Below are 57,671 nucleotides of genomic sequence, written 5' to 3' on the forward strand. Positions count from 1 at the left end.
ATAGCCGCGCGCCAATTGGACACCGGCAAGGTACAACTCGCCGGGGACTCCGGGAGGAACCGCCCGCAGGGCGTCGTCGAGCACCAGTAGTTCGGTGCCGGCTACCGCGCGTCCGATCGGAACGGCCACCTCGTCCTGCTCGCCGGTGGCGTAGTAGGTGACGTCGACGGCAGCTTCGGTCGGACCGTAAAGATTGTGCAGCGCAGCCGAACTGACGTCGCGCAGACGCGCCGCCGTCTGCGCCGGAAGCGCTTCACCGGATGCAAAAACGTAACGGAGAGTGGTGATCTCGGAAACCGTGGGTTCGGCGACAAAAACGGCCAGCATCGACGGCACGAAGTGAACGACCGTGACGCCGTACTCGATCATGGTGCGGGCGACATACGCGGGATCACGATGTCCGTCCGGCTCCGCGATGACAAGCGATGCACCGATCTGCAACGGCCAGAAGAACTCCCACACCGACACGTCGAACGTGAAGGGCGTCTTCTGAAAGACGACATCCGCGGCGGTGAAGGCGTACTCGTCCTGGCGCCACACGAGGTTGGCGACGATGGCACCGTGGGCAACCCCGACGCCCTTGGGACGCCCGGTGGAGCCGGAGGTGAAGATGACGTACGCGAGATTGTCCGGGCGCAGCGGTGAGCGCCGGTCGGTATCGGCGAGCGGCTCGGCGGAATGCACCGACACATCGGTCGTATCCATCTCGAGGACGGAAACACCACCCGGGAGTGTCAGCTCGTCAGTGGACACCGTCAGCACCAGGACCGGCGCCGCGACATCGAGGACGTAGGCCACGCGTTCGGCTGGATGATCGGGATCGAGTGGCACATACGCGCCGCCCGCCTTCACGATCGCGTACATCGCCACCAGCAGGTCCACGGACCGCCGGATACCGAGACCGACCAGTGTGTCCGGCCCGACCCCACGTCGGACCAGTTCGCGGGCGAGCTGATTGGCGCGGCCGTCGAATTCGGCATACGTCAGCGACGTGTCACCGAACCGGAGTGCAATCGCATCGGGGGTTCGCGACACCTGCTCGTCGAACAGACTCACCAGGGTTGTCTCGACAACGGTCGGCTCGTCGACGGCAACCACAGACGTGGCGTCGGCGATCAACGCGTCCACGACGCCGCCGAGTCCGCCGTCCTGGGATGCGATCAGCTCAGGTAACACGGTGGAGATGACAACAGGGACGAGCGCGTCGGCCCCCAACGCGCCGCCCATCGCTGCGTCGAGGGTTGTGAGCTCGCTGTGTAGACGTTCGTAGCTGATATCCGTATCGCCGTGGGCAAGTGCGCGCCGGCCCGGTTCCACCTCGGCAACCGCTGCGATCAGTCTCGGGAGATCCTCGATCGTCAGCGACTGTGGTCCAGGTATTCCGACGGACATCTAGGCTTCCTCCAACTGACTGCGCACGAGCCGACAACAGCACGAACTGACAACACACGGCGGCACCGGTAAGGCACAGTGTGTGCCGTCCCGATGCCGCCCACTGGGCAAATACTGCATATTACCCGTCGATACGGTCACCCTTTTCCGCGCTCGCCTGCGCATCCGCAATCAACGAGCTCACCAACGAGGCAATTCCGTCAGCACCGAGCACCGGGAGAATTCCCGGAACCAGGCCGGTCAGAGACACGGAGATCAAGGCATCCGCACCCAGCGCGGCACCCATCGTCGCTCTCATCAGCGCCAACTTCTCGGCCAGCTGTGTGAAGGTCACCACGGTGTCGCCGTGTGTGAAGGCAACCGCCGTCGGATCTGCTGCGGCGGCCGCTGCTGCGAGGTCCGGAAGATCGGCGGCAGTCTTCGGCTCGGCTGCCTCGATCAGCGCGCGTTCGAAGTCCGTCACGATGTCGATGGTCCTCAGAACCACCGTCGGATCTGCGGCAACGGCGTCGACGACGGCCCGCAACCTGGCTGCGAACAGTTCCATGGTCGCGGCGTCGTACAGATCGGTTGCGTAGGTGAACCGCATCCGGATATCGGACAGCGCACCGCGCTCGTCGAACTCCTCGATACCGGTGAGCTGCAGGTCGAACATCGCCGAGTCGAATCCGTCATCCACCGCCGACAGTTCGAGCCCTGGCAGCGCAAACGTGCCAAGTGCCATGTTCTGGAACGTGAGCATCACCTGGAACAGCGGTGAGTACGCCTGTGAGCGCTCACGCCCGACCTGCTCGACCAGACGCTCGAACGGCACGTCTGCATTTCCGAACGCCGCGAGGTCCTTCTCCTTCACCTGCTGCAGTAGGTCCACAAACGTGGTTGCCGGTTTCACCTGCGTGCGCAACACCAGCGTGTTGACGAACATACCGACCAGGTCGTCGAGGACTCGCTCGCCGCGGCCCGCCACCGGTGTACCGATCGCGATGTCGTTCGAGCCACTGAGCTTGGACAGCAGCACCGAGAACGCGGCGTGCACGACCATGAACACGGTCGAGTTCTGCTCGCGCGCGATTTCCGCGATTCGACGCGTGGAGTCCGCGCCGAGCGTGAACAGGAAGTCCGCACCCTTCATCGACTGCGTCGGCGGACGAGGACGGTCCGTCGGCAGTTCCAGAAGTTCGGGAACGCCGGCGAGTTCCTGCGTCCAGTAGGCAAGCTGCGTCGACAGCTCGCTATCCGGATCGTCCTCGGAACCCAGAACGTCGCGCTGCCACAACGTGTAGTCCGCGTACTGGACTTCGAGCGGAGCCCATTCGGGTGCCGCTCCCCCGGTACGCGCCGTGTACGCGATCATCGTGTCCCTGATCATCGGAGCCATCGAGAATGCGTCGCCGCTGATGTGGTGGACCACAACGATCAGGACATGCTCGGTGGGCGTGATCTGGAACAGGCGAACGCGCAGCGGAACACCGGCAGTGACGTCGAAGCCCTGACCGACGACCTTCGCGACCTCGGCCCCAATCGTGTCTTCGCCGACATACAGCACGGCCATGTCGACAACGGCTGCCGACTTGGACTGAATCGACTGCGTCGGGCCGTCCCCGAGATCGGGATAGAACGTCCGCAGGATCTCGTGGCGAGCAACAAGGTCGGAGACAGCCGACTGCAATGCTGCGACGTCGAGATCGCCGGACATCCGGATCGCGACCGGGATGTTGTACGCGGCAGACCTGCGGTCGATCTGGTTGAGAACCCACATCCGCTGCTGAGCGAGCGACAACGGAATCTGCGACGGCCGTTCCTGCGCCACCAACTGTGCCCGCGAACCGGAACCGGCATGTTCGAGCACCCGCGACGCCAGCAGTCCGACAGTCGACGCTTCGAAGATGATCCGCACCGGAATCTGGGCATCAAGTGCCTGACCCAACCTGGCCACGACCTGTGTGGCGATCAGCGAGTTTCCGCCGAGATCGAAGAAGTCGTCGTCCAACCCGACTCGTGGAACGCCCAGGACTTCGGCAAACACCGACGCCACGATCTCCTCGACCGGGTTGCTCGGGGCACGGAATTCCGTTGCCTCGAATTCGGGTTCCGGCAGCGCCTTTCGATCGATCTTGCCGTTGATGTTGAGCGGCAATTCGCTCAGCACCATCAACGCCGACGGCACCATGTAACTCGGCAACTCGCGGACGAGTTCCGCCTTCACGCTGTCGACGTCGACGGTGGCCCCGGCCTGCGGAACGAGGTACCCGACCAGTCGATCCCCCAGTCGCGGATCGGTTTTCGCGACGACAACCGCGGCGTCCACGGACTCAGCAGCTCTGATAACAGCTTCGATCTCACCGAGTTCGATGCGGTAGCCACGGATCTTCACCTGGAAGTCGGCACGATCGACGTACTCGAGTTCACCGCCACTGCGCCAGACAACGAGGTCGCCGGTGCGGTACAGACGTGAGCCCGGTTCTCCGAAGGTGTTGGCGACAAAGCGTTCCGACGTCAGGTCGGCGCGGCCGTGATAACCACGAGCCAACTGGGTTCCGGCCAGGTACAGCTCACCGGTGACTCCGACCGGGACGGGATGCAGTCGCTCGTCGAGCACGTAGACCTGCGTATTCCATTCCGGGGCACCGATCGAGACCGACGAGGTGTCGCTCTCGTCCACATCGTGCGCCGTCACTGACACCGCAGCCTCGGTCGGACCGTACAGATTGACCAGTGCCGCATCGGACACCTTGCGGAACTCTGCCGCCGTTGCCGCGGGCAAGGCCTCACCGATGGCAAGGACACGCTCGAGCGACTGCGAAAGAGTGCCGTCTGCCGCGGCCGTCAGCATCGAGAGCATGGACGGCACCGCGTGCAGCGTCGTCACCTTCTCCTGGGCAATGAGCGCCAGCATGTACTCGGCGTCCTTGTGGCCGTCCGGGTCGGCGATGACCAGGCGGGACCCGGATGTCAACGCGGACCAGAACTCCCAGACCGAGAGGTCGAATGTTGCTGCGGTCTTGAGCAACATTGCGTCGGTCTGGTCGAGACCGTAGCGATCACGTTTCCACAGAAGCTGATTGACGATAGCGGCGTGGGACAGCGCCACACCCTTCGGCTTGCCGGTCGATCCCGACGTGAAGATCACGTACGCGGTATTCGCCGAACGAAGCGGTGCGATCCGCTCGTCGCCGTGTACAGGCGCTCCGGAGACGCCCGACAGATCGAGGGTGTCGATGACCAGAACGTTGTCGATCCCCACGAGCGACGGCGCGTCGTTTTCGGTGCTGAGCACGCACACCGGCGCGGCCATCTCGAGGACGTACCCGGTGCGATCGGCCGGATGATCCGGATCGATCGGGACGTAACCGCCGCCTGCCTTGGCAACGGCGTACATGCCGATCACCAGGTCGATGGAGCGTCGCATTCCCAACGCCACCAACGACTCCGGACCGACTCCCATTCCGATCAGGTGACGGGCGAGCCGGTTGACCTTGTCGTCGAACTCCGCATACGTCAGCGATTCGAGTCCATGGACCAACGCGACGGAATCACCGTGCGCGGCAACCTGCTGATCGAACAGGTCGACCAGTGTCGCGTCGGAGTCGAGTACATGCTCCGTTGCATTCCATTCCTGCAGAACCTGATTCGACTCATGCGGATCGAGCACGTCGATGTCGCCGACCACGATCGACGGATCGGCAACAACCGCAGCCAGAACGGTGTTGAACCGATCAGCAAAGGACTGGACTGTCGACTCGTCGAAAAGGTCGTGCGCGTAGCTGAATACGGCCGAGATGCCCGAGGCAACACCACGCTCGTCGTAGTTGTCACCGACGATCAACTGCAGATCGAACTGGGCAACACCGTTGTCGATCTCCAGGCCCTTCACCGCGAGACCAGGCAGTTCCAGGCTTGCCTGTTCCATGTTCTGGAAGAGGAATCCCACCTGGTAGAGCGGGTGACGAGCAGTCGAACGCGCGGGGTTGAGAACCTCGACCAGTCGCTCGAACGGAACGTCGGCATGCGCGAATGCCTGCAGATCGTTCTCGCGTACGCGGGCAAGCAGTTCCGTGAAGCTGTCTGCGCCGTCGACGTGTGTCCGGAATACCAGGGTATTGACGAACATGCCGATCAGATCGTCGAGCGCACGCTCGCCGCGGCCCGCGATCGGGGTGCCCACGGCGATGTCGTCAGTACCGGACAAGCGCGCCAGCAGGACCGCAAACGCTGCGTGCGTGACCATGAACAAGGTGGTTCCGTGCTCACGGGCCAGCGCCGACAGACCCTGATGCACTGCTGCGTCGATCTCGAACTGAAGGTAGCCACCGCGGTACGACTGCGCGGCGGGACGCAGACGGTCCGTCGGCAGGTCCAGCTGGTCCGGCAGCCCGGCCAAAGCCTGGCTCCAGTAGGCGATCTGCTCGGACGACACGGATTCCGGGTCGTCCTCGCTGCCCAGCACCTCGCGCTGCCACAGGCTGTAATCGGCGTACTGCACGTCCATCGGAGCCCAACCCGGCGCCGTTCCCTGCGCCCGTGCCGCGTAGGCCATGACGAGGTCGCGGGCGAACGGAGTAGTCGAGGAGCCGTCCGCGGCGATGTGGTGCACCACGACGGCGAGAACGTACTCGTTCTCGGCTACCTGGAACAACCGAATCCGCAGCGGGATTTCGGCCGTCACGTCGAACCTCGTCGACGCCAATTCGACCAGCTTGCCGACAATCTCGGCTTCCGTGACGCTTTCGACGTCCAATTGCACCGGCGTATGTCCTACCGGTTCGATGACCTGGACCGGTCCCGAATCGGTTTCCGGATACACAGTGCGCAGGGTTTCGTGACGGGCAACGACGTCGCCGATAGCCGCACGCATCGCCCTCAGATCGAGTTCGCCGCTCAGTCGCAGAGCAAACGGCATGTTGTAGGCACCGGCGGAGCCGTCGAACCGGTTGAGGAACCACATACGTTGCTGCGCAAGAGAAAGCGGAATCTCTTCCGGACGATCCTGAGCTGTCAGCGCAAGGCGGCTTCCTTCGCCGACGTGCGATTCGAGACGTGCGGCGAGTTCCTGAACGGTGGACGCTTCGAACAGAAGGCGAACCGGTACGGCCGTCTCGAGTTCTTCGGCGATGCGCATGACAACCCGAGTCGCGATGAGGGAGTTGCCACCCAACTCGAAGAAATCATCATCCAACCCCACCCGATCAACACCCAACACACCCACAAACGCCGACGCCACCACCAACTCCACCGACGACACCGGAGCCCGAAACACCCGAGCCTCGAACACCGGCTCCGGCAACAACGCCCGATCCAACTTCCCCGACGAATTAAGTGGGAACGCATCCAACACCACCACAGCAGCCGGAACCATATAACCCGGAACCCGCTCCCCCACAAACCCCCGCAACACCGACACATCCACAACCGACCCCACCGCCGGCACCACATACCCCACCAACTGATCACCCATCACCGACCCACGCACCACCACCGCAGCCGACAACACCGACCCATGCGACACCAACGCCGCCTCGATCTCCCCCAACTCGATCCGCTGACCACGAAACTTCACCTGAAAATCAGTACGACCGATGTACTCCAGATCCCCCTCAGACGACCACCTCACAAGGTCACCCGTCCGATACATCCGCTCCCCACCCACACCGAACGGCGACGCCACAAACCGATCCGCACTCAAATCCGGACGACCCACATACCCCCGAGCCAACTGCACACCCGACAAATACAACTCACCCGCAACACCCACCGCAACCGGCCGCAAACGCGAATCCAACACAAACACCCGGCAATTCCACTCCGGCACACCAATCGACACCACCGACCCCGACCCAGCACCCGTCACATCCGCAAACGTAAACGACACCGCAGCCTCAGTCGGACCATACAAATTATGCAACCGCGCCGACGACACCAACCCGAACTCACGCACCGCCTCCACCGGCAACGCCTCACCAATGACCAACACATCACGCAACGAACCCAACAACCCCGGATCCACCAACGACGAAAACGTCGACAACATCGTCGGAACAAAATCCGTCACCGACACACCCTGCTCGTCAATCACCGACGCCAAATACCCCGGATCCCGATGACCATCAGCCGACGCCAACACCAACACCGCACCCACCCGCAACGGCATGAAAAAACCCCACAACGACACATCGAACGTCGTCGCCGTCTTCTGCAAATACACATCCGCAGCCGACAAAACATACTCGCCCTGCATGAACTCGAGCTGATTCACAATCGCCGCATGCGACACCGCCACACCCTTCGGCCGACCCGTCGACCCCGACGTGAAAATCACATACGCCGTATTCGACGCCCGCAACGGCGAAAGACGATCCACATCAGAAACCCGCGCACCCGAAAAACCAGACACATCAACAACATCGACACACACAACCCGACGACCCGACGCCGTGAAACCATCACGCTCCGTCGACACCACACACACCGGATCAGCCGAATCCAACACATACTCATTACGCGAGGACGGAGCATCAGGATCCAACGGCACCCACGCCCCACCCGCACGCACAATCGCATACAACCCAACCAACAAATCCACAGACCGCCGAACAGCCAACCCCACCAACGACTCCGGCCCAACACCCAAACCGATCAAATAACGCGCAAACCTATTAACCCTCTCATCGAACTCCCCATACGAGAGCACCACATCCCCACACACCACCGCACGCGAACCCGAAGAAACCCCCACCACAGAATCAAAACCATCCAACAACAACCCACCCACAACCGGACGCGCGGTGTCGTTCCAGGTTTCGAGCACCAAAGCACGCTCAGGCGCGGTCATGATCTCGATGTCACCGACTGCAGTAGACGGAGTTTCACCGATTTCTGTCAGCAGAGTCTCGAGGCGACCCAGCAGGGCCTGCGCGTACGACTCGTCGAAGAAGTCGGGTAGGTAACGAAGGGTCAAGTGCAGTTGGTCGTCGAGACCGATCAGCAGGGTGAGCGGGTAGTTCGTGGAATCGTCGGAGGCGACGTCGTCGATCACCATGCCGTCCAAGAACTCTGCTTGCGCTGCAAGACCGTCACGGTCGACCGGGTAGGACTCGAAGATCACCAGAGTGTCGAAGAGTCCGCCGACGCCCGCGGCGCTCTGCACGTCGGTCAGGCCGAGGTAATGGTGATCGAGCAATCGCGCCTGTTCGATCTGAACCCGGGAGAGCAATGCCTCGACGGACTCGGCCAGATCCAGTTGGACACGCACGGGCAGCGTGTTGATGAACAGACCCACCATCTTCTCGACGCTGTCGAGTTGTGGCGGACGGCCGGAGACCGTGGCACCGAAGACGATGTCCTGGCGACCGGTCATGCGTCCCAGCAGAATTGCCCAGGCAGCCTGGACGATCGTGTTGGCGGTAACGCCGGTCCTCGATGCCAAACCGGTCAGTGTCGCGGTCACCGATTCGCTGAGCGAGATCTGCAACTTCTGCGACAGCGCACTGAATTCCTGACCAACGACGGTGGGAGCCAACAACGTCGGCTCTTCGACGCCGCCCAGCGCTTTCGCCCAGGCATCCATGGACACACTGCGATCCTGCTGGACCAGCCACGCGAGGTAGTTCCGGTAGCTCAGTGCCCGCGTCTGAGCGGGAATGTTCCCACGCATCGCGTAGTGGCCGAGGAGCGTCTGGAGCAGCAGCGGCATGGACCAGCCGTCGAGGATGATGTGGTGGTTTGCCACAACAAGGCGGTATTCGCTCGCCGCGATCTTGATCAGCGTGAACTTGATCAACGGCGGGTTCGACATGTCGAAGTGCGTGGCCTGGTCCTCGGCAAGAATCCGATCCAACTCGCGGCGTCGTTCTTCGCTGTCAGCGATTGTGGTGAGATCCAGTTCGCGCCACGGCACGTCGATGTCACCGAGAACTACCTGGACCGGCGTCCCCGTTCCGTCGACCACAAATGCGGTGCGCAGGTTCGGGTGACGATCGATGATGGCCTGAGCTGCGGCGTGGAGGCGATCCGCGTCGACGCGGCCGGACAGCGAGAGAACCATCTGCACGGAGTACAGGTCGACGGTCGACTCGGCCATGACAGCGTGGAACAGCAGACCCGACTGCAGCGGAGCCAGCGGCCAGACGTCCTGCACCGCCGGGAAACGCTGCTCGAACCCGTCGAGATCCTGCTGGGTCAGCGTTACCAGCGGCACGTCCGACGGCGTGAGTCCGCCTGCGCCGACGGCCTGTGCGTGCTGCGCCAGCGCTGTGAGTGCTCCGACCCACAGGTCGGCCAGGGCTTGCACCTCGGTGGCGCTCAGCAATCCGTTCGGGAAGGCAAACGATGCTTCGAGCACCGCGCCGTCAGGGCCGTCGTTGACGATGGCATTGATGTCGACAACCTTGTTGGCCGGCATGTCCGGGTCTTCCGGTGCAGCGACATCGGAGAAGTCGCGTGCCGGAATCCATCCGAGGCCTTGCGCTGCAGCCGGAATATCCTCCGCCACAATGCGACCCAGGTAGTTGAAGCTGACCTGCCCGCTGCTCAGCTTCGACAGCTCGGTGCGGGTGTCGTCGTTGACGTACCGCAGCAGTCCGTAGCCGACACCCTTGTCGGGAGCGGCGAGCAACTGCTCCTTGACTGCCTTGATCGCCGCTCCCGCAGCAACTCCGGCGTCGAAGGCGTCGTCGATGTCGATACCGGCAAGGTCGAGGGCGACGGGGAATGCCGCCGTGAACCAGCCGACGGTGCGCGAAAGATCGGCACCCGGGACGACGCCCTCTTCGCGGCCGTGGCCCTCGAGCTGGAGCAGTGCCGCTTCGGTGTCGATGCCCCGGTCACGCCGCCAGCGCACCAGTGCCAAAGCAAGTCCGGCCAGCAAACCGTCGTTGGCTCCGCCGCGGAACATCTCGGGCAGCGTTGTCAGCAGGGTCTCGGTGACGTCTGTGGGCACCTCGACGCGCACACGCTCGACTGTTGCCGCAACGTCGACGGAGGGGTCGAACGCACGCGAACCGAGAATGGGGTCCGGAGTCGACAGCGTCTTACGCCAACGTGGCAGTTCTGCCAGTCGCTTGTCGGATCGCGATTCCGCAGCCAGCGAGTGCGCCCAGGTACGCATGGACGTGCCCGTCGGTTCGAGCACGGGCACACTTCCGCCACTGCGCTGGGCCCACGCGGAAATCAAGTCCGGCACGATGATTCGCCAGGAGACGCCGTCGACGATCAGGTGATGCGCAGCCACGATCAATCGGCCGGTGCGTGTATCGCCGAAGTCGATCCACACGAACTGAGCCATGACACCGGCGACCGGATCCAACCGGCCGAGAGCGTCGTCGAGAGCGCCCGACGCGATGGCCGTCAGCTCTGTATCCGCAATCGCGGGGTCCACCTGCACCCGGCGCACCAAACCATCCACGTCGACGGTTCCGGGCGCGGACACAGCCATGCCCGGACCACGCTGATCATCGACCAGACGCGAACGGAACATGTCGTGGTGATCGATGACCGCAGTCAACGTTTCGACAACACCGGTCCGGTCGATTCCCAGCGGCAATTCCAACGTCAACAGCTGGTTGAACCGCTGGTAGCTGCCGGGCCGTTCGAACATGAAGCGCTTGATCGGAGTGAGCGGCATCCAACCGATGCCGCCGCCTTCGATCTCGGCGAGAACAGTGATCGCGTCGGCATCGGAGCCGAAGACGGCGACCTCGGCCAACTCTGCCACAGTCTTGTTCTCGAACACGTCCTTGGGCGTGAAGAGAACACCTCGGGCCTTGGCGCGGGACACCAACTGGATCGACATGATCGAGTCTCCGCCCTGAGCGAAGAACGAATCGTCGGTACCGATCTGATCGAGGCCGAGAACGTCGGCAAAGACCTCGCTGAGGATGCGTTCCATCTCGGTGGTGGGAGCGCGGAACTCCTTGACCTCGAATACCGGCTCCGGCAGAGCCTTTCGGTCCAGCTTGCCGGCCGGGGTCAGCGGCATGTCGGTCAGAACCATGATCGACGCAGGCACCATGTGCGCCGGCAGAGTGCGTGAGACGAACTCACTCAGATCCGCCGAGCTGACAGCAGAATCCTTGCCGACAAACACGTACGACACCAGTGCCGGAGCACCGGACGCCAGCGTGGTGCCCATCGTCGCAGCGAACTCGACGTCCGAATGTGCCGTCAGTGCCGCGTCGATCTCACCGAGCTCGATACGGAAGCCACGGATCTTCACCTGGAAGTCGTTGCGGCCCACATACTCAACCTGATATTGGTCAGTCCAACGCACAACGTCACCGGTGCGGTACATGCGCTCACCAGGCAGGCCGTGCGGGTTGGCAACAAACCGATCCGCACTCAATCCCGGCCGGCGATGATAGCCGCGGGTGACCTGAGGGCCCGACAGGTACAGCTCACCGGCAACACCAACCGGAACGGGCTGCAGACGCGTGTCGAGAACAAACGCGGCCATGTCGCCGATGGTTTCACCGATGGTCATCCGGTCGCCCGGCATCAGCGGCACACTGACATTGGTGACGATAGTGGTCTCGGTGGGGCCGTAGACATTGAGGAATGTGCGTCGACGGTTCGGCTGATCCGCCCACTTGGCCATCAACTCCGGCGAGTACGCCTCGCCGCCGACACCAACCACCTCGAGATCGTTCAGGCCCGACGGATCCATGGAAGCCAACGCCGCGGGCGTGATGAAGGCGTGTGTGACGCGTTCGGACTTGAACAGCGCAGTCAATTCGTCGCCGCCGAAGATCGACGTCGGGACGATCACCATGGCAGCGCCTGTCGCGACAGCCAGGAACAGTTCGAGCATCGACGCGTCGAAACTCGGCGACGCGAAGTGCAGCGTGCGGGAGTTCGGCGTCACCAGGTAGTGCTGTGCCTGCGTTGCACTGAAGCTCGCGAGGCCTGCTCCCGTAGCAACAACACCCTTGGGCAAGCCTGTTGTGCCCGACGTGTAGATCACCCAGGCCGGATGCGCCGGAAGGACGGGGCGCACACGTTCGCCTTCGCGAATCGGTGAACTATCCTGCGCTGCCATCAGTTCCGCGCAAGCAGCACTGTCGATCGCGAGCCACTCGACGGTGTCGGTAAGCCCTGCGAGTTCAGCTTCGAGAGTCAGACCGACCGAGACGCCCGAGTCGGAAACCATATGCGCGATGCGGTCGGCCGGGTAGTGCGGATCGATGGGAACAACCGCGGCACCTGTCTTGGATACCGCCCACACCAGCAGGACCGATTCGATGGAACGCGGAATCGACACTGCGACCAGGTCTTCGGCGCCCAGACCGCGAGCGATCAGGACGCGGGCGAGGCGCGACGACCACTCGTCGACCTCGGAGTAGGTCATCGACCGATCCTGATAGCGAAGAGCCTCGTTGGACGGGTATCGCAACGCGGTCTCGGCCAGGATGTCGGCCAACGGCTTGGGTTCGATGCCCGAGGACGCTCGGCGACTGGTCAATTCGATGCGCTCAGGCGCTTCGAGGATGTTGATGTCGCCGACAGCCTGCGTCGCATCCACGGCGACGGCTTCGAGAATTCGAGTCAACCTCTCGGCGAAGGAGACAACTGTCCCCTCGTCGAAGAGATCCGTCGCATACGTGAAGGTCGCAGTCATTCCGTGACCATCGGCAGCTTCCACCAGGGTCAACTGAAGGTCGAACTTCGCTACGGTTTCCGCGATATCGAATTCGGTGATATCGAGTCCTGGCAGCGTCAGGTGATTCTGCCCCAGGTTCTGGAATGCCAAGGCAACCTGGAACAACGGGTTGTGCGCTTGCGAACGCACCGGATCGAGAACCTCGACCAGTCGCTCGAACGGCACGTCTGCGTGAGCGAAAGCCGCGAGATCACTCTCACGCGCCGACGTAAGCAGATCGAGGAAACGCATCCCCGGATCGACCTCGGTGCGCAGCACGAGCGTGTTGACGAACATGCCGATCAGTTCGTCGAGTTCGGCTTCGCCGCGACCGGCCACCGGGGTACCGACTGCGATGTCGGTGGTGCCGGACAACCGGGCAAGAAGTGTTGCCAACGCCGAGTGCATCACCATGAACAGCGATGCCTGGTGCTCGCGACCCACAGCGGCCAGTCCGCGGTGAACATCCGCGGAAATCGGGAAGCTGTAGGTGGCTCCCCGGCCGGTGAACACGGCTGGACGCGCGCGGTCACTGGGCAAGGTGATCTGGTCTGGAACTCCGTCGAGAGCCTTAGCCCAGTAGCCGATCTGCTCTGCGAGTACGGATTCCGCGTCACTCTCGGAACCGAGAACACCACGCTGCCACAACGCGTAGTCGGCATACTGCACCGGCAACGGCGCCCACGTCGGGGTCTGACCCTGTGAGCGGGCGTAGTACGCGGTCATCACGTCGCGGATCAACGGGCCCATCGAGAAACCGTCGGTGGAGATGTGGTGAATCACTATCGCCAGTACAAACGAGTCCTCGGCAAGCTGGAAGAGCTTGGCCCGCAATGGAACCTCAGCCGTGACGTCAAAACCTGATGAGACGAACTCCGTCACCGCCGCGACGATGTCGGATGCTTCGAGTTGAACGGGAGCCAGATTCACCGGAACTGCCGCCGCGGGCAGGATCCGTTGGTAGCCGATTCCGTCGACCTCGGGGTAGACCGTGCGCAGGACCTCGTGACGCTTCACTACGTCCATGACAGCGTCGTACAACGCCGCCTCATCCAACTCGCCGGTAAGCGTGATCGCCATCGGAATGTTGTTGGCTGCCGACTCGCGGTCCAATTGATTCAAGAACCACATGCGCTGCTGCGCAAACGACAGCGGTACCTGCGCCGGACGATCCTGCGCAGTCAGCGCCGCACGCGAACCACCACCGACATGAGAACCGAGGCGAGCGGCCAAACCCTCCACCGTCGACGCCTCGAACAACTCCCGCACCGACACCGCAGCATCCAGCGCCTGACCCAACCGCGACGTCACCTGCGTCGCGATCAGCGAATTACCGCCGAGCGCAAAGAAATCGTCATCCAAACCGACACGCGCAATGCCCAGAACGTCCGCAAACGTCTGCGCCACAACCTCTTCCACCACCGACGTCGGAGCCCGGAACACCGCAACCTGCAACGACGGAGCCGGCAACGCCCGACGATCCAACTTCCCGTTCACCGTCAACGGAATCGCATCCAACACCACAAACGCCGACGGCACCATGTACTCCGGCAACAACGAACCCACCGACACCCGAAGATCGTCGACCGAAACGCTCACACCCGCAGCCGGAACCACATACGCCACCAACCGCTGATCACCCGGAGAATCCTCACGAACAACCACCGCCGTCTGCGCCACCGACACAGCCGCCAACACCGCAGACTCGATCTCACCGATCTCGATCCGGAAACCACGGATCTTCACCTGATCATCAGCGCGACCCAGATACTCCAGATCACCAGCGCTGTTCCACGAAGCCACGTCACCCGTGCGGTACAACACCTCACCAGCAGCAAAAGGACTCGCCACAAACCGAGTCGACGTCAACCCCTGCTGACCCAGATAACCGCGAGCCAACTGCACACCCGAGACATACATCTCACCCGCAACACCGACGGGCACCGGAGCCAAACGCGTATCCAGCACAAACACCTGCAGACCCGAAATAGCCTGACCCACCACACTCGCCGACGCATCCGCCGCCATCGCAGCGTCCAGCACGCGATGGCTCACATGCACCGTCGTCTCCGTGATGCCGTACATGTTCACCAACGTCGGCGCGCTGTCACCGCGGCGGCCGTACCAGTCCGACAAGCGTCGAAGCTCGAGCGCCTCGCCACCGAAAACAACCCACCGCAACGACAACTCGGCGGCCTGTCCGGATTCCGACGCCAACCGGTCAGCCTCGGCCAACTGATAGAACGCCGACGGCGTCTGATTGAGCACCGTCACCCGCTCAGCAGCAAGCAACTCCAGGAACTGCTCCGGCGACCGCGACGTCACATAATCCACAACCACCAACGTGCCGCCGTAGAGCAGTGGACCCCACAACTCCCACACCGAGAAGTCGAACGCATAACTGTGGAACATCGTCCACACATCCGACTCGTCGAACCCGTACACACTCTCGGTATTCGCAAACAACTTCGCCACCGTGATGTGCGGAACCTGCACACCCTTCGGGCGACCCGTCGAACCCGACGTGTAAATCACATACGCAACATTCGAGGTACGCAACGGCGACACACGATCAGCATCCGCCACCACCGAACCATCGAACTCGGTCAGATCCACCGCGTCGATATCGACCACCGGCAGACCAGCAGGCAACACCAACTCACGCCCGGACCACGAAATCGCGCACACCGGAGCAGCATCGGCGAGCATGAACTCGATACGGTCACTCGGATACGACGGATCCACCGGCAGATACCCCGCACCGGACTGCACTACCGCCAACAACGCCACCACAAGATCAGCCGACCGCGGCACCGCCACCGCCACCAACGTCTCCGGACCACAGCCCAACGCAATCAACCTGCGCGCCAACCGATTCGACCGAACCGACAGCTCCGCATACGTCAACGACTCATCACCGAACCGCACCGCGATCCGATCACCGAACTCCGCAGCAGCACGATCGAACCACGCCGGCAACGTCGACTCCACACCGCTGTCGATACCCGTGTCACTCCACGCCAGAACACGATCCAACTCACCTGAAGTCAGAACATCCACGTCGCCCACGGCGGCAGTCGGGTCCGCGACAACGCCACGGAGGACGGACACGAATCGATCAGCGAACTCGGCCGCTGTCGACGCGTCGAACAGGTCCGTCGCGTAAGTCAGGGTGCCGGACATACCGGCGTCAGCAGCGTCTTCAAGAGTGAACTGCAGATCGAACTTGGCCAGTGCTGCGTCGAATTCCACAGCAGCGGCGGTGAGTCCGGGCAGTTCGAGAGCACTCTGGCCAAGGTTCTGGAAGGTCAATGCCACCTGGAACAGCGGGTGGTGTGCCTGCGAGCGCACCGGATCGAGTGCTTCGACGATCCGCTCGAACGGAACGTCAGCGTGGGCAAACGCCTGCAGATCCACTTCACGCGCAGAAGCCAAGAGATCCGTGAACGACATCGACGGATCAACCTCGGTGCGCAGCACCAAAGTGTTGACGAACATGCCGATCAGATCGTCGAGCTGCGCTTCACCGCGACCGGCGACAGGAGCGCCGATTGCGATGTCGGTTGTCGCGGACAAGCGTGCCAACAGCACGGCAAGCGCAGAGTGGACGACCATGAACGGGGTTGCGCCCGCCGTCTGACCTGTTGCTTCCACATCGGCCCACAACTGCGGGTCGATCACAAAGGTGTGGTTCGCTCCTTGTCCCGTTGCGATCTCGGGGCGGGTGCGATCACTCGGCAGGTCCAATTGCTCGGGCAGATCAGCCAGGGCGTCGGACCAATAGTTGATCTGCTGCGCGATGACGGACGTCGGCTCGCCTTCGGAGCCGAGGACCTCGCGCTGCCACAACGCGTAGTCGGCGTACTGCACCGGCAGCGGAGCCCACGTCGGGGTCTGTCCCTGTGAGCGCGCGTAGTACGCGGTCATCACATCGCGGGTCAACGGGCCCATCGAGAAACCGTCGGTGGAGATGTGATGCACCACGAAGGACAACACGAATTCGTTGTCGGCGAGCTGGAAGAGCCTGGCCCGCAACGGAACCTCGACAGTGACGTCGAATCCCTCGACGAAGAATGCATAGAGCTCCGCTTGAAGCTCGCCCTCGGCAATGCGTACGGTCTCGAATTCGATCGAGGCATCCTCCGGCGAGAGGATCTCCTGGTAGCCGACACCGTCGGTTTCCGGATACAGCGTACGCAGAACCTCATGACGCGCAATGACATCGGCGATCGCCGAGTGAAGCGCACCTGAATCCAGGTTGCCGGTGAGACGCACCGCAACGGGAATGTTGTTGACGGCTGACGCGGTATCGAAGCGGTTGAGGAACCACATACGCTGCTGCGCCAGCGACAACGGCACCTGCGCCGGACGCACCTGCGCGGTCAATGCTCGTGTGCCGTCGCCACCGACGTGTGTTTCGATGCGCGCGGCAAGTTCTTCCACTGTCGACGCGTCGAACAGCACCCGGACGGGAATCTTGGTTTCGAGCGCCTGCCCCAGACGAGACATCACCCGTGTCGCGATCAGCGAGTTACCGCCGAGCGCAAAGAAATCGTCATCCAGGCCGACCTGTTCGATTCCTAGAACATCGGAGAATACCTGCGCCACAGCCTGTTCCACAGAACTGACCGGAGCCCGGAACACTGCTGCCTCGAACGCGGGCACCGGCAATGCTCGCCGATCCACCTTGCCGTTGGCATTGAGCGGCAGGGCGCCCAGCACCATGAAGACTGCCGGAACCATGTAGCCGGGCAAAGAGTCGGCGAGGCGCCGGCGCAGTTCCGTCTCATCGATCACGGCACCGCTGGCCGGCTCCACATACGCGACCAGCGTGTCCTCGATGACCGCGACCGCAGCCAGGGACACAACGTCTTGTGCCGCGAGCAGTGTTTCGATCTCACCGAGTTCGATTCTCTGGCCACGCAATTTCACCTGGAAGTCGGAACGTCCGACAAATTCGAGTGAACCCGAGCGCGTCCAGCGGACGAGGTCACCGGTCCGGTACAGGCGCTCGCCGGCTTCCGAGAACGGATGCGCAACAAAGCGCTCCGCAGTGCGAACGACGTCACCGAAGTATCCCCGGGCCAACTGAGAGCCGGATACGTACAACTCACCGGTAACACCGAGTGGTACTTGAAGCATTCTGGAGTCGAGCACCCACAATCCGGTGTTCCACGCCGGGCCACCGAGGGGCACAACATCGCCGTCGAGATCCGAACTGCGATGGCTCGTGACCTGGATCGTCGTTTCGGTCGGTCCGTACAGGTTGTGGACATCACTACCGGTCAGCGCGCGGAAGCGGGCCGCGAGAGCGCTGTTCAACTGCTCGCCGCCCGCAAACGTCGCACGCAAGGAAGTGGGCGCCGCAGTCTCGAACTCGTCGGCCATTGCTGCAAGCACCGATGGCACGAACTGAGCCACCGTCACCGATTCACCTGCAATGATACTGCTCAGGTATGCGGGATCACGGTGACCGCCGGCCTCCGCAATCACCATTCGAGCACCGACCATCAAGGGCCAGAACAGCTCCCACACCGAAGCGTCGAAGGTTGCGGGTGTCTTGTACAGCACCACGTCTGAAGGAGTAAGGCCGTAAGTGGCCTGCATCCACGACAACTGGTTGACAACGGCCGCGTGTGTGACTCCGACGCCCTTCGGACGTCCCGTCGATCCGGACGTGAACAGCACGTATGCCATGTTGTCCGGGCGCAGCGGGGCACGGCGCTCGTCGTCACGGATCTGCGCCGGCGAGTAACTCTGCAGGTCAAGGGTGTCGATACCAAGTACCGGCCACCCTGCGGGGACGTCACCGCGTTCGGAATCCGTGGTCAGCACGCAGACCGGCGCTGCCGACTCCACGATGTACTGATTGCGTTCGGCCGGCTGCTCGGGATCAACGGGAACATAGGCCGCACCGGCACGGAGTACCGCGTACACGCCGATCACCTGATGGATCGAGCGGCGCATCACGAGCGCGACTCGCGAATCGGGGCCGACGCCGACATCAATCAGTTGACGCGCCAAACGGTTTACGCGCGCAACGAATTCGGCGTAGGTGAGAGTGAGATCGCCGCTGACTACTGCGACGTCTGTCGATGAAGCGGCCACTCCTCGGTCGAGTACATCGACCAAGGTCTTGTAGTCCGCCGGCACTGTCATCCCGGCCGATACACCTGACAGCACGCTGCGTTCCACGTCGTCGACAATGTCGACATCGCTCGGCACGACGCTCGGGTCGGCAACGAGTGCCTGTGCCAACGCAATGAACTGCGTCGCCATAGCGGCCATCGTGGCTTCATCGAACAGGTCAGTCGCGTAGACCATCTGCACCTGCAGCCCGGCATCGCCATTCGTGGCGCCGACCCGTTCGGTGACCGTAATCGACAGGTCGAATTTTGCGCTCTCCGACTCCGGTTCGAAGGTCGTGACCTCGAGCCCGCCCAGCGTGAAGTCGACACGATCCAGGTTCTGGAAAGCCAACATCACCTGGAACAACGGATTACGCGACCTCGACCGCTCCGGATCGAGCACCTCGACCAACCGCTCGAACGGCACATCCGCATGCGCGAATGCGGCCAGATCGGTGCCGCGTACCTGGGTCAGGAAGTCCTCGAATGTAACGCCGGAACCGACCTCGGTGCGAAGCACGAGGGTGTTGACGAACATACCGACAACATCGTCGAGCGCGGCGTCTCCGCGACCGGCGACCGGAGTACCGATCGTGACGTCGTCCGTAGCGGCCAATCGAGCGAAGAGCGACGCGAATACCGCGTGCACGACCATGAACAACGATGCGCCGTTTGCACGGCCCAGCTCGGACATTCCGCGATGAGTCGCCGCGTCGATATCGAAGGTATACGCATGTCCTCGACCCGAGGCCTGCGCCGGTCGTGGACGATCCGTGGGTAGTTCGAGCTGTACCGGAGCATCGGCGAGCGTAGCGGTCCAGAATTCGATCTGGCGTGCCATCGTGGACTGCGGATCGTCTTCGGAACCGAGTACGTCGCGCTGCCACAGCGTGTAGTCCGCGTACTGGACCGGCAGCGGTGTCCACGAGGGAGCGCCGCCGCGAGTGCGTGCCTCGTAAGCGACCATGACGTCACGGGTGAGAGGTCCCATGGAGAAGCCGTCGGTGGAGATGTGGTGGACGACGAACAGAAGTACGTAATCAGCCTCGTCGACGCGATACAGCGCTGCCCGCAACGGAATATCTGCTGTCACATCGAAACCCGCCATCGCGGACGTCGTCACGGCAGTAGGCAATTCGGCAGCCGTCAACGGCTGGGGTACCAAGTCGAGTGCAACGTCGGCAATCGGCAGGATCTCCTGATATCCGACGCCGTCGATGTCCGGGTAGACGGTCCGCAGTACCTCGTGCCGATCGATCACATCGAGCACAGCGGCGCTCAGCGCCACCACGTCCAGATCGCCGGCGATACGAATCGCGACGGGAATGTTGTTGACCGCGGATTCCGGTTCGAGACGGTTCAGGAACCACATGCGTTGCTGCGCAAGCGACAACGGGATCCGCTCCGGCCGGGTCTGCGGAACGAGCGGCGCAACCGCGCCGGAGCCTGCATGGACTTCGAGCCGAGCAGAAAGGGCTTGTACGGTCGACGCCTCGAACAGCGCCCGCACCGGTACCGTGGTGTCGAGGGCCTCGCCCAGCCTTGCGGCAACCCGAGTTGCAATCAGAGAGTTGCCGCCGAGGTTGAAGAAGTCGTCGTCACGGCCGACCGGCGAAACACCCAATACCTCGGAGAACACCTGGGCCACGATCGATTCAGCTGCGGTGACCGGCGCGACATACGCCTTGGCCGCGAAGGCCGGCGCCGGGAGCGCCTTGGTGTCGGTCTTGCCTGCCGTGGTCAACGGAATGGAATCGAGCACCAGGACTGTGTCGGGAACCATGTACCCGGTGAGGAATTTCGAGACGGAATCGATCACTGCGGCAGGTTCAATGGCAGCCCCGGCATCGGGAACCACGTAACCGACAAGTCGATCACCGAATTCTTCGTCGGTGTGGACTACTGCAACAGCCTGTGCAACTCCCTCGCAACGAGACAGTGCTGCTTCGATCTCGCCCAGCTCGATGCGGAATCCACGAATCTTCACCTGGAAGTCGCTGCGGCCCACGTACTCCACTGTGCGGCCGTCGATCCAGCGGACGACGTCGCCGGTGCGGTACAGCCGATCACCGGCGTCGCCGAACGGGTCGGCAACAAATCGACTTGCCGTCAGAGCGGGCTGACCCAGGTATCCCCTGGCGACCTGGATGCCCGACACGTAGAGCTCTCCTGCAACACCGACCGGGACCGGCTGCATCCGGTCGTCGAGGATGCGAGCGGACATTCCGCGAACCGGTCCACCGATGTTCATCCGGTCGAATGCGGTCAGCGTGTCACTGATATTGCTGGCAACTGTGGATTCGGTGGGACCGTATGCGTTGAAGAAGCCGCGTACGGAGCCGTCCGGCAGCGGTACGGCCCACTTGGCGACCAGAGCGCGCGGGCTTGCCTCGCCACCGACGACAACAACGCGAAGGGCGTCGAGGCCGGCCGGGTCCACCGACGCCAAAGCGGCGGGCGTGATGAAGGCGTGCGTCACAGCCTCGGAGTTCAGGATTTCTGCCAGTTCGGCGCCGCCGTAGACGGTGGTCGGCGCGATCACCATGGTCGATGCGGCGCCAAATGCCATGAGCAGTTCCAACACCGACGCGTCGAAGCTCGGAGACGCGAAGTGCAAGGTCCGTGCGTCTGCGGTCAACTCGTAACGTTCGACCTGTACGGCACAGAAATTCGCCACTCCGGCGTTGTCGACGACAACGCCCTTGGGCAGCCCGGTGGTACCGGAGGTGTAGATGACGTATGCCGCGTTTTCCGCGCGGACGACGCCCCGCAGCTCCTCGGCGCGAATCGGTGCGCCGGACTCCGCGGCCATGACAGCGTCTTCGAGCGTGATCCAGTTGGATCCGGCGGGAAGCGCTGACACGAACTCTTCCGTCGTGAGACCGACTGTGGCACCGGAATCCGAGACCATGTGCGTGATGCGATCAACCGGGTAGGTGGGGTCTACCGGCACAAAGGCGGCGCCGGTCTTGGCTACCGCCCACAGCGCGAGCACGGAATCTGCCGATCGCGGAATGGCAATGGCCACTCGATCTTCGGCGCCGACACCGCGGCCGATCAAGACACGAGCCACCTGGGACGAGCGCTCGTCGAGCTCACGGTAGGTGATCGTTTCACCGGCGTAACTGATAGCTTGCGCGTCCGGGTTCACGGCTGCGGCATCGGTGAGAATTCCGGCCAGTGTTCCCGAAATACCCTGTGCGCCGCGCACATCGGTCAGCTCGAGCCGCTCAGAAGACTCGAGAATATTGATGTCGCCCACAGCGACTGCGGGGGCAGCGACCACGGATTCCAGAATGCGCACCAGTCGGCGAGCAAAGCCCTCGACGGTGCCGCTGTCGAACAAATCAGCAGCGTAGGTGAACTCCGCGGCTATTCCCTGAAGTTCGCCGTGCACTCCGATGGACTCGGATACCGACAGTTCGAGATCGAACTTCGCTGTTGTCGTGTCGATCTCGGCAGCCTTGACTGCCAGGCCGGGAAGTTCCAGCTCGGTCTGCGCCAGATTCTGCAACGAGAGAACAACCTGGAAGAGCGGATGCCTGGCCTGGGACCTGGCGGGAGCCAGGACGTCGACCAACCGCTCGAACGGGACGTCCGCATGGGCAAATGCGCTGAGCGCGGCATCGCTCGACGCCGCAAGCAGTTCCGTGAACGGAGCCGACGTGTCGACCTCGGTGCGCAGGACCAGAGTGTTGACGAACATGCCGACCAGATCGTCGAGCGCTGCCTCGCCGCGGCCGGCGACCGGAGTACCCACCGAGATGTCCGATGTCCCACTCAGGCGGGCGAGCAGCAGCGCAAGTGCGGCATGCAGCGCCATGAACAGCGTTGCATTGTGCTCCCGTGCAAGTGAATCGAGGCGAACATGCAACTCGGGCGCGATGTCGAAGGCGAATCGTTCGCCGCGCATCGACGCCACATCGGGTCGAGCCCGGTCGGCGGGCAGTTCGATCCGGTCAGGCAGACCCGCGAGCGTCTCGCTCCAGAACGAGATCTGCTGGGACATCAGTGACGATGCGTCGTCTTCGGAACCCAGGACCGCACGCTGCCACAGCGCGTAGTCGGCGTACTGCACCGAAAGCGGTTGCCACTGAGGAACAATCCCGTCCTTGCGAGCCGAGTACGCAATCATCAGGTCGCGGCCCAGCGGCGCCATCGACCACCCGTCTGCGGCAATGTGGTGAACCATGATCGCCAGCACGTGCTCGGTGTCACTCAACGTCAACAGACGCACGCGGATCGGCACGTCAACGGTGATGTCGAGTGCTGTCGAACCGACTGCGGCAATGGCGTCGTCGAGTTCACCGGTGTCGACGGACACCACATCGAGACCCTGGAACACATTGTCGACGTCGAGAATCGACTGCACCGGACCGGATTCGGCATCCGGGTACACCGTGCGAAGAACCTCGTGCCGAGCCAGCACGTCCTCGAACGCTGCTTCCATCGCGGCGACGTCGAGATTTCCACTCAAGTGAAGCGCGAAGGTGATGTTGTACGCCGCAGACGCCGTGTCGTAGCGGTTGAGGAACCACATGCGCTGCTGGGCGAGCGACAACGGAATGCTGCTCGGACGCGGCTGCGCGACGAGTGCGGTGCGCCCACCGCTGCCCGCGTGTGTCTCCACCCGTGCGGCGAGTGCCTCGACGCTCGACACGTCGAACAATGTGCGGACCGGCACCGTGGTGTCGAGTGCAGCGCCCAAGCGCGAGGTGACCTGCGTGGCGACGAGCGAGTTGCCACCGAGAGCAAAGAAGTCGTCATCGAGTCCGACTCGTTCCACCCCGAGAACATCGGCAATGATCTGTGCGACGATTTCCTCGACCGGCGTTGTGGGCGCGCGGAATTCACGCACCTCGAACACCGGCTCCGGCAGCGCGTCCCGGTCGAGCTTTCCGACCGGAGTCAGCGGAACCTCGTCCAAGGCCATGATGACCGACGGAACCATGTAACTCGGCAGGGATTCACCGACAAAACCCGCGAGGCGTTCGGCGTCGAAACTCGCATCGCCTTCGAGTTGGACATAAGAGACCAGGGCCATGACTCCCGCGATGCCTTCACGGCCCAGAGTCACGGCGAAACGAACGTCCTCGTGTGCTGTCAGCGCGGCGTCGATCTCGCCGAGTTCGATGCGGAAACCACGCACCTTGACCTGGAAGTCGCTGCGGCCCATGTACTCCAGGACGCCCTGCTCACCCTCGCGAGAAGTGCCGGTCCACCGCACGACGTCGCCGGTGCGGTACATCCGGGAGCCGTCCGACGAGTACGGGTTGGCGACAAACCGCTCCGATGTCAGCGCGTAGCGATCGTGGTACCCACGGGCCAATGCCGCACCCGCAAAATAGAGTTCACCCCTGGTGCCGACCGGGACGGGGTGAAGTCGCTCATCGAGGACAAGCGCCGACATTCCCTCGACGGGGCGGCCGATGTCGATTGGCAGACCTGCCGTGAGGTGCCCGTACGACGAAATGATGGTGGTTTCGGTAGGACCGTAACCGTTGAAGTACTCGCGTCCCGGTGCCCACGTTGCCAGCAGTTCCGGTGTGGTCACGTCGCCGCCGACAGAGACTACGGCCAACTCCGGCAGCTCGGCTGCGTCCATCGTGCCGAGCACTGCGGGCGTGATGATCGCGTGGGTGACATGCTCGTCGCGCAACAGTGTGGTCAGTTCGGGGCCACCGATGATCGCCGGTGGAACGATGACAAGGGTGGCGCCGGCGGAGAATGCCACCATCCATTCGAGAACCGACGGATCGAAACTCGGTGAACAGATGTGCAGGAACCGGGACTCCTCGTCGACCCCGTACCGACGCTGCGCGGCATCACGAACACCACGGAGCCCGCCGTGGGTAACGCTGACACCCTTGGGCTTTCCGGTAGAACCGGAGGTGTAGATCAGGTACGCAACATGTTCGTCGCGCAGCGGCGTGGTTCGTTCGGAATCGACGACCGTGGCACCCGATTGGGCGTCGACGAGGTTCACGGTGGACGGATCGTCCAGTGCCCACCATTCGGTGGCGGCAGGCAGCTGTCCCAGGAACTCCGATGACGTCAAACCGATTCGTGCCGCGGAATCCGACAGCATGTGGCGAACACGGTCGTCCGGGTAGTTCGGATCTACCGGAACGTAGGCGGCGCCGGTCTTTGCCACTGCCCACACCGCGCGAACCATGTCATAAGACCGTGGAAATGCCAGCGCAACAGTGGTTTCCGGACCGATATCACGTGCAATGAGCGCCCGGGCCAACCGTGACGACTGCTCGTCGAGCTCACGGTAGGTAACCGAACGTCCCTCGAATCGCACTGCGACCGATTCCGGATCAGCCGTACCTGCAGTGAGGATGTCGGCCAGGCTCGCTCGCGGCATCGCGTCGTCGGACGCGACATAAGTGAGGTCGACGAATTCAGTCGGCGAGAGCAGTTCGAGATCTCCGACCGTGGTCGCCGGCCGAGCCGTGACCGCGTCGAGAATCCGGACGAAGCGAGTGGCGAACGTAGCTACGGTCGATGCATCGAACAGATCCGTGGCATAGGTGAAGGTAGCGTCCAGGACATCTGAATCATCGCTTCCTTCAGGATTTTCCGACACCATCAGCTCGAGATCGAACTTGGCGACCGGAACTTCCAGTTCGGTGGCGACCGCAGTGATCCCCGAGAACTGCAACTGGCGACGTCCACTGATCTCGGCGGTCAACGCGACCTGGAACAACGGATGACGCGACTGGGACCGCGCCGGATTCAGGACCTCGACAAGACGCTCGAACGGCACGTCCGCGTGTCCGTAGGCGCTCAGTCCCGACTCGCGCACCCGGGCAAGCAAGTCTTCGAACGTTTCGCCTGCGTCTACCTCGGTCCGCAACACCAAGGTATTCACGAACATACCGATGACATCGCTCAGCGCTTCGTCGCTTCGACCGCCGACAGGAGCGCCGACGGCAATATCCGAGGTACCGCTGAGTCGGCTGAGCAGCGCCGCATACGCCGTTTGCAGGACCATGAAGAGCGACGCGTTCTTCGAACGTGCCAACGCGTTCAATTTGCGCGTCGTGCGCTCACTGATGTGGAAGTGGTGCTTGGCACCGCGATTGGAGGCAACGGCCGGGCGGGGGCGGTCGGTCGGCAGATCCAGCTGGTCGGGAAGCCCAGCGAGTGACTCACGCCAGAAGGCGATCTGACGTGCAGACTCCGACGAAGGATCATCTTCGGATCCCAGGGCGGCGCGTTGCCAGAGCGCATAATCCGCGTACTGCACGGGCAGCGGCGTCCAGGCCGGTGCGGTGTGCTCGCTACGTGCGGAGTACGCGACCAGGAGATCACGGGCCAGCGGACGGAACGACAAGCCGTCTGCTGCGATGTGGTGCAGCACCATGACAAGGACAAAATCGGTGGCTGTGACCTCGAACAACGTGACGCGCAACGGGATCTCGGTTGCCACGTCGAATCCGCGTCCGGCGATCTCGACAGCGGCGGCCTGCACCTCACGCTTGGAGATTCGCCGCGGAGTGAGATCGATGGACACCTGGTCGATCGGCAGAATCACCTGCTGCGCGGTGCCGTCGGTGTCGGGATAGAGCGTGCGGAGCGACTCGTGCCGCTCGAGAAGATCCATCACCGAGGCGTGCAAGGTCGCGGGATCGACAGCGCCGGTCAATCGCACCGTGAACGGAAGGTTGTAAACCGGCGTCGACGGGTCGAGCTTGTTGAGGAACCACATTCGCTGCTGCGCCAAGGACACCGGAATGACGTCGGGACGCGGCTTTGCGACGAGTGGCGCCAGCGGCCGAACATTTCCCGCCAGCAATTCGGCCCGCGCGGCAAGCGTCGCCACTGTGGTCGATTCGAAGAGCTCGCGCACACCGAGTTGGACACCCATCGCGGAGCCCACTCTGGTGACCACTTGTGTTGCCACCAAGGAGTTTCCACCGAGCTCGAAGAAATCGTCGTCGAGACCCACTTGCTCCACACCGAGGACGTCGGCAAAGACGTCGGCGACAACTCGCTCGGTATCGGTGCGCGGTTCCCGGTACTGCTTGGCGCTGGCGAAGACAGGTTCCGGGAGCGCTGCGCGATCAAGCTTGCCACTCGTGTTGAGCGGCAACGCTTCCAAGACCATCAGTGCAGCCGGAACCATGTACGAAGGCAGGCTTCGACCCGCAAATTCGCTCAAAGCAGCCGAATCAACGGAACGGCCAGGACCCGGCACGATGTAGCCGACCAACTGGTCGCCGGTCGGTGTCTGCACCACCAACACGACGGCCTGCGAGACGTCGGGATGCGCGAGCAGCACGGTCTCGATCTCGCCGAGCTCGATGCGCTGGCCGCGGAACTTCACCTGGAAGTCGGTGCGTCCGATGTAGTCGAGGTTTCCGTCGTCACGTCGACGCACGAGGTCGCCGGTTCGGTACATCCGTTCCCCGGCGGGACCGTAGGGGTTTGCCACAAAACGATCGGAGCTGAGGTCAGGTCGACCGACGTATCCGCGGGCCAACTGCACTCCGGCGAGGTACAGCTCGCCCGGCTGGCCGATCGGCGTTGCGCGGAGGTGCGAATCGAGCACGTAGGCCTGAGTATTCCACTGCGGCAAGCCGATCGGGACCGACGTAGTGTCGGACCTGCGCGCCTCGTAGTAGGTTACCGAGACCGCAGCTTCGGTGGGGCCGTACAGGTTGTGCAGATCCGCGCTGCACAGTTCACGGAAGGCCGTAGCCGTCTCGGGCGGCAATGCCTCACCGATGACAAAGACGTGGCGCAGTGAATCACATGACCCGGCAGGGGCATTCGCGGTGAACAAGGTGAGCATCGACGGGACGAAGTCCGTGACGGTGACACGATGCTCGGCAATCTTGGCAGCCACGTACATCGGGTCACGATGGCCGTCGGGGGTCGCGACCACGAGGGTCGCACCGACCCGCAATGGCATGAAGAATCCCCACAGAGACACGTCGAACGTAGTAGCTGTCTTCTGCAGGTATACGTCCGATGCGCCGAGGTGGTACTCGGAGTTCATCCACTGGAGCTGGTTGTTGATCGCCGCATGTGTGACCGCAACGCCCTTCGGGCGACCGGTCGAACCCGACGTGTAGATGACATAGGCCGTATTCGAATACCGCAGGGGCGACACCCGATCCGAATCCGTGACTGGACTGGTGTCGAGTTCCGCGTCGTCGAGTTGGTCGATTTCGAGAACTCGGGTTCCGAGCGGCAGGTCCACCTGATCCCGAGCGGTGGTCAGAACACACACCGGCCGTGCGGAATCGAGGATGTACGCCGTTCGATCTGCCGGATGGTCTGGATCGACCGGCACCCAAGCGCCGCCGGCCTTTGCAATCGCATACAGTCCGACCATGAGGTCGAGGGAACGCCGAATAGCCAATCCCACAAGGGATTCCGGACCAACACCCATGTCGATGAGCTTGCGAGCGAGGCCGTTGACCTTCGCGTCGAACTCCGCGTAGGTGAGTGAGCTCCCCTCGAAGATCAGCGCGGTGGCGTCCGGGGTTCGATCGACCTGACGCTCGAACGGCTCGGTGATGGACTGCGAAAGTACGTGGTACCCGGTGCGATTCCAGAGCGCGACTTTCTTGCGCTCCTCTTCGGACGCAATGGGCAGGTCCCACACTCGGCGAGATGTTTCGGCGGAGATGAACTTTTCGAGGAACTCGACAAAGCGCGAGTGGTTACGCTCGGCGACCGACGCCGAATAGAGGTTGGGATTCGACTCGAAGTCGATGTGCGTCCGGGTGTCGCCGACGCTCTGGTACAGGTTGACACCGAGGTCTTCGATCAAACCCGTTGACAGGATGTGTAATTCACCGACCAGTGGCCCGAAGGCAAGTTCGGTGGAGAACATCATGATGTTGATCCACGGGCCGAAGAATCCGCCCTGACCTGGTCCGTCACCGTCGCGGACCATGTCTTCGTGCCGGTATCGCTGATGGCGCAGGGCGCCCGACATCTCACTGCCAACAGCGTCGAGAAGTTCCTGGACGGTTGTCGTCGAGGTGATCCTCAAGCGCAATGGCACCACGTTGGACACCATTCCGCCGGATCGGCGGAGCACTGCCGTGGTGCGGCCCGAGACGGGCAGCGACAGCGACACGTCCTCGCTTCCGGTCATCTGGGCCAGGTACGCGGCAAACGCTGCGACCACCGTGCCGGCGACCGTCGTCTTCTCGACGCGTTCGAGGAATCGCGCGAGCAACGCTTCCACATGGTTGGACAGCGCCGCACTGTTGATGCGGCTGACCGGCGTCGGCGGGGCGCTGCGACCGGCCAGGCTCGAAATCTCGTCGAGGTCGGCGATCTTCTCGGCCCAGAAAGTGCGGTCGGTGTCGAACCGATGGGAATTGCGGTAGGTGTTGTCGACCTCGTACACGTCGCGCAGGTCGGATGCCTCGTTGGGCGTGGGCTCACGGCCTTCGACGCGGGCCGAGTACAACTCGGCGACTCGAGTGACAAATGTGGACGCGCCGAAACCGTCGAGGATCGTGTGATGGACCCGGGTGTACCAGTAGTAGCGGTCCTGTTCGAGGCGCAGGATGGTTGCCGAGATCAACCGGTCTTCGAGCATGTCCACGGGACGGCTTCGGTCTGCGCGCATCCACCGCATTGCCGCGTCGTGGGGGTCGGCCTCACTGCGGACGTCGACATAGCCGACCGAGTCGTCAAGGGTGTCGTCGATGATCTGGAAAGGCTGTGCATCGACTTCGATGATCCGAACGAAGGCCGAACCGATTTCGCGGCCGGCGTCGGCGCACGCCGCCCGGAGCACGTTCAGCTGCAACGCGCCACGAAGTTCGACGTACTGCGCGATGTTGACGGGGACGCTGGGATCGAGGTGCTGCGCGAACCACATACCGAGCTGTGCGGCCGAGAGTGGGAATGCGCCAGATCGCTGAACTTCTTCCGGCGAGCTGCCGACCTCCGACTTACCGCTCTCCAGTTTTCCGTTTCCCAGCGACTTCACGCCCACAGCCTCTCTTCCACACCATTACGCACACGCTGTGACGCACATCTCGCCGCCACAACTTGTACCGATCTCATCTACCCTCAATGAGCCAGAACGATCCATCATCTCCGATGGGCCGCAGGCATGACAAAGCCACACCCAGACATATCGAGTTTGAAGTGAAGGTTCGTTACAGCAACAAGCCACAATTCGCCCACCGCGAAGGCTCGTCTCAGGATCCGACAATCGCAGCGGACAACCCCCTCCCTCACTACCGTTCCGACGGGCACGATCGAAGCAGTTCCGCGCACGGGCCTATCGCGCGCGCGAATCCCCGCGTAACCGCCCGATAAATGTACAGGCTCGGCAATTCGCGAGGAATCGCGCTGTTCACGGGCCTTTTTATCCAGACAAATCGACCGCCGTCAGCCGGTTCGGACTTCGGTCGGGTCCTACTCACGAAGAAACGCGCCGACTATGCGCCGACGCGTTTCTCCGTACCTCACAACTCATTCACACGAGCGTAACGCCCGTCACATTCTGCAGATACTCAGCGCTGACGCCCGGTGCCAGCTCCACCAGCGCAATGCCCTCCGGTGTGACATCCAGCACGGCCAGATCGGTGATGATGCGATGTACCACACCTTGGCCCGTCAACGGCAAAGTGCACCGCTCGAGGATCTTCGGGTTTCCCTCCCGGTCGGTATGCTCCATCACCACGATCACGCGGCGAGCGCCGTGGACAAGATCCATCGCGCCGCCCATGCCCTTGACCATCTTGCCGGGCACCATCCAGTTGGCGAGATCACCGGTACTCGACACCTGCATGCCACCGAGAACGGCAGTATCGATGTGGCCGCCACGAATCATGCCGAAGGACAGTGCAGAGTCGAAGAACGCGGCGCCTGGATTGACGGTGACGGTTTCCTTGCCCGCGTTGATGAGGTCGGCGTCGACCTGATCCTCGGTCGGGTACGGCCCGGTGCCAAGGATGCCGTTCTCGCTGTGCAGTACGACCCTCACGCCCTCAGGAAGATAGCTCGGGATCAGTGTCGGCAGTCCGATTCCCAAATTGACGTATTCGCCCGGCCGCATCTCCGCAGCCGCACGTGCGGCCATCTCGTGGCGAGTCCAACCGACACGAGTTTCCTCCGAACTGGTCACTTGGTGCCTCCTGAGACGGTTCGCTTCTCGATCCTCTTGTCTTGCACACCCGTATGTACGACCCGCTGGACGAACACACCGGGAAGGTGAACGTGTGCCGGGTCGATTTCGCCGGGCTCGACCAGATGTTCCACCTGTGCGATGGTGATCCGACCAGCCATTGCGGCAAGAGGATTGAAGTTCATCGCGGTCTTGTTGAAGACGAGGTTGCCTTCGGTATCGCCGTAGTCGGCATGCACCAATGCAAAATCCGCGGTAATCGATTCTTCCAACACATAGCGGCGATCCCCGAAAACGGCGGTCGCCTTGGGCGGAGAAGCGACGGCAATGGATCCGTCGGAGTTGTAACGCCAGGGCAACCCGCCCTCTTCGATGGGCGTGCCCACGCCGGCCGGCGTGTAGAACGCCGGGATGCCGGCGCCGCCCGCACGCAGACGCTCTGCCAGAGTCCCCTGCGGCGTCAGCTCCACTTCGAGCTCACCCGAAAGGTACTGGCGTGCAAACTCTTTGTTCTCCCCCACGTACGACGCCGTCACCCGGGCAATGCGATGAGCACTCAGGAGAATTCCGAGACCGTAATCGTCGACACCACAGTTGTTGGAGAACACTTCCAGATCGGTGGCGGTACCCTCGGCGATAGCCGCGATCAAGGCGTCGGGAATTCCGCACAGTCCGAACCCACCGACGGCCAGAGTGGACCCGCTGGCGATGTCGGCAACCGCGTCGAGTGCCGAACTCACAACTTTGCTCATGCGTTGTTCTCCTTACTCGGGGAGGATACCGGCGCGATGCAGCAGTTTCTCGGCGTGACGCAGAACGGGCGCGTCCACCATCTTGCCTTCGAAGGCAAACACACCACGTTCATGGGCCACTGCCGCAAGAACCCTTTGTGCCCAGTCGATTTCCGACTCCGACGGCGCGAACGCTGCGCGGATGACATCAACCTGGCTGGGGTGAATCGCAACCTTGACGTCGAACCCGACGGCAACGGCGTCGGCGGATTCGACGCCAAGTCCGACCAGGTCCTTGATGTCGAGGTACACGGAATCGACAGCCAGTCGGCCGTAGCTCTTCGCTGCCAGCAAGGTATTCGAGCGAACGTGCCTCGCAACGTCGCGGTACGAACCGTCCTGATGACGACTGGCATTGCCTCCGAGACCGGCGATCAGGTCCTCAGCGCCCCACATCACGCCGATGGTGTTGGCCGCCAGAGCGATTTCCTGCACGGCCAGTGCGCCGAGCGGCGACTCGACCAACGCAACGACCTCGGCGGGGGCCAGCGAGAGAACGTCGTCGGCCGATTCGCACTTGGAGAGCATCAAACGCGTGTAATGCGTGCCGTCGAGGGCAAGCAGGTCGAGTTCGTGCTCGCGAGTGCCGACGGGATTGACGCGCACCACCGTGCGTTCCGGGTCGAGCGGTGTGTCGATCAGCGCGGTGCGCGCTGCCTCCTTGTCGTCAGCGGCAACGCCGTCCTCGAGGTCGAGAATGACAACGTCGGCTGCCGCCGCAGCTTTTGCATAGCGCTCCGGGCGATCTGCCGGGCAGAACAACCACGCCGGCCCCGGCGGAATCCACGTCACGACGATTCTCCTTGCGGCCTCAACTGCACCAACGTTTTACGAGTTGCCACGGCCACGACGTCGCCGTGCTGATTACGACCGGTGTGGACCAACGTCACGATGCCTTCACCCGGGCGGCTCTTCGATTCACGCTTGTCGGCGATCAACGTCTCCGCATACAGGGTATCGCCGTGGAAGAGCGGCTTCGGGAAACTGATGTCCGAGAACCCGAGATTTGCCACGATGGTTCCCTGCGTCAATTGTGCAACCGAAAGTCCCACGATCGTCGACAGCGTGAACATCGAATTGACCAGGCGCACACCGAACTGTGTGTCCTCGCTGTACGCGGCGTCGAGATGCAGTGCCTGCGTGTTCATTGTCAACGTCGTGAACAGTACGTTGTCGGCCTCGGTGACCGTGCGGCCTGGGCGGTGTTCGTAGATTGCGCCAAGTTCGAACTCCTCGAACCAGAGTCCGCGCTGAGTGATCTTCTTGGTCTCTGCGTTGTTCATCTGAGAGTTCGTCACAACCCCGCCTCACGTGCGATGAGCATCAACTGCACCTCGGTAGTGCCTTCGCCGATCTCCAGAATCTTACTGTCACGGTAGTGCCGCGCGACTGCGTATTCGTTCATGAATCCGTATCCGCCGTGGATCTGGGTGGCGTCGCGGGCGTTGTCCATGGCAGCTTCGGAGGAGATGAGCTTGGCGATGGATGCCTGCTTCTTGAACGGCTTGCCGGACAGCATCAGTGCGGCCGCGTCGTAGTACGCGGTGCGGGCCACGTGGGCGCGAGCTTCCATGCGCGCGATCTTGAACGCGATGGCCTGGTTCTGACCGATGGGGCGTCCGAATGCCTCGCGTTCCTTCGCGTACTTGATCGACTCGTCGACGCAACCCTGGGCGGCACCGACGCTCAACGCCGAAATGGCGATGCGACCTTCGTCGAGAATGCGCAGGAAGTTCGCGTAGCCGCGGCCACGCTCACCGAGCAGGTTCTCTTCGGGGACACGGACATCCGCGAACGTGAGCGGGTGGGTGTCGGAGGCATTCCAGCCGACCTTGTTGTAAGCAGGCTCAGCCGTGAATCCCGGCGTCGTGGTCGGCACGAGAATCGTCGAGATTTCCTTCTTGCCGCCGTCCTTGACACCCGTAACCGCGGTGACCGTCACGAGCTTCGTGATGTCGGTGCCCGAGTTGGTGATGAACTGCTTGTTGCCGTTGATGATCCACTCGCCGCTGTCGAACTTGGCGGTGGTCTTGGTTCCACCGGCGTCGCTACCGGCGCCAGGCTCGGTCAATCCGAAGGCGGCAAGCGACTTTCCGCTGGTGAGCTGCGGCAGCCACTCTTCCTTCTGCGCGTCGTTGCCAAATCGGTAGATCGGCATGGCGCCGAGGGACACTCCGGCTTCGAGAGTGATCGCAACACTCTGATCCACCTTGCCCAATTCCTCGAGCGCGAGGCACAGGGCAAAGTAGTCGCCGCCCATTCCGCCGTACTCCTCGGGGAACGGCAGACCGAACAGGCCCATCTCCGCCATCCCGGCAACAACCTCGTACGGGAAGGTGTGATTGGCGTCGTGCTCGGCGGCAACCGGCGCCACAACTGTCTTGGCGAAGTCCGCAACGGTCTTGGCCAACTGCTGGTACTCGTCCGGAAGCGCTCCGGTGGCAAGGTAATCGGACATCAGGCTTCTTCCTTCTGAGTCGTGTTCTCGGTGTCTTCTTCTGCAGTGTCTGCTTCGGCGGTGGGTACGACGCGGGCCAGAATCTGATCCACCATCACCTGATCGCCCTGACGGACAAGCACTTCCACGGTTCCGTCGATCGGCGAGGTCAGCGAGTGCTCCATCTTCATGGCCTCGACGACCACCAGTGACTGCCCCGCCGACACGGCTGCGCCGTTCTCGACGTTGACCGCGATCACCGCACCCGGCATCGGACTTGCGATTTCGGCATCACCGGCGTGCGCGTCGTCGCCTCGGACGCTGACCTCGGCAACTTCGCGGACATGCCAGGTTCCGCCGCCGGCCAGCCACAACCCACCCTCGGTCTCGGCCACGACAAACGTGCGCCGACGCCCGTCGATCACCACAGCCAGTTCCGATCCCGTCAAGCCGGCACTGAAAGCCTGCGGCTGCGATCCTTCGACCTCGACCTTTGCGTCTGTGGGAGTCCCGACTATCGACACATGCGCAATCCGGGTTCCGGCCGACAGGCGGATGCTGGTCGGAGCCGGAGTCCCCACGCGCCATCCGCTGGGAACGTCCCAAGGGTCTACCGATGCTGCAGTCGTCCACCGTGCCAGCCAGCGATAGGCCGCAGCGGCAATGAGGACCTCGTCCGTGGCGTCTGCCGCGACAAAGTCTTCAACCCGACGATCGAGGAGGCCGGTATCGAGGTTGCCCGCGATCACATCCGGATCGGCAAGGAGGAAGCGTGCAAATTCGATGTTGGTGACCACGCCGAGAACCGCGGTGTCGCCGAGCGCACGATCGAGCTTGCGCAAAGCACCGGCGCGGTCGGAAGCGTGTGCGATGACCTTGCTGAGCATCGGGTCGTAGTCGCTGCCGACGACGGTTCCCTCGAGCAGGCCCGAATCGACGCGTACGCCCGATCCCGACGGCTCGACGAGACCGACGACGCTGCCACCGGTCGGTAGGAATCCGCGTCCCGGATCTTCGGCGTACACGCGGGCTTCGATGGCGTGCCCGGTCAAGGTGATGTCGCTCTGCTCGAAAGCCAGCTTCTCCCCGGCCGCGACGCGTACCTGCCACTCGACCAGGTCGAGTCCGGTGACCATTTCGGTGACCGGGTGCTCGACCTGCAGTCGGGTGTTCATCTCCATGAAGAAGAACTCGTCCGGCTTGTCGGCCGAAACGATGAACTCGACGGTACCGGCACCGGTGTAGTCGACGCTGCGAGCGGTATTGCACGCTGCTGCGCCGATGCGGTCGCGCGTCACCTGATCCAGCAGGGGTGACGGCGCCTCTTCGATGACCTTCTGGTGACGTCGCTGCAGGCTGCACTCACGCTCACCGAGGTGAACGACGTTGCCGTGCTGATCGGCGAGAACCTGGACCTCGATGTGCCGGGGCCGCAGGACAAATCGTTCGAGGAACAGCGTGTCGTCACCGAACGACGACGCGGCCTCGCGGCGAGCGCTGCGCAGCGCTTCCGCCAGATTGGCCGGATCTTCGACCAACCGCATACCCTTACCGCCGCCGCCTGCCGAAGGCTTGACGAGTACCGGGTAACCGATGTCCTCAGCTGCCGCGATCAGTTCTTCGTCGGTCAGATTCGGGCGAGCGATACCCGGAACCACCGGGACGTCGAATGCCGCCACCGCGTTCTTTGCGGTGATCTTGTCGCCCATCACCTCGATGGCACGCTCGTTTGGCCCGAGGAACGCGATCCCGGCCGCGGCACAGGCTGCCGAGAAAGCCGAATTCTCCGACAGAAAGCCGTAACCCGGGTGAATACCCTGGGCACCGGTGGCCTTGGCGGCGTCGATCACCTTGTCGATGACGAGGTAGCTCTCGCGCGCCGGTGCAGGACCGATGTTGACGGCAGTATCGGCTTCTCGGACGTGGCGCGCATTGGCGTCGGCGTCGCTGTAGATGGCAACGCTGCGAATTCCCAACTCGCGCAACGTGCGAATCACACGAACAGCGATCTCACCACGGTTGGCAACGAGGACGGTATCTATGGTGCGAAGCTCAGTCATCTCTCTCACATCCTGAAGACGCCGTAGGAGACCGGCTCGATCGGCGCGTTTGCACACACCGAGAGAGCCAGGCCGAGAACAGTTCTGGTATCTGCCGGGTCGATCACGCCGTCGTCCCAGAGTCGAGCAGTGGAGTAGTACGGATTGCCCTGCGCCTCGTACTGCTCACGGATCGGCGCCTTGAACGCTTCTTCGTCGTCAGCCGACCACGGGTTACCAGCGCTGTCGAGCTGTTCGCTGCGAACTGTCGAGAGCACCGACGCGGCCTGCTCGCCGCCCATGACCGAGATGCGCGCGTTGGGCCACATCCACAGGAAGCGAGGCGAATACGCGCGTCCACACATGGAGTAGTTGCCCGCGCCGTACGAACCGCCGATGACCACCGTCAGCTTAGGAACCCGTGCACACGCGACGGCCGTGACCATCTTGGCTCCGTGCTTGGCGATGCCGCCGGCCTCGTAATCGCGTCCCACCATGAAGCCGGCGATGTTCTGCAGGAACAACAGCGGAACACTGCGCTTGTCGCACAGTTCGATGAAATGTGCACCCTTCATGGCGGATTCGCCGAAGAGCACGCCGTTGTTGGCGATGATGCCGACCGGATGGCCTTCGATGTGGGCGAAACCGGTCACGAGCGTCTTGCCGTATTCAGCCTTGAACTCCTGGAACGCGCCACCGTCAACGAGCTTGGTGATCACCTCGTGAACGTCGTACGGCGTACGGGGATCGGTCGGGACGACGTCGTAGAGTTCGCTCTGGTCGGCGACGGGCGGAACTGTCGAGATCACGTCCCAGGGGCGCTCGGAGCGGGGGCCAAGTGTGGCAATGATGTTGCGCACGATCCGAAGTGCGTCGCGGTCGTCCTCGGCAAGATGGTCGGTGACGCCCGAAACCTTGGAGTGCAGGTCGCCGCCGCCAAGCTCCTCGGCTGTCACGATCTCGCCGGTCGCAGCCTTCACCAGCGGCGGTCCGCCGAGGAAGATGGTGCCCTGATTACGAACGATGACGGCCTCGTCGCTCATTGCCGGTACGTAGGCGCCGCCGGCGGTGCACGAACCGAGAACTGCAGCGATCTGGGGAATCCCCTTGGCGCTCATGGTTGCCTGGTTGAAGAAGATCCGGCCGAAGTGCTCACGGTCCGGAAAGACTTCGTCCTGACGCGGCAGGAAGGCGCCGCCGGAGTCGACCAGGTAGATGCAGGGAAGGTTGTTCTGCAACGCCACTTCCTGCGCACGCAGATGCTTCTTCACCGTCATCGGGTAGTACGTGCCACCCTTGACCGTTGCGTCGTTGGCGACGATGACACATTCGCGCCCCGACACCCGGCCGATTCCTGTAATCACGCCGGCACCGGGGCACTCGTCGTCGTACAGGCCGTTTGCGGCCAGCGGGGACAACTCCAGGAAGGGACTGCCCGGATCGAGCAGTGAATCCACCCGATCCCGAGGAAGCAGTTTTCCTCGACTGACGTGCCGATCCCTCGATTTCTGGTTGCCGCCGAGGGCGGCTTGAGCCAGTTTCTTCTTCAGTTCTTCCACCAGAACGGTGTGATCGGATCGGTATCCCGACCCTTGCGTGATTCCACTGGGAGTCATCCCGCCGCCTTCGCCATGAGTTAATGCTCGATAACTGAAACTAGATTAACTATGATTAACTGAGTTGTCCAGGTCACACGCGAAGAAAGATCAAAAGAATGCCCTCTGAGCAGGTAACGGCTCCGACCCGGCGCGATCAGATGAAGGCGGATCGCAGACGTCAACTCCTCGGCGCCGCCGCACGCCTGATCGCCGAACGTGGATTCGTGAGCGTTCGACTCGAAGATCTCGGCGCCGCCGCCGGAATCAGCGGACCTGCCGTCTACCGGCACTTCCCCAACAAGGATGCCGTCCTGGTCGAACTACTCGTCGGGATCAGCACCCGGTTGTACGAGGGCGGTTCGGCCGCAACCGAGACAGCCGACTCCCCGACGTCAGCGCTCGACGCCCTCGTAGAGTTCCATCTCGACTTCGCACTCGGTGAACCGGACCTGATCCGCATCCAGGATCGCGACCTCGAAAGCCTGCCGGCCGACGCGCGACGGCAAGTCCGCCAGACGCAGCGCAAATACGTGGAACTGTGGGTCGGAGTCCTCGAACAGCTCGATCCGACGCTCGACGAAGCGGACGCGCGAATCAAGGCCCACGCCACATTCGGCCTGATCAACTCAACTCCGCACAGCGCCAACCCGGCGTCGCCTGCCCGAACGCGCCGCGTCCTGCGCGCTATGACGCTCGCCGCACTACGCACACCCTGAACCGGACACTGCAAAATCAGTGGCAGACTGGTTGCACCAGCTAACAGATGAGGGTGCCGTGCCGAACGTGGAAGACAGTAGTGGAATCAGTCGAACAGATTTCGCCGAACTGCGAACCGAGTTCTCCCGATTCATGATGCTGTACCAATTCGGTATCGCCGAACTGATGACCAAGGTGAATATCCTCAAGGACGAGTTCACCCACATCAATCAGTACAGTCCGATCGAACACGTCGCATCTCGGGTGAAGACACCGGAGAGCATCATGCGCAAGGCCGAGCGACTCGGCATTCCGATCACCATCGAGGACATCTCGAAGAACATCTTCGACATCGCCGGCGTGCGCATTACCTGCAGCTTCATTTCCGACACCTATCGGATCGCCGAAATGCTCACCAGCCAGTCGGATCTGCGGGTGATCGAGCGCGAGGACTACATCGCGAACCCCAAGCCCAACGGCTACAAGAGTCTGCACCTCATAGTCGAAGTGCCCGTCTTCATGAGCGACCGCGTCTCTTACGTGCCGATCGAACTCCAGATCCGTACCATCGCAATGGATTTCTGGGCCAGTCTCGAGCACAAGATCTACTACAAGTACAACCGGGACGTGCCGGCCGAACTGCTCGACGAGCTCACCGAAGCCGCAGCCGCCGCACACCGTCTGGACGTCAAGATGGAGCGACTCAACGACGAGTTCGCCAAGATCAAAGCTCTCCCTCATCCCGACGACGAGAGCGTCGAACTCGAACTGCCGACTCAGTTTCTCAATGCCCTGCGTCTACAACGCGGGCTCTGATCACTGCCTAGACAGATTTCTGCCCAGGCAAAAGTGCGCCCTCCTCTATGGGGAGGGCGCACTTTTCAGACCAAGCGATATGCCTATTTCTTGCCCGTCACGGCGCTGTAGCCGAGGGACAGAACTGCAGCTGCCGCGATGCTGATGATCCAGCGAATCCAGTCGATTCCGCCGGTATCACCCTTGTCCGAGATGGCGCCCCACACCCAGTATCCGATCAATGCACCGGCGACACCGAGGACGATGGTGATGATCATCCCGTACTGCTGCTTACCTGGCAGCACCAGGCGCGCAAGGATTCCGATTACTGCACCGAAAATAATGGTTCCGATGATCTGTCCCATGACAGCCCCTCTCACATGTCGTGCATGCGTGCGGCCGAAAAATCTCCGCCCAGTCGAACAATAACCACAGTTACAGGTAACAGTCGCCTGTTGTCCAAATTATTGTCCGAGATGCAACCTGAAATACACGGCCGCCAGATGCGACCGACACACAGCACACTACACGTGGCGACTCATCAGCAATCCACATTGACGATGCCATGGAGCACTGAAGAAGTTCGATTTCCACCACGCCGGACACCTTGTAGTTATCTTGTCGCAATCAACCGTCACCGGTGTGAGCGCCGCCAGGAATTCCACCGCTCGAGGAGATTGATCCCTTCACCGGAAAGAGCATCCCGGCGCCGCAGGCCGGTGCACTTACGAGCGCTTCAACGCAGTGATGCGGTCCTCACTCGAGCGCAACAGCACCCGCTCTCCTCCCCACAACTCGCGCGGTTGCACCCAGGTGCCAACACCATCGTCTCCATCCGGTTCCACGCGAACCTCCCAGGTGCGCTGACCTGTTCGAGGATTCACTCCGTACACAATTCCTTCGTCTACGACGAGATCACCGTCCCACAGAATCTCGCCGGTACGTTCGGTACGGGTATCCCACAGGACCTCCCCGTTGGACAGATCAACGAACCGGATCGTACCGTCGGCGCTCGTCACAGCAACCACATCTCCGATCACCGCCAAGGATTGCGCAGAACCGAGCACCTCCTGGTTGGTCCACAGCTTCTCTCCGGTCTTTCTGTCGAAGCCGCTGTCCCCCAGAATGATCGGAGTCGAATCCCCGGCAGGTTGGTCACGGCTGTAACGCAAACTGAAATACGATCCCGATCCGGAAGACACGAAATCCGCCCTGGCAAATTCGTGCCCGTACTGATCAATTGCGTACGCTCTTGTCGCTTGCCCATCGTTCTGGCAATCACGTTCTAAAACCAAAGTGACACCGTCAGAGGATGTGTGCGTGGTCGAGCACGTGGTGTAGCCGTACAACCACCGTTGATCGCCGGTCTCCGGATCGAAACCCAGAGTCTCGTCGAGGGAAATCAGGCCCAGATCGCCGCGCACCGACATCACCGGCTCGACGTAACCGGATTCCCACGATCCGCCGACGTCGAATGCCTTGGACCAGTTGGCTTCCGGATCGTCGACGCTTCCACTGTGGACACGAACGTCGTTGCTCTCGATATCACCCTCGAGGGCCAGGACGTCATCGCCCGAGACAACCGCGATGATCGGTGACCACGGCGTGACAACGTCTCGACGCTCGCCGCTCTCGATGTCGAAAACCGAGTACGCGGAGGCAGTGACATACGGCCCGGAGTAGCACAGCAGCGAACCGTCCAGCAATGCCGGAGAACACCCGCCGATATCGACGGCCGACGCGCGCCAGCGCACCGAGCCGTCTTCGGCATCGAGCGCAACGAGTTCCGCGTCGTCGAGGGAGTAGGACTGCCGGTCCGGCATACCTGCCATTGTCACCACTATCGAGCCCGCGTCGATGAATCCGCCCATCTCCATGTTGAATTCGCTTCCGCCGAGCGGGCTGCGAAAGACCGCGAACTCCCGTCCGAGAACCTCGGCGGCGTCGACGGCCCACAGCGGCGCCCCGACGTCAACGGAATGGGCACGATTCCCGGCATCGATCACGGTGACCACTGCTGCGGTAACGGTGACTATCGCGGCAAGTGCCGCGATGCCCAGACGTGCCCGTGGAGAGAACCGCTCGGTCATCGAATCTCCAGCCCGTCGATCGTTGCGAGAAATTCCAATTGCTCGTATGTCATCGGCATGTTCGGCGACGCCGCCGACGAACGAACCGACACCCGCGTTCCATTGGGCTGTGTCAGCGTTACCGACCGACTCTGTTCACTCGTTGCCTCGCGAGTGCCTTCACCATTCCCCATCGGCATGACCGAGTAATGACGCTCGTCGCGCACGATCACAGCGCCGTCCTCGGCGGTCACCACCGATTTCGGATGCCCGTCGTACGAAGGGTCGTACTTGTTCGGCGCCTTGGGAAGTGGCTGCCCGCTGGTGATCGAAATAGTCAGATCCGACTCGTTGCCGCCCGATCGCGCTACAAGATCCTGACAGGCGGTCGTGGTGTCGCTCTCGGCCAGAACCAATCTCCCGAGCGCAGGTTCGAGAACTGGCATTCCGGGAGGTGCCGCACGCCAACCTGATTGGAGAGCTCTTCCCAGCTCGTCGACGGTGCCACGATCCAGCTTCCGCCCGGACGGGTCGAGTGTCGATCCTTGGCAACCGGGCTGGATAGGTGCCGTACCGGGTGGAACCGGCGCCGTAATGCGCAGTTGCGGAAGGCTGACCAAAGCGATCAGTTCTTCGACGGTCAACGGAACGACTCCACTGATCTCGACCCCGGGGCTACCGGCATAGACCGCGTCGGTCGCGCTCGCCTGGATGAATGTTTTATCCGCGCCGTACAGAAGCGCTGAACGCGACAGGGTGCGAACGCCGTTGGTTTCGCTCCACGTGTCCTGCGCGTCCACGACAGAACCGTCAGCGAGGGTGCGGCGCTCGACGAGCGAGCCGGCAATACACGGGGGAACCGGGCCCGTATGGGACGTCACCCGGATGTCGAGTGCTCCGGCCTTTCCGTCCCGTACCAGCGTCGCGGATGCCGTCGTATCCGCCATCTCCTCGAGTGAGAACCCCTCTGGCAGTTCGGACGATTCCGACGGAACGTGGAGGGGCCCGAAGTTCAACGATCGTTCCGGGCTTGCGAACTCGATCTCGGCGACAGCCGGCAGCGACCGCTGGACGGCTTCGGACATCACCGTTGCCTTGGGCGCGGAGAACCACGGGAACCGTGGATCGTCGTAGGTTTGTGCCCCGGTCGACCAGTACGAGATCGATGACAAGCCGTCGCCAGGCGACTCGACGCTGGTGCATCCCGGGATACTCGTCGGGTACACCACCGTTGGTGTTACGTAGGTGTACTCCGAATTCTCCTCGGCCTGCGTCTCCTCGGTCGACTGCGTCGTTCCGACGGACGACGCAGTCAGTTCACCGGAGTCCGAACCGCTCCATCGATCGACTACTCCGGCAAAGACGATGCCGCCGGCCATCAACGAGACCACCGTGAACGCGACCGTCCACTTTTCGGTCCGATCGGAACCGGAATTCTTGTCGGCCACCAGCCCTCGCAGTTTCCTCAGGGCACGCCAGGCAGGCGTTGCCTCTCCCCGGACCTGTCGCGGCGGCACCGACTTTTGTTACCAACCGGATGGTTTCCATTGGAGAAGTCATTACACCCCGACAGGCACCGGATCTGCGTCTGGATCCTGTTCGATCGGGATGAGCCGGATCGCTTCGCCCTCGATATCGACGTTGGGCAGGATCTTGTCGAGCCAGGCCGGCAGCTTCCACGCCGAGTCTCCGAGAATCGACATGACCGCGGGAATCACGATCATGCGAATGATGAAGGCGTCGAAGAAGACTGCAGCAGCAAGTCCGAAGCCCATCATCTTGCTGGTGGTTTCCGACGACAACATGAACGCGCCGAACACCGAGATCATGATGATCGCCGCTGACGCGACCACTCGCGCACCGTGGGTGTACCCCGAGATGATGGCGTCCTTTGCCGACAACCCGTGCACGTATTCCTCGCGCATTCGAGTCACGAGGAATACCTGGTAATCCATTGCCAGACCGAAGACCACACCGATCATGAAGATCGGCAGGAAGGAGATGATCGGTTGGGTGTGCTGGATCAACCCGAATGCGCCCTCTTGGAAGATCGCCACCGTGGCACCGAACGTGGCGCAGATGGAGAACAGGAATCCGAGAGTTGCAGTCAGCGGAACCAGGATCGAACGGAAGACGACCATCATGATGATGAACGCCAGCCCGACGACCACAATCAGATACGGAATGAGGGCGGAACTGAGTTTCGACGACATGTCGGCAACAATCGCCGTCTGACCCGCGACGCCAAGTTCAGCGCCCTCGGCTTTCACCGTCGACCCGTATTCGCGGATCTGATCCATCAACTCGTGTGTTTCGGGACCGCTCGGCGATAGCTGCGGAGTTACGGCGATCAGGGCGGAGTTTGCCCCAACGGTTGGGTTGGCCGCGTCCGGGCCGTTGCCGGTCCACATCAGGAGATCCGGCGTGGCGACGTTGTCCAGACCCTTGATGTACGCAATCGTCTTGGCTGCGACGGGCGTGATGTCTGTCCCCTCGGGAGAGTCGAGCACAACGAACAACTTGCCGTTGACACCCTCGCCGAAACCTCGCTGCATCAGCGCGAGTGCCGGTTGCTCCTCGTCCTGAGTGAAGGAAAGCCCGAGCTCGAGTTTTGTCATCGGAATCGCGGCGATCACCAGCAGAACCAACGCAATGCCGGCGATAGGCCACGGGTACTTGGTGACCACCTTCGCCCACCGGTGCCCGTTCGATTCCATCGATTCGGGCTCGTCACCGTGACGCAGGCCGGGGATGCGCGGCGAGAAGGCAAAGCGGCCGAACACCCCGAGAACAGCCGGGATCAACGTGATCGCGCCCAACACCGCGATAATCACGGCGATCGCAGCCGAGATTCCCATCTGGGTGATCATCGGTACACCCACCACGGCCAGCGCTGCCAAGGCAACCACAACGGTCAGGCCGGCAAAAACGACGGACGAGCCGGCTGTGCCCACCGCACGACCGACTGCTGCCTCCCTACTACCACCCAGATTGAGTTCACTGCGGTACCGCGAGACGATGAACAGCGCGTAGTCGATCGAGACGGCAATGCCGATCATCGTCACGATGCCCGTGACACCCTCGTTGATGTCGAAGAATCCCGCCCCGAGCGTCACGGTCAGCGTTGCGAGTGCGATGCCGAGTATCGCGGTGAACAGCGGAATGAACGCCGCGATCAGTGCACCGAAGGCCACGATCATGACGATGAACGCCACCGCGAAGCCAAGCATCTCCGACAATCCGCCAGCAGTCTGGACCTGCATCAACGAACCGGTGCCCTCGACTTGCAAACCGCCGGTACGGAACTTGGCCATCAGATCGAGGAAAGCCGTCTTGTTGGCCTGCGTCTGATCCTCGATGCGGATCGACTGGTTGAGCTGGATCAACCCCACCTTGCCGTCGTCGCCCAGTACGGCACTGGCAAGCGCCGGTTCAGCCGCCGCGAGGGCGACCGGATTGACGATCGTTTCGGGATCAACGATGTCCGGGAGAGTCTTTGCCTGCGCGATCAATTGGTCGATCTGATCACTGTGCGCAGCAAGTCCGTCGTCGGCCGCGACAAGAATGCTGGTGGATGCCTTACTTTGTTGCTCTGCCGCAGCCGCAAAATTCTCGTTCATCAGCTCGGTGGCACGTTGGGAATCCGTGCCGGGAAGATTGAATTCTTTCGAGAACGTCGGGCTGGTAGCGCCGATCGCGCCGCCGACAATCGCGATGACAATCACCCACGTTGCCAACACAAGGTACTTGTGGCGGAATGCAAACTTCCCAAGCCTGTACAAATAGGTAGCCAACGTAAGCCTCTCTCGCCGTGGACTCTCGGTGCCACGTCATACGGTACGGTCCGATTCGCGTTATGGCACTAGATATTTGCCAAGAAGCCCCCACGAAAGGCATCCGCATGACACACGGCCAGAGCGTCGACCGCGACCTACTTCAGTCCGGGCAACAACGCCTCGACGCCCTGGGACCTCGATTGACCGGCACTGACGCGCATCATGCGGTGGTCGAGGAAGTCGCCCGCGAATTCGTGGATCTCGGGCTCGAGGTACACCGTGATTCGCACACCTTCGAGCGTTGGGATCTACCTCAGCGTGCCGACGGACTGCGCATCGAACTGCCGACCGGACCGGTGCGAGTCTCGTCCGCATTCCCCTACTCCGGACTCACCGGACCGGCTGGGATCACCGCACGTCTGGTCTATCTGAATGCCAAGCGCCCCTCGTGGTCGAAGGCCAAAGGTGCTATCGCTGTGATCGAGGTTCCCCACGTCGACCTCCCGCGCTCGCTGCTGGTGAGTGAGTGGGGACCGATGGTGACGGACGAGACCCTGCGCAATCCGGTGCTCTCCGCGACGCTGTTGGGGCCGAAACTCGAGAAGGCCCGCAAATCCGGTGTCCTCGGCGTGATCGCGGTGTGGCGTGGCATTGCGCCGGACAACGCTCTGGGACAGTATCTTCCGTTCACCCAGCCGTATCACGATATTCCGGCAGTGTGGGTGGCGGGTGACGAGGGCGCACAGGTCGTTGCTGCCGCCCATTCCGGTCAGCAGGCGACTCTCGTTTTGGACGCAACCTTGCATCCCGGAACAACAACCGACACCGTTTGGGCCGTCTCCCCCGGCACTTCACCATCGGAAACGATTCTGGTCATCACCCACAGCGACGGGACGAACGGGGTCGAGGAGAACGGCCACCTCGGCATGATGGAGTTGGCTCGCCATGCTGTTGCACAGCCGCATCGACGATCGTACGTGTTTGTTCTGACCACCGGTCACCTGCGCATTCCAGCGGTCTCCGAACACGGACAGGCAACATCGACGTGGCTGGAGGCCCACCCTGACATGTGGAAAGGTGAAGCGGGCCAGGCGCGTGCGGTGGCTGGGATAGCAATCGAGCATCTGGGCGCTCTCGGCGACTCCGAGGACACCACACTCGGCACCTATACGTTGGACGCGACCCCGGAACCGGAACTTCTCTACGCGACGAGCCGGGAAGTCCACGATATCGTCGCACCGCTGTGGCGCGACATCGGCAGCGGCGACCGTCGAATCGTCGCCCCCGGCCCCGTCATTCATTTCGGTGAGGGTGAACCGCTGTTCGAGCGCAAGATTCCGGCCGTCGCGTTGGTGACAGCGCCGCAATACCTGCTGGCGTTGCGCGAACCGGACACAGCCACACACGTGGACATCGATGTTATGGCGCAACAGGTCCAGAGCTTCCGCGATCTACTCGACGCCCTCGACGCAACGGACTCCGCAGCGTTCGGCTCGGTAGTCGGGCGGACGGTGTTCGCGAAATTCTCGGCATTGTTGAAGCTGATGCAGATCCTGAAAAAAGCAAAAACCGCTGTGCGCCTTTATTAACCGACCACGGTTAACAGAAGGCGCACAGCAGTTTGTCCTACTTGTCGTGAATGATCACGCCACGGATGTTCTTACCGTCACGCAGATCCTGGTAGCCCTGGTTGACGTCTTCGAGGCTGTACGTGTTGGTGATCAGTTCGTCGAGCTTGAGCTGACCCGCATCGTAGAGACGCAGCAGGCGCACGATGTCGTATTGCGGATTCATGGATCCGAACAGCGTGCCCTTGATCGTCTTCTGGTTCAGCGTCAGGTCGGTACCCGACACGTGAACGGTCAGCTTGGCAGGATCGGCGAGTCCCGTGATCACCACGGTGCCGCCCTTGCCGATTACGGCCGTCGCTGCACTGACGACGTCCTCGTCGACGGTGCCGACCAGAATGAGCGCGGCGTCTGCGCCCTGGCCCCACGTCAATTCGTTGACCTTGACGGCAGCGCTCTCGGCGTCCGCAAAGGCATGGGTTGCACCGAATTTCAGTGCGGTCTCCCGCTTGAGCGCAACCGGATCGACCACAACGACGTACTTGCAGCCGGCCGAAACGGCGCCCTGGACCGCGTTGATACCGAGGCCACCGATGCCGTAGATGACCGCGGTGTCACCGGCGCGGAGGTTACCGGCGTTGACGGCGGTTCCCCAGCCCGACGGAACACCGCAACCGACAACCACCGCGGTCTCCAAGGGAAGCCAGTCGTCGATCTTGACGACCGAGTGCTGCGAGATGGTGGCCCGCTCGGAAAATGTTCCGAGCATGCACATTCCGCCGAAGTCCAGGCCGTTGCCATGGAACCGGAAGGAACCGTCCGGCATGGAACCTTCGAGGATGGTGGCGCCCATGTCACACAGGTTCTGACGACCGGTCGAGCAGTAGCGGCACGTACCGCAGTTCGGGATGAAGCTACACACGACGTGATCGCCCGGCTTGACCTTCGTGACACCGGGTCCGACCTCTTCGATGATGCCCGAACCTTCGTGCCCACCGACAATCGGGTAACGCGGCGGGAGATCACCATCGGTCAGGTGCAGATCCGAATGGCACAGTCCGGCAGCGGTGTACTTGATCAGTACCTCACCCACGCCCGGGCCGTCGAGGTCGAGTTCCATGATCTCGAAAGGCTTTCCGGGCTCGAGCAGTACAGCAGCTTTGGTCTTCACTGGTGATCTCCTTGATTGTCGGACGAGAGAATGTGCGATGGGGTCGGTCAGAGGGCGATGTTGACGGCCTTGGTCTGGGTGTAGAGGTCGATGGCGGATGCGCCGAGTTCGCGGCCCCAGCCGGACTGCTTGTATCCGCCGAAAGGCATCGCGGTGTCGAAGCCGTTGTACTGGTTGATCCACACCGAGCCGGCCTTGAGACGCTTGGCTGTGCGATGGGCCTTGGAAATGTCCCGGGTCCAGATGCCGGCGGCCAGGCCGTAGATGGAATCGTTTGCGGCAGTGATCGGTCCGTCGTCCGCGTTGAACGGCAGCGCTGCCACGACGGGTCCGAAGATCTCCTCCTGAACGATGGAGAATTCGGGCTTGACGTCGACGAAGACAGTCGGCTCGACGAAGTAGCCCTGATCGCCCCAGCGGTTGCCGCCGGTGAGTGCGCGTGCGCCGTCGGCGATTCCTTCGCGAAGGTAGCCGGTGACCTTGTCGAACTGCTCCTGCGACACCAGCGGTCCGAGCTGGGTGGTGGGATCGAGGCCCGGACCGATCTTGACCTGGCTCGCAGCGTGCGCGACGGCTTCGGTGAACTTCTCGAAGATGGAGTCCTCGACGTACAGCCGGGTTCCGGCGACGCAGCACTGACCGTGGTTGAACAACCAGGCGTTGAGCGAACCCTCGACCGCTGCATCGAAATCCGCGTCGGCGAACACGATATTGGGGCTCTTGCCACCGAGCTCGAGCGTGACCTTCTTCAGGTTGCCCTTGGCGGCGTCGACGATCTTCTTACCCACCTCGGTGGAACCGGTGAACGCGACCTTGTCCACGTCGTCGTGGCCGGACAGTGCAGCACCTGCATCGCCGAAGCCGGGAACGATGTTGACGACACCGGGCGGGAAGCCGGCTTCTTCGAAGACCTCCGCGAGAAGCAGTGCGGTGAGCGGGGTCTGCTCAGCGGGCTTGAGGATCACGGTGTTGCCGGCGGCAAGTGCTGGGGCGAGCTTCCACGACGACATGAGCAGCGGGAAGTTCCACGGCACGATCAGACCACAGACGCCGATCGCCTCACGCAGTGTGTATGCGTGGAACTCGCCGCCGGGAGAGAAGGGCATGGACACGTTGACCGTGCTGCCTTCGATCTTTGTGGCCCATCCCGCGTAGTAGCGGAAAACGTCTGCGGCCCAGGCCACGTCGACTGCTGTGGCGATGGCGACGGACTTGCCGTTGTCGAGAGCTTCGAGCTGACCGAACTCTTCGGCGCGGGCACTGAGGATGTCGCCGACGCGCCAGATCATCCGCTCGCGCTCGTTTGCCTTCATGCGCGACCACGGTCCGTCTTCGAAAGCTGTGCGGGCAGCCCGTACTGCGCGATCGATGTCTTCGGCCTGGCCGTGCGCCACGTCGGTGAGCTTCTGCCCGTCAGCCGGGTTGTACGTCGAGAAGGTCTGACCCGAAGCGGCATCGACGAATTCGCCGCCTATGTATAGCTTTTTCGATCCGTTCAGGAATCCCTGTACCGCGGAACTGATGGTGTGCTCGGCTACTGCCGTCATCGGAAACTCCCTGAAGTAGTGAGGTGCGAATGTGATGCACGCCATACTTCCGCGCTTCCGGGGGTGCTAACTGTCCGAACTTTGTACAACTCAATTCGGACAGTCAACTACACAGTGATGTCGAGCGCCCGCATCCGTGTGTACAGGGTGCTTCGGCTGATACCGAGCTGCGCCGACGCGTGAACCTTGTTGCCGCCGCAGTCTTTCAACGCTCCGATGATCGCCTGACGCTCCGCTTTCTCCCGTCCTGCCAACCGCGACACCTTGGTGGTCGTGCGATAGTCCTCAGGCAGGTCGGTGACGTCGATGCGATTGCTCACGCGATCGCCCGCGGCGCGATGCAGCACAACTCTCAATTCGGCGAGATTGCCCGGCCAACTGGCCGCTGTGAGCGCCTCGGCAGCACTGGCGGTCAACCTCAGCTCGGGCGAGATCCCTTCCAGCATCGCCTGCGCCAACTCGGCAATCTCGGCTTGCCGCTCGCGCAGTGGGGCGATGACAACTCTGGAAGCGCAACGCGAGAGCAACGCCGCGATGGTCGGCGGTAGGTCTGCTACTGCTCCACTGGTCATAACGATCCTCGGCCCCTCAGCGCTGGCGTCGATCAAGTCCGCGATCATGGGCAACACCGAATCGGGAAGCAGCTGCACCTGTTCGATCACGACAACACCCGAGCGCCTTCGGGCAGCTCGCACGAGATCGGTGACCCATTGCTCACGGCCGTCGAAGGCGATTCGCGTGGCATCGTGCCAACTGGCGTCGACGCTCCCGACCACGTCCGATGCTGCCGAAGTTCGACCGGAACCTGCTTCACCCGAGATGGCAACTGCGGACGACGACGCCCGCGCCCGCATCAGATCGCGGCGCAGTCGTTCCCCCGGAGACGGAGTCCGCTCGTGCGTTCGACGAATTGGCGCCCGCTCACGCTGGAGTGGTTCGACCAGGAAAAGCGCTCCACCGTCGGCGCCGGAAATTCTGTCGGCTTGAACTCGCGCGAGTGCACCGGACGCCAATTCGACTGTTACCAATCTCGATTGGTCCGGGTTGAGGTCGGCGATCAAAGACCGGAGCGATACGTGGTCTGCGGTGTCCAGCAGATCCAACGCCGTTCGGTTGCTCAGCAAAATGTCGTCGCCGATGGCCGCGACGGCAATGTTGCGCTGATGCGACACTCTCTGGAATGCGTCGACCAACCGCTGCTCCGACGCTTTCGATCCCTCGAGTAGTCGCTTCTCGATGTCCGCCGCTGCCCGCGCAAGGAACGGCGCGAACAGCGGGTTAGCTTGCGAGACAATACCGGTCATGTCGAGAATGCCTTCGACCCGGCGAGTCACCGGGTGCAGAATCGGCTGTCCGTAGCAACTGAGACCTTTGAGGCTGTCGAGGAAATGCTCCTCGCCGTGGATCACCACGGCTCTCCCCACCTCGAGCGGCGTCCCGAGGGCGTTGGTGCCGGCATGTTCTTCACCGAATCGTGAACCGTTGACTACACCCAAACGCTCGATTGTCCGCTCGACCAGACGGTCCGAGTACACCGACGCGACAACGCGGCACTCCCGATCTGCCAGCAGGACACAGAATCCGGTGCCCGCGAGCTGCTGGGCAACTTCGTCGAGCACCGGAGTAGCCGCGCGCAGCAACCGGCTCTCGGCGTCCTGGTCGGCGGTATCCACTGCGATTGCCGCGGACGGGTCGACTCCGCTGAGCCGCGAGCGTTTCCAGGAAAGCGCGATCTCGGGCCGAACCGGATCGCGAGTTCCTGAAGAATCGAACACGACTCAGCCCTGCCCGATCAGTTCCATCGCCTGTTCGCGCATCGCGATCTTGCGCACCTTTCCGGTGACGGTCATGGGGAATTCGTCGACGACATGCACGTACCGCGGAATCTTGTAGTGCGCCAATTTACCTGTGCAGTAGGCACGTACGGCGTCGGCGTCCAGTTCGCGTGCGCCCTCGCGCATCTGAATCCACACCATCAACTCCTCGCCGTACTTGGCGTCGGGCACGCCGATCACCTGCGCGTCGAGGATGTCGGGGTGGGTGTAGAGGAACTCCTCGATCTCGCGGGGGTAGACGTTTTCGCCGCCGCGGATGACCATGTCCTTGATCCGTCCGGTGATCGCGACGTACCCGGCCTCGTCCATGACACCGATGTCGCCGGTATGCATCCACCGGGCAGCGTCGATCGCCTCCGCGGTCTTCTCCGCGTTCTCCCAGTAGCCGAGCATGACCGAGTATCCACGCGTGCACAGCTCGCCAGGTTCTCCGCGCGGCACCGTCAATCCTGTTGCCGGGTCCACGATCTTGATCTCGAGATGCGGTCCGACGCGTCCGACCGTCTCGGTTCGCTGCTCGATGGAATCATCCGAACGGGTCTGAAGTGACACAGGAGACGTCTCGGTCATGCCGTAACAGATGGATACCTCGGCCATCCCCATGCGATCGATGACCTGCTTCATCACCTCTACCGGGCAGGGTGAGCCGGCCATGATTCCGGTTCGCAGGCTCGACAAGTCGAATGTATCGAATTCGGGCAAGGCCAGTTCCGCGATGAACATCGTCGGCACACCGTAGAGGGAGGTGCATTTCTCCGCTTGCACAGCCTCGAGTGCCGCACTCGGATCGAAGGCCGGACCCGGAATAACCATGGCGGCACCGTGACTGGTGCACGCGAGGTTGCCCATCACCATGCCGAAGCAGTGATAGAACGGCACCGGAATGCAGACGCGGTCGATTTCGGTGTAGTGGCACAACTCGCCGACGAAGTAGCCGTTGTTGAGAATGTTGTGATGACTGAGCGTCGCACCCTTCGGGAAACCGGTAGTGCCCGAGGTGTATTGGATGTTGATCGCATCGTCCGCAGACAACGCAGCCTGCGCAGCGGCGAGAGGAGCCGGATCGCTTGCCTGCGCCGCCAACCCGTCCGCCAGCACGCCGTCCCACTCGGGTGAACCGAGCAGGATCACCGACGTCAGATCAGGGCACTGCGGCCGCACCGTCTCGATCATCGACGCGTAGTCCGAAGTTTTGAAGCTGGCCGCAGACACCAGTGTCGAGATTTCGGCCTGCTCGAGCACGTACTGCAACTCATGCGAGCGATACGCCGGATTGATGTTGACCAGGATCGCGCCGATCTTTGCCGTCGCATACTGCGTGAACGTCCATTCCGGACAGTTGGGAGCCCACATCCCCACCCGGTCGCCCTTCCCCACACCACGGGAAAGAAGTCCGGCAGCGAGTCCGTTCACCTGTTCGGCGAACTCCCGGTACGTCCATCGTCGACCGCTGGCATGGTCGATCAACGCATCACGGTCGCCGTGCGCGGCAACCGTGCGATCGAGGTTGTCTCCGATGGTGTCGCCCAGCATCGGACCGTCCCATACTCCGGACGTATAGCTGGGCAGCGGCGTACTCATGTGTTCTGTCCTCTCCGGTTACCTGTTCAGGCACCTATGAGAGGGGCCGCCGCAGCGGACCCTCTCATCTACGAATTTACTCGATTCGGTGTGATGCACGACATACTTCCCGGTGCGGGGTGTCCGTAACTGTCTGAAGTCCGGACACCCCGCCCGACATCTGCCCTTACAGGGCGTGGTCCTTGGTCTCGACGAGCGCCCAGGTGCAGACGAGACTCACCACACCGAGGATTGCGAGCATGATTCCGATGGCCATGCTCCCGTAGGCCGAGGCCAGCGGGGCTGCGATCAGCGGGGGCACCGCGCCGCCCAGAACACCGGCGAGGTTGTAGCCGAGGCCGGCACCGGTGTAGCGGTAGCGGGTCTGGAACATTTCCGGGAGCAGTGCGCCACACGGGCCGTAGGCGATTCCGAAGATCATCAGAGTGCCGAACATTCCGAGGATGAATGCAAGAGGGGTTCCGGTATCGAGGAGCGGGAACAGAATAAGTGCCCACACCACAGCCAGACCACACGAGATCATGATGACCTTGCGACGGCCGATCCGGTCCGAGTACAGCGCGGAGACGATGATCGCGGCGCCGAAGACAAAGGCGGACGCAATACCGACGGACAGGACGAACGGGCGGGAGAATCCGAGCGTCTTGGTGCCGTAGCTCGTTAGGAATGCCGTACCCATGTAGAAGAAGGCAAACAGGCAGGCCAGCGCACCGGCCGAGAGGAGAATTTCCTTGGTCTGGAAACGCCATGCATCCAGGAACGGGAGGGTGCGGGGGGCTTCGTTCTTCTCCGCTGCGACGCGATCAGCTTGCTCCGCCTTGAAGACCGGTGTTTCTTCGATAGCGAGGCGCATGTAGAGGCCGATTCCGACGAGCACGATGGAGAACAGGAACGGGATTCGCCAGCCGTAATCGAGGAATGCCTGGTTGGTGTCGCCGAGAACTGCGCCGGTGATGAGGAACGTGCTACTCGAGAGAACAAAAGCGATGGCCGGGCCGAGTTGCGGGAACATGGCGTAGAGGCCGCGTTTGCCGGGCGGGGCATATTCCGCGGTAAGCAGGGTTGCGCCCGCCCATTCACCACCGACTGCAAATCCTTGACCGAATCGCAGGAGCACCAAGATGATCGGAGCTGCGACGCCGATGGTCTCAGCGCCGGGCAGCAAACCGATGAGCAGCGTCGAAATACCCATCAGCAACAGAGTGGAGATCAGTGTCTTCTTGCGACCGATGCGATCTCCGAAGTGCCCGAACAACATTGCGCCGACCGGCCGTGCGATGAAGGCAACGGCAAAGGTCGCGAACGACGCCACTGTGCCGGCAGTGGCCCCGAGCGCCGGAAAGAAGACCGTCGGAAAGACAAGCGCCGCAGCGGTTCCGTAGATGAAGAAGTCGTAGAACTCAATGGTCGTGCCGATACAACTGGCGATGGCAACTCGCCGCACACTCGTTGTCTTCGCGGGGGCTGCCGCAGTGCCTGCGGCACTCGATCCCCCTGCTGGAGAGACTGTGGTCACTCGATTCCTCCGTGGTCCGGTGGTGTTGCCCTGTGGGCATCACCGTCGATAAGAGGAAAGGTAGTGATCCGGCTCACCCCCGCACTACCCCCGAAAGGGGGTGGGGGGTGATGCGCATCACGCTTCATGTCCTGAAGTAACGAGTTTCACTTCGCTGTGACACGACGAAGGCCGTCCGACTCCCGGGGGAGACGGACGGCCAATTGCGAGAAACTACGCTCAGTTTTCCGACTTGCCAGCCGCCTCGCACAACTCCTGGCGGATCTCCACCCACACCGTGGCATACGAGTCGATTCCCTGTTCCGCAATCCACTTCGACTCCCCCGCTTGAACTTTCGCAAGCGCGTCGGAGAACAAGTCCTGATACCGCGACAGGCGCGGAACAAACGCGGACAGATCGTCGAACACGTTGGACGCGCGGCGATCCAGCTCTGCCAGCGACGCGGCGTCAGCACTGGCGAGGAGAGCTGAGAATTCCTCGTCCAACGGCAAGAAGGCTTCGAGGACCTCGAGAATCGAATCCTCGTCGATGGACACGCGCTCGGCATCGAGCTGATCGTTCAGCTCGGCGAGACCCTTGTCCGTCAGACTGATCTCATTGTCGCTCTCCACAGCCTTACCCTGTTCGACCAGGGCGTCGTACGCGGCCTGTCCGGATGCCGCACTCACTCCCAGGTGCTCGGCAAGAACACCCGATCCGACGCGTTCCTTGAGCCGCACCGACTGAAGCAGCGCCAATTCGTCCACGTTGCCGGCAAAGGCCATCGTTCTCTCCTCATCACGTGCCGCCTTGGCGGCTCTCACACTGGTGCGACATACCGAAACAGAATCGCAAGCCCTGACGGGCTCGACAGCAATCACATCACAGGAGCGGCCACACCAGCGCTGCTACCTGCGACCAGCAGCAAATCCGACGCAGCGGCTTTACCAGGCATACGGTATCTTTGGCGCGTGAAACCGCACCTTGTGTCCGTGGTAATCCCTGCGTATAACGCCATGGACCACATCGGCGAACAGTTGACCGCCCTTTCCTCGCAGGATTACGAGGGTGCGTTCGAAGTCGTCGTTGCCGACAACGGTTCCACCGACGGACTCGCCGCGTTCATCGCGACCCATCCGTTGACCGATGCCCTTTCCCTCCGCCTGGTGGATGCGTCGGCCGGACGGGGCGGCGGCTACGCACGCAACGTCGGGGTTGCCGCATCCAGTGGCGATTTCATCGCATTCTGTGACGCAGACGATCGCGTCCACCCGTCGTGGCTCAGTGCGATCGTCCGCGCCGCCGAGAACTCGGATGCCGTTGGCGGAGTGGTGGAAACCGCGTCGATCAACTCGAGCGAGGTTGCCACGTGGCGCACTTTCACCGGAACGCAGTTCGGCAGTGAGGATTTCCTCCCCTACGGCATTACCTGCACCTTCGGCATCTGGCGCACAGCATTCGACAAGGTCGACGGATTTGATCTCCGATACGTCAATTCCGGCGAGGATATCGACCTCTGCTGGCGCCTGCAGTTGGCCGGCATGACGCTGGCACACGCACCCGATGCCGTGGTTGCCTACCGCCTTCGTGACACGTATCGCGGAACCTGGAATCAAACCCGCGCCTACGGAATCGCCACGGCGCAGTTGTACTCACGGTTCCGTCAACACGGTCAGCGCCGGACTGCTCCTCGTATCGTCGCCGCGACCCTCCTTGCCTTGCTTCTCTTCAACCCACTTGTACCCCAACGGATTTGCCCAATGCCTCGCGGTAAGTGGTTCGTCCACGCCGGCAATCTGGTGGGGAAGGTTCAGGGAAGCATCAGATATCGAGTGCTCTTCATCTGAGCACTGTTCTGGGCGCTACTCGAGGGTCAGCACCTCACCAGATGCCAACTGGTCTGCCCGCGACGTGTCTTTGAGGTCCACACCGGAACGCCCCAGCTTCCGGGCACCGGCCACCAAACCCGCGACAACGCGGGCTGCCTGCTCGTAGCCCAGACCTTCCGGTGGATGGATATTGGAGATGCAGTTTCTGTCCGCGTCAGTGCGTCCGATTCGAGGAAGATGGGTCAGATAGATCCCGACGCTGTCGGCAACCGAGAGTCCGGGCCGTTCGCCGATCAGGACCACCGCAGTCTGCACACCCATCGCCGCCGCGATGTGATCACCCAACGCAACCCTCGCATTGGTCGCGATGACGGGCGGCGCAATCGAATACGTCGTTCCCAGCACGGCAACAAGCGCCGCAAGCAACTGCTCACCGTGATCCATGAGGGCGCGCGGTGAAAGTCCGTCCGCGAGAATGAATCCAATGTCCTGGTCCGACGTTTCGATCGCACGCAGATCAGCCGGCCGGCGTCCCAAATCGGGTCGGCGTAAGTACTCGCTCCGGGTGGACGCGCCGCTGGTCACCACCACGGGCGCTCCGATTCCGACGGCTTCGACTCGTCGAGCGAGAATCTCAGAATCGAGCGGTACGTGAACGGCATCCCGCGCGGCAGCGTGAGCGGCTTTGAACTCGAGCACTCGTGTGGTGGGCAACGAATCTCCGGTGCGGCCCAACCCGATTCGAGACTGCGTTGTCGAACGGAGCGGACTCCAGAAATCGACAACCGGTGCCGCGTCGTCGCTCATCGGTTCACCGTCAGGGCTCGCAGCGGCGAGAGGGAGGCGTCTACGGGCAATAATCGTCCATCGCCGTCCGTCATCCCCAAACCGTGCAGCCATGCCTCGAACTCCGGGGCAGGTTGCAGCCCCAACACCCGGCGCACGTACAACGCGTCGTGGAATGCCAGACTCTGATACCCGAGCATCACGTCGTCCGCCCCGGGAACCGCGATCACAAATGCCGCACCCGCCACTCCGAGCAGGGTCAACAGGTTGTCCATGTCATCCTGGTCAGCCTCGGCGTGGTTGGTGTAACACACGTCAACGCCCATCGGCAGTCCGAGCAACTTGCCGCAGAAATGATCTTCGAGGCCCGCTCGGATGATCTGTTTACCGTCG

The 57,671-nt window shown here is 62.4% G+C and carries 25 protein-coding genes (2 of these 25 running past the window's edge); 4 read left to right on the forward strand and 21 right to left on the reverse strand.

Features of this window, described 5'->3' with window-relative positions; all coding sequences use genetic code 11:
- From KYT97_RS09375 to KYT97_RS09415, 9 genes are all read right to left on the reverse strand, one after another.
- Window positions 1-1,392 carry the beginning of a non-ribosomal peptide synthetase gene (locus KYT97_RS09375; protein WP_219112144.1) on the reverse strand. 12,321 nt of this gene lie to the left of the window's left edge, so 1,392 of the gene's 13,713 nt are visible here — the first part of the coding sequence; its start codon is at window positions 1,390-1,392; its stop codon lies off the left edge, out of view.
- A gap of 121 nt (window positions 1,393-1,513) precedes the next feature.
- Window positions 1,514-30,118 (reverse strand): non-ribosomal peptide synthase/polyketide synthase, encoded by a 28,605-nt coding sequence (locus KYT97_RS09380; protein ID WP_219112145.1) that lies wholly within the window; start codon window positions 30,116-30,118, stop codon window positions 1,514-1,516.
- A gap of 495 nt (window positions 30,119-30,613) precedes the next feature.
- Window positions 30,614-31,264 carry a 3-oxoacid CoA-transferase subunit B gene (locus KYT97_RS09385; RefSeq protein ID WP_033236939.1) on the reverse strand — a complete coding sequence of 217 codons (651 nt, stop codon included), beginning with the start codon at window positions 31,262-31,264 and terminating at the stop codon, window positions 30,614-30,616.
- The gene (locus tag KYT97_RS09390; protein ID WP_033236940.1) at window positions 31,261-32,016 is read right to left on the reverse strand and encodes a CoA transferase subunit A; all 756 of its coding nucleotides are present in this window, start codon (window positions 32,014-32,016) and stop codon (window positions 31,261-31,263) included. The genes KYT97_RS09385 and KYT97_RS09390 overlap by 4 nt, the downstream gene beginning before the upstream one ends.
- A gap of 12 nt (window positions 32,017-32,028) precedes the next feature.
- A complete protein-coding gene (locus KYT97_RS09395; protein WP_033236941.1) occupies window positions 32,029-32,847 on the reverse strand; it encodes an HpcH/HpaI aldolase/citrate lyase family protein in 819 nt (272 codons plus the stop codon).
- Window positions 32,844-33,338 (reverse strand): MaoC family dehydratase, encoded by a 495-nt coding sequence (locus KYT97_RS09400; protein WP_033236966.1) that lies wholly within the window; start codon window positions 33,336-33,338, stop codon window positions 32,844-32,846. Before KYT97_RS09400 ends, KYT97_RS09395 begins: the two co-directional genes overlap by 4 nt.
- An 11-nt stretch (window positions 33,339-33,349) precedes the next feature.
- Window positions 33,350-34,513, reverse strand: a complete 1,164-nt coding sequence (locus KYT97_RS09405; RefSeq protein WP_033236942.1) for an acyl-CoA dehydrogenase family protein — start codon at window positions 34,511-34,513, stop codon at window positions 33,350-33,352.
- The gene (locus KYT97_RS09410; RefSeq protein WP_033236943.1) at window positions 34,513-36,552 is read right to left on the reverse strand and encodes an acetyl-CoA carboxylase biotin carboxylase subunit; all 2,040 of its coding nucleotides are present in this window, start codon (window positions 36,550-36,552) and stop codon (window positions 34,513-34,515) included. The genes KYT97_RS09405 and KYT97_RS09410 overlap by 1 nt, the downstream gene beginning before the upstream one ends.
- Before the next feature lie 5 nt (window positions 36,553-36,557).
- Window positions 36,558-38,147, reverse strand: coding sequence for a carboxyl transferase domain-containing protein (locus KYT97_RS09415; protein ID WP_219112146.1), 1,590 nt, complete (start codon window positions 38,145-38,147; stop codon window positions 36,558-36,560).
- Between the two features lie 98 nt (window positions 38,148-38,245).
- Between KYT97_RS09415 and KYT97_RS09420 the strand changes: the two genes are divergently transcribed.
- On the forward strand, window positions 38,246-38,845 hold the full coding sequence (locus tag KYT97_RS09420; protein WP_033236945.1) for an SACE_7040 family transcriptional regulator: 600 nt from the start codon (window positions 38,246-38,248) through the stop codon (window positions 38,843-38,845).
- Window positions 38,846-38,912: 67 nt separating this feature from the next.
- Window positions 38,913-39,641, forward strand: coding sequence for a GTP pyrophosphokinase (locus KYT97_RS09425; RefSeq protein WP_045071233.1), 729 nt, complete (start codon window positions 38,913-38,915; stop codon window positions 39,639-39,641).
- Between the two features lie 83 nt (window positions 39,642-39,724).
- Here the strand turns inward: KYT97_RS09425 and KYT97_RS09430 are convergent, their stop codons facing one another.
- The 4 genes from KYT97_RS09430 to KYT97_RS09445 all read right to left on the reverse strand — a co-directional run bounded on the left by KYT97_RS09430 (window position 39,725) and on the right by KYT97_RS09445 (window position 45,483).
- Window positions 39,725-39,985, reverse strand: coding sequence for a GlsB/YeaQ/YmgE family stress response membrane protein (locus tag KYT97_RS09430; RefSeq protein WP_033236946.1), 261 nt, complete (start codon window positions 39,983-39,985; stop codon window positions 39,725-39,727).
- A 360-nt stretch (window positions 39,986-40,345) separates the two neighbouring features.
- Window positions 40,346-41,710: an outer membrane protein assembly factor BamB family protein gene (locus KYT97_RS09435; protein ID WP_219112147.1), complete on the reverse strand. Its 1,365-nt coding sequence runs from the start codon at window positions 41,708-41,710 to the stop codon at window positions 40,346-40,348.
- Window positions 41,707-43,137 (reverse strand): hypothetical protein, encoded by a 1,431-nt coding sequence (locus KYT97_RS09440; protein WP_219112148.1) that lies wholly within the window; start codon window positions 43,135-43,137, stop codon window positions 41,707-41,709. The genes KYT97_RS09435 and KYT97_RS09440 overlap by 4 nt, the downstream gene beginning before the upstream one ends.
- Window positions 43,138-43,248: 111 nt before the next feature.
- On the reverse strand, window positions 43,249-45,483 hold the full coding sequence (locus tag KYT97_RS09445) for an MMPL family transporter (RefSeq protein WP_045070865.1): 2,235 nt from the start codon (window positions 45,481-45,483) through the stop codon (window positions 43,249-43,251).
- A gap of 107 nt (window positions 45,484-45,590) precedes the next feature.
- On the opposite strand from KYT97_RS09445, the gene KYT97_RS09450 reads away from it, so the two are divergent.
- Entirely contained in the window at window positions 45,591-47,054 is a 1,464-nt protein-coding gene (locus KYT97_RS09450; RefSeq protein WP_033236950.1) for a zinc-binding metallopeptidase family protein, read from the forward strand.
- 37 nt (window positions 47,055-47,091) lie between these two features.
- Here KYT97_RS09450 and KYT97_RS09455 read toward each other — a convergent pair whose 3' ends face one another.
- The 6 genes from KYT97_RS09455 to KYT97_RS09480 form a co-directional block, all read right to left on the reverse strand.
- Window positions 47,092-48,204: an NDMA-dependent alcohol dehydrogenase gene (locus tag KYT97_RS09455; protein ID WP_033236951.1), complete on the reverse strand. Its 1,113-nt coding sequence runs from the start codon at window positions 48,202-48,204 to the stop codon at window positions 47,092-47,094.
- Window positions 48,205-48,251: 47 nt separating this feature from the next.
- The gene (locus KYT97_RS09460; protein ID WP_033236968.1) at window positions 48,252-49,751 is read right to left on the reverse strand and encodes an aldehyde dehydrogenase family protein; all 1,500 of its coding nucleotides are present in this window, start codon (window positions 49,749-49,751) and stop codon (window positions 48,252-48,254) included.
- A gap of 107 nt (window positions 49,752-49,858) precedes the next feature.
- A complete protein-coding gene (locus KYT97_RS09465) occupies window positions 49,859-51,526 on the reverse strand; it encodes a sigma-54-dependent Fis family transcriptional regulator (protein WP_033236952.1) in 1,668 nt (555 codons plus the stop codon).
- 3 nt (window positions 51,527-51,529) lie between these two features.
- A complete protein-coding gene (locus KYT97_RS09470) occupies window positions 51,530-53,167 on the reverse strand; it encodes an AMP-binding protein (RefSeq protein ID WP_219112149.1) in 1,638 nt (545 codons plus the stop codon).
- A gap of 166 nt (window positions 53,168-53,333) precedes the next feature.
- Window positions 53,334-54,683: an MFS transporter gene (locus KYT97_RS09475; RefSeq protein ID WP_172936251.1), complete on the reverse strand. Its 1,350-nt coding sequence runs from the start codon at window positions 54,681-54,683 to the stop codon at window positions 53,334-53,336.
- 219 nt (window positions 54,684-54,902) lie between these two features.
- Window positions 54,903-55,448 carry a hypothetical protein gene (locus KYT97_RS09480; RefSeq protein WP_033236954.1) on the reverse strand — a complete coding sequence of 182 codons (546 nt, stop codon included), beginning with the start codon at window positions 55,446-55,448 and terminating at the stop codon, window positions 54,903-54,905.
- Window positions 55,449-55,634: 186 nt separating this feature from the next.
- Here KYT97_RS09480 and KYT97_RS09485 point away from each other — a divergent pair, with 186 nt between their 5' ends.
- A complete protein-coding gene (locus KYT97_RS09485; protein ID WP_172936252.1) occupies window positions 55,635-56,510 on the forward strand; it encodes a glycosyltransferase family 2 protein in 876 nt (291 codons plus the stop codon).
- Window positions 56,511-56,525: 15 nt separating this feature from the next.
- On the opposite strand, the gene eutC is transcribed toward KYT97_RS09485, so the two are convergent.
- The gene (gene eutC, locus KYT97_RS09490) at window positions 56,526-57,299 is read right to left on the reverse strand and encodes an ethanolamine ammonia-lyase subunit EutC (RefSeq protein ID WP_095886672.1); all 774 of its coding nucleotides are present in this window, start codon (window positions 57,297-57,299) and stop codon (window positions 56,526-56,528) included.
- Window positions 57,296-57,671: the 3' portion of an ethanolamine ammonia-lyase subunit EutB gene (locus KYT97_RS09495; protein WP_045070874.1), read on the reverse strand. The gene runs 1,037 nt beyond the window's last position; only the last 376 of its 1,413 coding nucleotides appear in the window; its start codon lies off the right edge, out of view — the gene reads right to left on this strand; the stop codon is at window positions 57,296-57,298. Before KYT97_RS09495 ends, eutC begins: the two co-directional genes overlap by 4 nt.

Origin of the sequence: Rhodococcus globerulus (assembly GCF_019334125.1) — a bacterium.
GTDB lineage: Bacteria > Actinomycetota > Actinomycetes > Mycobacteriales > Mycobacteriaceae > Rhodococcus_F > Rhodococcus_F globerula.

What these genes read in the sequence shown, in the direction of transcription:
- KYT97_RS09430 (WP_033236946.1), bottom strand. Translation starts at nt 39,985, where the DNA reads ATGGGACAGATCATCGGAACCATTATTTTCGGTGCAGTAATCGGAATC.
- KYT97_RS09410 (WP_033236943.1), bottom strand. Translation starts at nt 36,552, where the DNA reads ATGACTGAGCTTCGCACCATAGATACCGTCCTCGTTGCCAACCGTGGT.
- KYT97_RS09480 (WP_033236954.1), bottom strand. Translation starts at nt 55,448, where the DNA reads ATGGCCTTTGCCGGCAACGTGGACGAATTGGCGCTGCTTCAGTCGGTG.
- KYT97_RS09400 (WP_033236966.1), bottom strand. Translation starts at nt 33,338, where the DNA reads ATGAACAACGCAGAGACCAAGAAGATCACTCAGCGCGGACTCTGGTTC.
- KYT97_RS09390 (WP_033236940.1), bottom strand. Translation starts at nt 32,016, where the DNA reads ATGAGCAAAGTTGTGAGTTCGGCACTCGACGCGGTTGCCGACATCGCC.
- KYT97_RS09470 (WP_219112149.1), bottom strand. Translation starts at nt 53,167, where the DNA reads ATGAGTACGCCGCTGCCCAGCTATACGTCCGGAGTATGGGACGGTCCG.
- KYT97_RS09435 (WP_219112147.1), bottom strand. Translation starts at nt 41,710, where the DNA reads ATGACCGAGCGGTTCTCTCCACGGGCACGTCTGGGCATCGCGGCACTT.
- KYT97_RS09450 (WP_033236950.1), top strand. Translation starts at nt 45,591, where the DNA reads ATGACACACGGCCAGAGCGTCGACCGCGACCTACTTCAGTCCGGGCAA.
- eutC (WP_095886672.1), bottom strand. Translation starts at nt 57,299, where the DNA reads ATGAGCGACGACGCGGCACCGGTTGTCGATTTCTGGAGTCCGCTCCGT.
- KYT97_RS09405 (WP_033236942.1), bottom strand. Translation starts at nt 34,513, where the DNA reads ATGTCCGATTACCTTGCCACCGGAGCGCTTCCGGACGAGTACCAGCAG.
- KYT97_RS09415 (WP_219112146.1), bottom strand. Translation starts at nt 38,147, where the DNA reads ATGACTCCCAGTGGAATCACGCAAGGGTCGGGATACCGATCCGATCAC.
- KYT97_RS09460 (WP_033236968.1), bottom strand. Translation starts at nt 49,751, where the DNA reads ATGACGGCAGTAGCCGAGCACACCATCAGTTCCGCGGTACAGGGATTC.
- KYT97_RS09420 (WP_033236945.1), top strand. Translation starts at nt 38,246, where the DNA reads ATGCCCTCTGAGCAGGTAACGGCTCCGACCCGGCGCGATCAGATGAAG.